We start from the raw sequence: 55,399 nt of genomic DNA on the forward strand, positions 1-55,399 counted from the left end.
CCCGTTGCAACGCCCCCCGCCCGCGCCTGCCCACGACCAGCTTGCCGGCGGTCTCCGACCGCACCAGCAGGTCGCCGATGATCAGCTCCAGGCCCAGTTCGGCGTCGATATCGAGATCCGGTCCGCCGATGTCGCGAGCCACCTCGGTGGCGTGGGTGAGGATCTGCTCACCGTCGGTGCGCAGCCAATCGGGCTGTGCCGTACCGGCGGCCAAGCCGGGACCGAAGCTCGCCGGAATCGCGATCGAATGGACGATCTGCAACGGTGATCCGCCCAGCGCCGCATCGCGGGCCGCCCATGCCACTGCCTGCAGCGAGGTCGGTGAACCGTCCACGGCGACGACGATCGGTCCCGTCGCGATCTCCGGCTGCCCGGCGGGCCCGGACTTCTCGGTCACGGATTCCTCGGTGGTCACGGACATCCTCCTCGGTCGACTGCGCGGCGTACGAAAGCCGGTCCGGCCCGACGGCCGCCGCCGGGTGAAACTCGGGGATCACCGCACGTATCGGAACAGCTCGATCGTAGCGGGAGTGCGACGATTTCCCACGAATTCAACTGGTCTGACCACTTGACCTCTGACCAAGCCGGGATTACCGTCCGAGCATGGCCTTTCAGCGGATCGACCGGCAGACGGTCCCCGACGCGGTATTCGACCAACTCGTAACCGAGGTCCTCGACGGAGAACTTCCGGCCGGCGCCACGCTGCCGGCCGAACGGCAGCTCGCCGAGGCGCTCGGAGTGTCGCGGCCGACCGTGCGAGAGGCGCTGCGCAAACTCGCGCACACCGGCCTCATCGACGTGCGTCAGGGCGGAGCGACCACGGTGCGCGACTTCCGCCGCGCGGCCGGATTGGATCTACTGCCGCGACTCATCGTGCGGGGCGGCGAGTTCGACCACACCGTCGTCGCGAGCATCCTGCAGGCGCGGCTGGTCCTGGGCCGGGAGGTAGCCGCCCTGGCCGCCGAGCACGGCGGCGCGCAGCTGCACGCCGAACTCGGGGACTGCCTGGAATCGCTTGCCGCACAGCAGGAACCGGTCGCGCAGCAACTCGAGGCGCTGAAGTTCTGGGACCACATCGTCGATGGCACCGGATCGATCGTGTTCCGGCTGTTGTTCAACACACTGCGCGAGGTCTACGAGCCCGCGATCGTCGCGCTGGCGGGCGTGATGGCCGCCGAGGTCGGCAGCATCGACCACTATCGCCGGCTCACGGCCGCCGTCCTCGGCGGCGACCCGGCCGCGGCCCGCGCCGCCGCGGACACGCTGTTGCGGGTGGCCGCAACACAATTCGACACCGTAATACGCACGATGGAAGGTGCCGACGATGACCGCTGAGACCCGCTCCCACCGCCGGACCACGACGCTGCCCGACGCCTTCGGCGTCTTCGTGCGCCGTCCCTCGCCGTGGATCATCACCACACTGCCGGCGGGCGCACTCGCCGCCCGGATCGCGGTGGGCGACTGGCAGCTCAGCGATGTCCTGGTCGCCGGCGTGATGGTGGCATTCTTCCCGGTGACGGAGTGGGTGATCCACGTCTGCATCCTGCATTGGCGCCCCCGTCGGATCGGCCGTCTCACCCTGGATTCCCTGCTCGCGCGCAAACATCGCGAACACCATGCCGACCCACGCCGGGTGGATCTGATCTTCATCCCGTGGCAGACCTTCCTCTGGCTCTTCCCGGCGCTGGTTGTCATTGCGGCACTGGCCTTTCCGCGCATCGGGCTGGGATTGACCTTCCTCGCCGTGGTCGGCGCACTGGGTCTGGCCTACGAGTGGACCCACTACCTGATCCACACCGACTATCAGCCGCGCACCCGCCTGTATACCGCGGTCCGGCGCAACCACCGGCTGCATCACTTCAAGAACGAGCACTACTGGTTCACCGTCACCAGCTCCGGCACCGCCGACCGGCTGCTCGGCACCTACCCGGATCCGGCGTCGACGCCGAATTCCCGCACCGCCACGGCATTGCACGGCACCGGCCGCTGAAAGCGAAGCACCGGCCCGGTCCAGCCCTGCGCACCGAGGCGGGCCGCCCCCGGCATTGCCGCCCCGGACACTCGGGGCTGTCCGAATCCACCCGGATGTAGTGGATTTGACGATGTGGCAGCCGCATTCACAACGACATCCACGGAATAGGACCTCATCCGAATGAAGAAACTCGGAACTCTCACCCTGATCGGTGCCGCCGCGGCGGCCGTGCTGTGCGGCGGCGCGGGTGTCGCGGCGGCGGACGCCACCGTCTCCGCGACGCCGGTGGTGGCGCCGGGCGAGCCCGACCCCACCGGCACCGGCTCCTCGTCCGGCATCACCGATCTGGTGAAGGCGCTTTCCAGCGGAAGTGCGCAGGCCGCGACGCCAGCGGAGTAATCGGGACGGTTCCCCACCTCACCGGAGGTGGGGAACCGGCGCGGCGGGGCCACTATGTTCGTGGGTATGCACTGGGATCAGATGACCGCCACGACCGAGGAGTTGCGCAAGCGAGCGACCCGGCTGCGACGCGGCGTCGGTCAGCTCGGCATCCTCGAATCGATTCTCAGCGCGGCGCACGGCCCGTGGCTGGGCGCGATGGACGCCGACGGCCGCGGCACCGCCGAACTCAGAATGCATCTCGCCGGGCGATACCGGGTGACCGCGGTGGTGACCAGCGCGGGCAAGCTGAGCCTCATTCAGTTGCACACCCCCACCGCCGACGGCGGCGACAGGGAGCGCGTGCTCTCCCCCAAGCCCGCGCTGCGCCGCGGCTGGGACGACGACGAGCCGATGCCGAAGCAACCGCAGTGGCTGGACTATCTGGTCGAGTGGGTGGGTTCGGCCAGTACCGACGTCGACCGGCGTTCGGTGCTCGAATGGCATCTCGAGGGCGCGGACCGGCGCCTCGCGGCGATGAACGAGACCATCGAGAGTCTGCGGCTGAGCCTGACCGAACGCGAAGAACTGCGCGACGAGATCGCCGCCGAGGTCGAGCGGCTGCGCACCGAACTCGACTCGCTCGATCCCGCACGCTAGGTGCGGGATCTGTCGATACGCGACAGCGGCCGAGTGCTGCACCGGAACGCACCGCCGAACCGCCGCGACGCACTGCGCGTGGCGGCGACAGGGGCAGGGGCAGGGGCAGGGGCAGGGACAGTGCCCGGCTACGCCGATTCCGCGATGCTCGCGAGAATCGCCACCCGTGCCACCGACCACGCCGCCGATCCGGGATCGGTGAATTCGGCGTGCCCGACGCCGGGCAGGATGTGCAGGTCGGTGGGGTCGCCGGCGCGGCGGGCGGCCTCGGCGTAACGGCGGCTCTGTTCGACCGGCACCACCCGGTCGGCGTCGCCGTGCACGGCCGTGATGTGCACGCCCCTGGGGAGATTGACGATCGGCGAGGCGTACCGGTAGCGGTCGGGCACCTCGTCGGGCAGACCGCCCAGCAGTTTGCGCGCGAAACCGTCGTTGCCGTGGGCTACCGCGTAGTCGAGATCCAATACGGCCGCCATCAACGTCACACTGCGAATGTGCAGCCCGCGCGAGACGGCCGCTCCGTCGGTCCCGCGGCCCGCGACCCACGCCGCCAGCTGCCCGCCCGCCGAATGACCGGCAAGATGGACGTTGTCCAGATCGAGCCGTCCGCCGGCGCGCTGCTGGACAACCGTGGCCAGGGCTGCGACGGCGTCGTCGACGTCGGTCAGCGTCACCGGCCAGCCGCCGGCCCCGTTGACCCGCCGATACTCGATATTCCACACCGCGACACCGGACTCGGCGAGTTGCCGGGCCTGCGTGGAGAACTGGGTCAGGTCGCGGTACTGCGCCCAGCCGCCGCCGTGGATCGACACGACCACCGGACAACGGCCGGACGATCCGGACAACGGCCCACCGGCGGGCAGATACAGGTCACCGAAGGTATCGGCCTCGCGGCCGTACGCGATTCGGATCGGCACACCGGCTTCGGCCGGTGGAGTGATCAGACCGGGCACCGCCGGACCGGCATGCCCATCCGGTGCCGCCGGTTCCACGGAACCGAAACCGATCGCCGCGACGACGACCGCGAGTACCCCGGCCATGACCCACCGGCGCGCCCCACCCTGTCCAACGCCCACCACGTGCGGGCACCTCCTGCTCGAGCCACTCGTGGATACGGTACTGGCAATCGAGCCGCCGTGTCGCCCCACGTGACACGCAGCACTACCACCAGTGCAGCAACGGCCGCAATCGGCGGCCGAGCACGCCGGACAGCGAGCGCGAATAGCTCGAGGTCAGATGGTGTTCGTCGTGGTAGATCAGGATATTGCCGGCGACCACGGGGCAGACGGACGCATCGCAGAACGCATCGCTGAGATCGATCGGGAAGATGTTCGGATAACGCGAGGCCGGTTCGAGCTGCGGATCGACCGGGTCGAGCGCATCGCTGCGGCGCATGCCGCAGCTGACCGGGTCGCCGCCGCCGGCCAGACAGTCGGCCGCCGTGTAGCGAATCTCGTTGTGGCGCAACCACGGTGAATCGCGAATGGTGGTGGTGTCGAGGCCGCGCTCGGCCAGCGCCGACCATACGTCCACGTAGTCGGGCGGTGTTTCGTCCCCGGTTCCGGCGCGGGGCCGGCTGCCGGTGGTGAACACCCACTCCGGCCGGTCGGCGGCCAGGCGGTCCAGGACCGCCCGCGACCAGTCGCGGCAGTCGGGAATCGGTTCCCCCTTGTAGGTGGCGTCGTCGGCCAGGGTGAGGGGGCAGCCCATCTTCAGATACACCCGGATGCGGAACGAATGCTGCGCGGCGAGCTCCTGGAGCGCCGGAACCCAATGTTCGGCATGGGAACTACCCACCACCGCCAGTGTGCGGGTGGCGCTCGCGTCGCCGTAGGTGCACGTGACCACCTCGCGGGTGTCCCAGTCGGCGATGCAACCATCGAGGGTGGGTGGTGGTAGTTCCCCCGGAGCCTGCAGGACGGTGGGCCGCATGGGGGCCTGAGGTGTCGGCGCCCCCGCCGCCAGCGCCTCCGCACCCGGATACAGCACTGGATCCAGCAGCCGCATCGGTTGCGCCGGATGCATCCGCACCACGCCGAACTGCCACGCACCCGTGGCCGCGACCACGACGACGGCCACCGCACACACCACCGCGCCCGCGCCGCGCCGATACAGCCGCGAGGCGATCGCCGCCGGCACACCGCGCGCACTCACCCGCAACGGCTGTTCGATCAGCCGGTTCGTCGCCCAGGCCAGCAGCAGCGACACCGCGACCACCAGCGCGCCGTCGCGCAGCCCGGCGTGCGGACGACCCGATTCGGCCAGGTAGAAGATGAGGATCGGCCAGTGCCACAGATACAGCGGATAGGCGACCTCGCCGAGCCATCGCGCCACCCGTGCGGCGAGAATTCGATTGGGCCACGGCATCTGTGCCGCGGCGACGTTGGTGCCGGAGACGATCACCGCCACCGCGGCCAGGACCGGAACCAGCGCCGCGGGACCGGGATAGCGGTTGGCGCCGTCGACGATCAGCCAGCCGCACGCCAGCACGCCCAGCACGCCTGCGAGCGCCGTCACCGCCCGCAGCATCCACGGCAGCAGCAGGGCCGGTCCGGCCAGTGCCAGCGCCGCCCCGGCGAGCAGTTCCCACAGCCGCGCGCCGCTGTCGTAGTAGTTCCAGCCCTGATGAGTTGCCGCCCCGTGGGTCGCGTACAGCAGCGACGCGACGGCCGCGGGTGCGATCACAGCAGCCAGGACGGGGCGCAGCAGTGCGGTGCGGCCGGTGCGGCGCAGCACGGTGGCGACCGCCGCCACCACGACCAGGGCCAGCACATAGAACTGCCCCTGCACGGCCATCGACCACAGATGCTGCAGCGGGCTCACCGACGGATCGGCGGCCAGATAATCCGACCAGCTCGTCGCGAGTCGCCAGTTCTGGTAGTAGAACAGCGAGGCCAGGGTCTGTCCCGCCAGATCCGACCACTGTGTGTAGGGCCGCGTGTACACGGTCGCGGCGACGACGGCGGCCAGAACGACGACCATCGCCGGCAGTAGCCGCCGCCCGGTCCGGCGCAGGGTGAATCCGATGCCGACGGCTCCCCGTTCGGCGCGGCGCACCAGCAGTCCGGTGAAGAAGAATCCCGACAGCACCAGGAAGACGTCCACGCCGCCCGACACCCGGCCGAACCAGATGTGGAACACCACCACCAGCGCGATCGCCACTCCGCGCAACCCGTCCAGGTCGCCGCGGTAGGCGGTGGTCGTCCGCGGCGCGATATCGGCCGTGTCCGAGGCCGAGCGGGCCGGCCGTGCCGGCGCGGCGATCCGGGCGCGCGCGATATCTCCGGTCACCACGCGAAACGCCGGTTCCCGCGAGGGGGCGCCGGTACCGACACACGAGGGTGGAGATGAACATGCGCAGACCACAACACGTCCACTCTCTTAGCACGCCGCAAACACTCAGCGCCACTTCGCCTTCCACGCGCGCACCGATGAACTACACTGCGCGCGCGACGGTGGCGCCGCCGGTCAGCCGGCGTCGACGACCGATGCGGGCAGGCCGGCCAGGCTGCGACTGAGATAGCTGCCGTCGCCGGTGAGGCAGCGTTCGAATTCGACGGGGTCGTTGAGGTAGGTCGTCGCCAGGGATTTGGTGTGCACGTGCGCGTACTGTTCGCCGTCGGTGGAGCGGGTCTCCATGCGGACTCCGGACAGCAGATGGACGCCGGACTCCCCGTCGGCGGCGTCGAAACCGTATGCGACCGGGCCGGTTTCGTCGAGGCCGTAGCAGATGGTGATCGGCCCCGACACGGCCCGCACCCGGGCCGCCACCGAGGATGCGACCGAATGCGGGGACAGCCGCAACCGGATCCGGCGCAGTGCCGCCGCGACATCGACCGACAGATCCTCCCGGGTGCCCTGCACCATCGCCTGATAGACGGCGGGTTCGGCCACCAGTACGGTCGGCGATTCCGCGGCCAGGTGACGATGGATGTTGCCCGGCGCATGGGTTCCGGCGGGCAAAACCAGATCGGCGCCGGCGACGAGGTTGGCGACGGTGGCGGTGTGGAATCCGAATCGCCCGAACAGACTCGCGAAACACAGCGTCCGATCGGATTCGCGCAGTTTGCTCGCACCGACCCAGGCGGTGGCCGCGTTGAGGACCGCGGTCGCGGAGTATTCGAGACAGACCAGCCGTCGCGACGGCGCGGAGGCGACGCGGCACAGTTCGGTGTCGCGGTGCAGGGCCGGGCGGTCGCCGTCGAAATCGGTACGCTGCGCCCAGGATCGTTCGTCGAGCCGGATCCCGCCGGCCTGCCCGGAGGCGACGACGGCGTCGATTCCGCACTCCTCGATCAACTCCCGCATCGCGGTGAGCGGCAGTGCCGGATTGGCGAGAACCGGAATGTCGCCGCGGGCGAGCAGGGACAGCATCGTCGAGATGTAACCGGGCGAATTCCCGAGCGCCACAAGGACTCTCGCACGTGGACGGCGCAACACCGTATCGAACCGCGCGGCCTTGTCCGAGGCCTCGGCGAGCAGGTCGCCGAAGGTCCGGCTGTCGTGCGTGCTCGACACCGTCGCGTACGGGCGCATCCGCATGGCGGTCGTGACCGCGCTGAACAGCAGCGCGGGTCTACCGGCACCGGTCGCGATATCCCTGCCCCGATATCCTCGAATATTCACCGATGCAGAATGTATTGTCATCGAATACCAATCTTTGTTCCCCCTTGTCCGACATCTACCGCATTCCTCCCCGCAGTACACGCTCACACCCGATCACATGTGGACACAGGCAGCGACACATCGCCTGCGGATGAAAACGTCACATGTACGCCACCGGGATGCGGGACACATTAGCCAGAACAACAACAATACGCAACCGCGCGCATTATTAGGTGTTTTGCGAACACATTTACGGATGCAAGCACATTTGCACGGATGAATGTACGCGATTTCGTACGTGCGCCGGACCGCTCGCCGCTCTTCATCAGGTGCGGTCCGGCGAGCTCAGCGGTACTGCGCAACCCGGCGCGGCACCGGCTGTTCCCGCTGGGCTCCGGGGTGTGTCGCGGCCGGTGCCGGTGCGGGCCCGCCTGCACCTCCCCAGGCCGGGCGGCCGCGCGAATTCGCCTCGCGACCACCCGGACAATCCTTCCCCGCATCGGCGGGAACGGAATTCCTGCCGCTCGGGCGGGGGTTGCCCGCACCGCCGATGGGTATTCTCCACAAATGATTCCGCAGCCCGCAGGGAATTGCCAGAAGTTCGGCGGCACTTCCCCGCCCGGATAGCACCGGCAATTGCTCGTCAGGCCGGAGTCCGAGCGGCCTCGGCCGACTCGGCCGGCACGCCGGACGTCGCCGCCGACTCCGGTACCGCCAGGTCGTAGACCGTGTACGCCGCGCGGATCACCGGCTGGGCGACATTGCGCACCCGGACCCCGCCCGGTGTGGTGCCGCGCTCGTATCCGGCGTGCGCGTGCCCGTGGATCGCAAGATCGGCGCCGCCGCAGGTGTCGATCGCCTCACCGAGCAGGTACGAGCCCAGGAACGGATAGATTTCGGGCGGCTCGCCGTGCAGGGTGTCCCCGCAGGGCGAATAGTGGGTGAGCGCGACCTTCACATCGGTGTCCAGCCGGCACAGTGCGACGTGCAGCGCGTCGGCGAGATCGACGGTATAGGAGGCGAATTCGCGCATGATCCGCTCACCGAAAACGCTCGCGCACTTTCCGGCGAAGCCGCCACCGAACCCCTTCGTGCCCGCCACGCCCAGCGAGTGCGGCCCCACGGTCACCGTGGTGGAGGTCCCTTCCAGGACCCGGATCCCGTGATCGCACAGCAGGGCCGTGATGTCGTTCTGCCGATCGGAATGGTGATCGTGATTGCCGAGCACCGCGATCACGGGCACACCGGGGTCCTCCAGTTCGCTCGCGACCACCCGCGCCTCGTCGAGAGTGCCGTGCCGGGTGAGGTCGCCGCCGACCAGCAGGACGTCGGCCTCCTCGGGCAGTCGTTCCAATGCCGGGCGCAGGGTCCCCTGCGATTCCGCGCCGAGGTGGATATCGGCCACCGCCGCGATGCGCACCACCCCGTCCGTCGTCCGTTCGGCGCCCGTCATCAGCTCAGCCGTTCGTGATCGACGGTGGGCGCGTGCGTGGGGGTAACCCGAATATCGTTGTGAATGCGCAGTTTCGGCGCGTGCTCGCGCACGATGTCCTCCAGATCGCTGCGCTGCTGTTCGCTGCCGACCTCCCCGCACAGCACCACCACGGCGCCGCGGATGGTCACCTGCACGCCGAGTTCGGCGGTGCGCGGATCCTCCGCGAAAGCCCGCCGCAGATTCGCGACCAGATATTGCGGCAACACCTCGTCGCCCGAGTCCTGAGCCATGACCTCACCTCCGATTCCGAGATCCTCGATCAGCGCCAGAAACGCCCGCGCGTACGGCGACACCGCGGTTTCTTCCCGCGCGCGCCGCCAGTCGACCTGTTCCCGCAGATCCCGGGCGATCGCCAGCAACCGCGTGAAGTCGAGCCGGTGCGGGTCGAGGACCATCAATTTGTCCACCATCAGATCGGTGCCACTGAGCACCGGAGCCGCCGCCGGACCGATCCGCATCCAGGTCGCCCGGCCCAGCAGATCGTCGTCGACGTTGCGGTAGTTGGGCCGGAAGATCAAGTCCACCAGCGTATTTCCGTCGTACACCTTGGTCAGCCAGTCTTCGGGCGGGTCGACGGCGTGCAGCCCGGATGCGGTCAGGATGTCGCGGGCGCGGGCCGCGTCGACGGGTTTGACGTAGATGTCGACATCGTGGTCGCTCGCGGGGCCACCGCGCGCGTACACCGCACAGCCGCCGCCAACCGCGAAGTCGATCTCGTGGGCCAGCAGCGCGTTCACCACCTTGGTGAGCGTGTGGAGCAACTGCTCTGTCGAGGCGGTCATAGCGGGCGCATACCCGCCGTGGGCAGCGGTATTCACGGCGTCGCGACGGCCTGCGGCGCGGTCTCCTTGATCTTCGCATTGGCCCAGCGCATCTGGCGCAAGGTCTCCGGATGGCAGTCGGAGGCCAGATCCAGCAGTTCGCCGTCTCGCGCCGCCTGCGCCGCTCGAGCCAGGATTTCCCAGTTCACCGACACCACCGCGGCGTGGCTGTGAATCTCGCGCAGATCGTGCAGCAACAGCAGGGCGGGCGCATGGCGTCGCCCCACCAGGGTGCCGAGAGCCCGCCGGACCGATTCCACCGATCCGGAAGCCGTCACCGGCGAAGGGTCCAGATGCAGACCGCGGTCTTCCCCGACGGCGGCCAGTTTGCGGCGATGGTCGTCGGTCCAGACCAGCAGGTCCCGGCACACGTGATGAACCTCGTGATCAGTGCGGTGCCGGTCGGCGGTGCGGATCAGCAGCTTTCCCAGATGGGTCTCGCTGCGGTGTATCTCGGCGAGCATGGCGTCCAGGTCGTTCATCGCGCACTCCGCTCCAGTTCGACCGCCGGTGTGGTGACGCGTTCGGATCGCCGGGCGGGCCGGACGAGTTCCACTGCGGCGGCGCCGGATTTGAACAGCGGTTGTTTCGAGACCGGATCCCATTCGGTGGGGGTGAGTTCGTTGGCGGCGGTGCCGTCCTTACCGGCGGGGCGATCCCCGGCCGCGGTATCCCAATAGCCGTAGTGGAACGGGAGGAAGACCACGCCGGAGCGGATGGCGCCGGTGCGCAGCCGGGCCGTCACCTGCCCGCGCGCGGTGCGGACGCGCAGCAGGTCGCCGTCGTCCCACCCCTCCCGCCGGGCGTCCTCGGCCGCCATCTCCACCCACACCTGCGGCGCGGCGGCCTGCAGCTGCGGTACGCGGCCGGTTTTGGTGCGGGTGTGGAAGTGGTAGAGCGTGCGTCCGGTGATCAGCGCGTACGGATAGTCCTCGCTCGGCGTCTCGTGCCGCGGCAGGTACTGCGCCGCCTTGATCACGGCGCGGCCCTCCGGGTTCAGCGCGCGATACTCCGTCGGTTCCAGCGGAGCACCGGTGATCAGGTCGCGACCGTAGGTCTCGCAATCCTGCGGCGCCGCACGGAATTTCGCGTCGGCGTACAGCCGCTCGGTGCCCTCCGGATGCTCCTCGGTGCACGGCCACTGAATGCCACCCCGCGCGCGAAGTTTCGCGTAGGTCATGGCCGAGTAGTCGCACAGGCGCCCCGCGCTGCACCGCTTCCACTGCTCGAACACCTCCTCCGGGGTCCGCCACGGCAGCAGCGGTGCGCCGTCGGCGTCGCGCAGATCCAGGCGGCGGGCGTAATCGAGGAAGATGTCCAGATCGGGCCGGGCGCCCCCGGGCGGCTCGACCGCCTTCTCCGACAGGTGCACGGTGCGGTCGGCATTGGTGAAGGTTCCGGTCTTCTCACCCCAGGTCGCCGCGGGCAGCACCACGTCCGCCAAGTGCGCTGTCTCGGAAAGGAAGATGTCCTGCACGACGAGAAACAGCCGCCGCTGCGACAGCAGGGCGCGAACGCGCGCGAGTTCGGGCAGCGACACCGCAGGATTGGTGCCGTTGACGTAGAGGAAGCGGATCGACCCGTCCTCGACGAAGCGCAGGATCTGCATGAGATGCGTCGGCGCGCTGAAGTGCGGTATGCGTTGCGGGTCGACATTCCACAGCCGGGCCAGTTCTTCGACGTGAGAATCGTTGGCCCAGTTGCGAAAACCCGGCAGATCGCCGTCGGCCCCGCATTCCCGGGTGTTCTGCGCGGTGGGCTGGCCGTTCATTTGCAGGACGCCGCAGCCGGGCCGGCCGAGCATGCCGCGAATCAGGTGAATGTTGTTGACCTGCACCGCGGCCGCGGTGGCCTGATGGGATTGGTAGAAGCCCTGCAACACGGTCGACAGCACCCGCTCGCCCGTGCCGATGATCCGCGCCGCGGCCCGCAGATCGGCCTCCGGCACATCGCAGACCTGTGCCGCGCGTTCGGGCGTACAGTCGGCGACCTGTTTGCGCAGTTCGTCGAATCCGACCGTATGCGCGTCGATGTAGTCGCGGTCGATCCAGTCGTTGCGGATCAGCTCGTGCAACAGCGCGTTCATCACCATCACATTGGTGCCCGGGCGCGGCGCCAGATGGACGGTGGCCGCGCGCGCCACCTGCGTGGTGCGCGGATCGACGCAGACGAGGGCGGGCGGATTCGGGCCGCGCAGGCGATCGAGCATGCGCGCCCACAGCACGGTCTGGGTTTCGGCGACGTTGTGGCCGTAGAGCGCGATCACGTCGGCGTGGTCGACGTCGGCGTAACTGCCGGGCTGCCCGTCGGATCCGAAGGATTCCTTCAACGCCTCACCGGCGGTGGCGGTGCACAGCCGGGTGTTGCCGTCGAGATGATTGGTGCCGATGCCGCCCCGGGCGAGGACGGTCAGCGCGTAGTACTCCTCCAGGAACAATTGCCCGGTGGTGTAGAAGCCGATCGAACCCGGCCCGCGCTCGCCCAGCAGTTCGCGGGTCCGCTCGGCCACCATCGACATGGCTGTGTCCCAATCGGTTTCGACCAGTTTGCCGCGCCGGCGCACCAGCGGGGCCGTCAGCCGGTCGGGTGAATTGTTGGCCTGCCAGCCGAAGAGGTCCTTCGGTCCCAGCCGACCGCGGTTGACCCGATCCCCGGCGCGGCCGCGCACTCCCACGATGCGTCCCTCGTGCACGGCGATATCCATGGCGTCGCCGTTGGAGTGCAGCACCGAGGCGGTCGGCACCCAGCGTTCCACCATGTCCTCGCGCACACCTTCGGCCAGGAACATATCCACGCGCTCCGGCCACGCTTGGCCGGGGCCGTACGGAGTTCGCGTTCCCCACGGGTGTGCGATGCGGTCGTGTTCACTCGTCCCGGCCGTGTCTGTGCCGGATCGGATATGCATGGTCACCTCGGAGACGAAGAGTGGCGGACGAAGCGGACCGGTCCTGGCGGTAGCTCAGGTTTGTGTGCGCCATACCCGCGCTCACCGGGTTGTAACTGCTTCGCGCTGTTTGTGGCGGTCCGGTGCGGTTACCTTCGGAGATACGGGCGAATCGTCGGCACTCGAAGGGAGCAGCAATGGCCACCGCATCTGTACCTCGGCATCGGGCGCGGGTTTCCCCGGTGCAGGCCGCGGCCTATCTGGTCGGGGCGGCGTTCCTGGTGGTCGGGGTGCTCGGATTCATTCCGGGCGTGACCACGAACTACGACATGCTCACCTGGAGCGGGCACCATTCCGGCGCCGAACTGTTCGGGGTGTTCCAGGTCTCGGGCCTGCACAACACCGTGCACCTGGTGTTCGGCGTCGCGGGTCTGGCGATGGGCCGCACGACGATGACCGCGCGGACCTACCTCATCGCCGGCGGTGTCGTCTATCTCGCGCTCTGGGTGTACGGACTGGTCGTGGACAAGGAGTCGACCGCGAACGTCATTCCGGTCAACACCGCGGACAACTGGCTGCATCTGGGCCTCGGCGCGGCGATGCTGCTGTTCGGCCTGTTCCTGGGCCCGGCCGACCGTCCCATCCTGTTCGAGGGCTCTCCGCAGCCGGGACGGCCGGAGTCCGCTCCGCCGCCCGGGACCGGCCACGGCCGGACCGATTGACGGGCCGATCAGAGGATCGGCCGGCCGCCGGTGACGGCGAGCCGCGCGCCGGAGATGTAGCTGCCGTCGTCGGAGGCCAGCAGCACATAGGAGGCGGCGAGCTCGGCGGGCTGCCCCGCCCGCCCGAGCGGGACGTCGTCGCCGAAGTTGCGCACCTTCTCCACCGGCATGGTGGACGGGATCAGCGGCGTCCAGATGGGGCCGGGCGCCACGCTGTTGACGCGAATCCCCTTCTCCCCCAACATCTGCGCGAGGCTGGCGCAGAAGTTGGCGATCGCCGCCTTGGTGGCGGCGTAGGGCGCCAGCGTCGGCGAGGGCATATCGGAGTTCACCGAGGAGCTGCCGATGATCGAGCCGCCCGCCGGCATATGCGGGACGGCCGCCTTCACCAGATGGAACAGCGCGCCGACATTGAGCTTGAACGTGTAATCCCATTCCTCGCCGGAGATCTCGTCGAGGCTTTCGTGCGTCATCTGATACGCGGCATTGCTGACCAGCACGTCGATCTTGCCGAATTCGGTTGCGGCGCGGTCGATGACGGCCTTGCAGTGTTCGGGATCGGAGAGGTCGCCCGGTACCGCGACCGCCTTGCGGCCCGCCTGCTCCACCAGCGCGACGACCTGCTGCGCGTCCTCGTGCTCGTCGAGGTAGGAGATCAGCACATCGGCGCCCTCGCGCGCGAAGGCGATGGCCACGGCCCGGCCGATTCCGCTGTCGGCGCCGGTGATCACCGCTGACTTTCCGGTGAGCTTGCCCGATCCCTGATAGCTGCCCTCCCCGCAGTCCGGTCGCGGAGACATCTGCTGCTGCACCCCGGGGACCTGTTGCTGCTGCTCCGGAAAACCCATCGCGATCTCCTGTCGACGTGGCGGCGGTGGAAGCCCCGTGCTTGCGCGGAGCCTCAGCACTCGCGCTACCCGCGACCACGGCGGGCAAACCGGCGCCACACTCAGGGGGCGATCAGCCGCCGGGCCGCGAGAACGGTGGCCGCGCGCCGGTCCTCGGCATCGTCGTCGTGCAGGGCGTGGACCGCGGAGGTGCGGGCGAGATCGGTCAGCAGAGTCAGCAGCGTCAGCGGATGGAAGGTGCCGGTGATGACCCCGGCGCGCTGACCGCGGCGGATCTCGGCGATCTTGGGTGCGACCGCGCGGCGGATCGCCTCGTCGGCGCCCGGGATGTCGGTGCGTTCGATCTCCGCCCACGCCTGCAGGCGGGCATTGTCGGGGTTTCGCAGATAGTGATCGAAAAGCCTGCCGACATAGGACGGCAGATCGCCCGCGTCCAGGGCGGTCTCGGCGGTGGTCTCGGTCGCCCACTGCTCGGTCACCGCAGCGTAGAGATCGTCCTTGCCGGCGAAATAGGCGTACAGGCGATCCTTGCTGGCATTGGCCGCCTCCGCGATCCGGTTGATCCGGGCTCCGGCCACGCCGTAGCGGGCGAACTCCGCCTTGGCCGCGGCGAGGATTCGCTCCCTGGTGGCATGGCCTGCTGCGCGCATGCCGCGGATCCTATCTTGCCGAACCAGCTGGTTCGGGTGTAGGTTGCCGAACCAGCTGGAGGCGCGGCCTTCCGCACCGGACATCCGCTGTGCCGCGCACTCGACAAGAGCGGCTGGTACGGCAAGACCTTTCATTCGACGATGGATGCCGAACCGCTGATCTGCCGCGCCGAGGACGGCACACTGTTCTCCGATGTCGAATTGGGCGGCGGCAAGGCCACGCTGTGGAATATCGAATTCCGCGGCGAGGTCACCGCGACCATGGTCTACGACGGCCGCGCGGTGTTCGACCACTTCAAGCGCCTCGACGACAACACGCTGATGGGCATCATGAACGGACGCCCCGAATTGGTGCTCGCCGGCGGCGAATTCTTCTACTTCCTGCTCGAGCGGGTCTGAGCCGTGCCACTGACCACTGCCGCGCTGTCGCGTGATCCGCAGGCTCCGTTCAGCCTCGAATCCGTCGCGATCGACGAGCCGCGCGCGGACGAGATCCTGGTCCGGATCGAGGCGTCGGGCATCTGCCACACCGATCTGGTCTCCCGCGCCGCCGGCGCGTCCGACCGCCCGGTGCTGCTCGGCCACGAGGGCGCGGGTGTGGTGGAGGCCGTCGGCGCCGAGGTGACGGGTGTGCGGCCCGGCGACCGGGTGGTGCTGACCTTCCGGCACTGCGGGAACTGCCGCAACTGCCGTCTCGGCCGGCTGCCGTACTGTGCGCGATCCACCGCGTTGAACCAGTTCGGCGGCCGTGCCGACCGCTCGCCCCGCATCACCGTCGACGGCACGCGCGTGCGCGACGGCTTCTTCGGGCAGTCGAGTTTCGCCGGGTACGCGCTGAGCACCGCAGACAACACGATCGTCGTCCCCGCCGACACCGATCCGGTCGTCGCCGCCGCGCTGGGCTGCGGTTTCCAGACCGGCGCGGGCGCGGTCCTGAATGTGCTCGCCCCCGAACCGGATTCGCAGATCCTGATCTACGGCGCGGGTGCGGTCGGCATGGCCGGGCTCCTGGCCGCGCGGACACTGCCCGGCACCACGGTGCTGGTCGTCGAACCCTCGGCCGATCGCCGTGCGCTCGCCCTCGAACTCGGCGCGGCCGCCGCGCTGGACCCGGCCGACGCCGAGACCGCCGCCACGATCGCCGAACTCACCGGCGGCGGCGCCACCCATGCCCTCGACACCGCCGGCCGCCCGGAGGTGCTCGCCGCGGCGGTGGCGGCCCTGGCCACCGGTGGCGCGGTGGCGGTGGTCGGCCTCGGCGTCCCGCAACTCGACATGCGCGAGATCGTGTTGGGCGGCAAGACCATTCACGGCTGCCTGGAAGGCGACGCCGTGCCGCAGCGGTTCATCCCGCAGCTGCTCGAGCTCTACACGGCCGGGCGGCTACCGCTCGACCGGCTGGTCCGGTCCTACCCGTCCACCGAGATCGGCACCGCCCTGGCCGACCACCACGCGGGACGCGTCGTCAAACCCGTTCTGACCTGGTAACCCGCGACGCGGCGCCGCACGCACTCGGCGCCACCACCGAGTGATCCGTGTACGAGCGCGTGGCGCGGGTATGGCGTCAGCGTTGCCCACCGAGACCACGAGGAGGTCGCAGCATGACAACAGTCACCGAATCGGTCGATGTGCACGTACCGGTAAACACCGCGTACAACCAGTGGACCCAGTTCGAATCGTTCCCGCAGTTCATGCAGGGCGTCGAGCGGGTCGAGCAGCGCGACGACACGCACACCCACTGGACGGTGCACGTCGCCGGCGCGACGCGCGAATTCGACGCGAAGATCACCGAGCAGCACCCCGACGAGCGGGTGTCGTGGACCTCGGAGGCCGGTCCCCGGCATGCGGGCGTGATCACCTTCCATCGGCTCGACGAGGACACCACGCGCGTCACCGCGCAGATGGATATCGATCCGGACGGGTTCGTGGAGAACGTCGCCGACAAGCTCGGCATACTCGATCGCCGCGTCAAGGGTGACCTCGAGCGTTTCCGCGACTTCATCGAAGCGCGCCAACAGGAATCCGGTGCGTGGCGCGGGGACGTCGACCGGCCCCGGCCCTAGCGAGTGCCCATGTCCTCGCCCGCTCCCGGTGGTTCGGCGCCGCTCGACGCCGAGCCGGTCGATGCCGTGATCATCGGCGGCGGGCACAACGGCCTGGTGAGCGCCGCGCTGCTCGCCGATCACGGCTGGGATGTGGCGGTGCTGGAGGCCCAGGACACCGCCGGGGGCGCCGTGCGCAGTGCCGAGCTGGTGCCCGGCTACCGGATGGATCTGTTCAGCGCGTTCTATCCGATGGCCGGGGCCTCGCCGGCGCTGCGGGACCTCGGTCTGGAAGATCACGGATTGCGATGGAGCCGAGCGCCCATCGTGTACGGCCACCCGTCGGGCCCCGAGGATACGGATGCCGCCGTCGTGCATCCGGACGCCGAAGCCACGGCCGAGGCGCTGGCTCGGCGCGATCCCCGCGACGGCCGCACCTGGATGCGGCTGTTCGAGCAGTGGCGGCAGGTACGCGAACATCTACTCGGGTCGTTCCTCGGCCCGTTCCCGCCCGTGCGCGGCGCGGCCGGGCTGTGGCGTGATCTCGGCTCCGCCGAGCTGTTCCGCTATCTGCGGTTCCTGATCCTGCCGGTCGGGCGGATGGTCGACGAACTGTTTCACGACGAAGCTGCCAAATTGCTGATCATGGGCAACGCCATGCATGCCGACGTACCGGTGGACGCGCCCGGCAGCGGTGTCTACGGCTATCTGCTGACCATGCTGGCCCAGAACGGCGGATTTCCGGTTCCGGTGGGCGGAGCCGGGGCGCTGAGCGCGGCCCTGATCCACCGCGCCGAGTCGGCGGGGGCCCGGGTGCACTGCGGCCAGCCGGTAGATCGCGTCCTCATCCGTCACGGGCGCGCCGACGGGGTGATTACGGCCGCCGGGCAGGTGGTGCGGGCACGAAAGGCAGTCATCGCCGACATCGACGCGCCGACGCTCTACACCCGGCTGCTCGCCGACGCGCAGCTGCCGCGGCGGCTGCGCGCGGATCTCGAACGATTCACCTGGGACGCGCCGACCCTCAAGGTGAATTACGCACTCTCCGAACCGATTCCATGGCGGTCGAAGCAACTGCGGGCGGCGGGCACGGTGCATCTGGGCGCCGACCGCGCGGGGCTGGCGCGATGGACCACCGATATCGGCACCGGCGTGGTGCCGCATACGCCGTTCATGCTGTTCGGTCAGATGACCACGGCCGATCCCAGCCGGTCGGCGCCCGGCACCGAATCGGCGTGGGCATATACCCACCTGCCGCGCGGGGTCACCGACGACGCTTCGGCCGACCTGCTGGCCGAACGGGTCGACGCCGTGCTCGAGGCCCACGCGCCCGGCTTCGGCAGCCGGATTCACGCGCGGATCGTGCAGCGACCCAGCGACCTGCACTGCGCCGACGGCAATCTCGTCGGCGGCGCGGTCAACGGCGGCACCTCCCAACTGCACCAGCAGTTGGTGTTTCGCCCGGTTCCCGGACTCGGCCGCCCCGAAACCGTGGTGCCGGGACTGTATCTGGGCTCGGCGTCGGCACATCCGGGCGGCGGCGTACACGGCACCTGCGGCGCCAACGCCGCGCGCGCCGCACTGGCCGACTCCCGGCCCACCGGGTGGCCGCGGCGAAAGGTGTTGTCCCGCTTGCACACCGCGCTCTACGACACCGACCGCTGATGCTCTGTGACACCGACCGCTGACCGGACGGAGAAAGCTGGCGACAGCTTGCTGGTGCCGGAACTCGAGCAGATCCCGCAGCGATTCGACGATATCGACGCCGGTGTCCCGCATCGGGGCGGGCCCCGGCTGCAAGCCGGGCCGCGACTGCCCTGCTGGACTCAGCGTCACGATGGACGGCGCACAGGGAGCCGGCGTGGCGGATCTGCCGCGACTGCCGCCGCGCGGTGCCGGTGCACGACGACGACTACACCGCTTCGCTTCCCCGCCCTCGGCACGTGTATGACGCGCCGCGTTGGGCATCCGAGCTGCAAATACCCGGCGAACACAATACCCGGCGAACAGGAGCACATCATGAGATCACCGCATCGTCTGCTGGTCACCACCGCCGCCGCGATCGGCCTCGGGCTGGGCGCGAGCGCGGTCGGCGGGGCCCAACCGGCCGCGTTGCCGGCGCAGGACAGTGATTTTCTCGTCGCGGTCCACCAAGGGAATTTGACCGAGATGCTGTCCGGAGCCGGCGCGGCGGTCATGGGTACGTGTCAGCAGGTCCGCGATCTCGGTCCCGTTCTGGTCGCCGACCATACTCGGCTGGAGGCGATGGGCGCCGCGGTCGCGATACCGAACGGCGTAGCCCTGCCGTTGATGCCGTCCGCCGAGCAGTCGCAGCAGATGCGCGACACCGCGATGAAGACCGGCCGCGACTACGACCTGGCCTGGCTGCATATGCAGGAGGGTTTCCACCTTCAGACGCTGCAGGCGGGTGCCACCGAGACCGCGCAGGGCGGCAGCCCGCAGGTCACCGGGCTGGCACAGAACGCCGCGCCCGTGGTCCAGCACCATCTGGACATGATTCGCGACGCGTTGGCGGTGTGCTGATGGGCGAGGTCACGATGGGAGTTCCCGGCTCGGCCGAGCAGGTGTTCGCCGTGCTGGCCGACGGCTGGTCCTACGGCCACTGGGTGGTGGGGTCCACCCACATGCGTGACGTGGACCAGGACTGGCCGCGGATCGGCTCCCGGATTCATCACAGTGTCGGCGCCTGGCCGCTGATGGCTCAACAGGCCACCCGGGTGGTGGCCGTGGATCCGCCGAACAGCATCGAACTCGAGGCGGAGCTGTGGCCGGTGGGGGTGGCGTGGATCCGGCTGGCGATGACGCCGATCGATGCCGACACCACCGAGGTGAGCATGAGCGAGGAGCTGATTCGCGGACCGGGCCGGCTCATCCCCGACGTGCTGCAAACCATGGCCCTCAAGCCCCGCAACAAACAGTCGCTGACGCGCCTCTGCGATCTGGTGGCCTCCCATTACGCCGACACCCGCAAGCCCGGCACCCGTGGATCCGGCACCCTCGCGCCCGACAGCCCGGAGCCCTAGTCATCGGCGTTGATCGGGCACCGGCGTTCATCCCAGCCGATGGTCCGGCCGCTGATCCTGGTGCGTCGGGCGGCCCGGGCGAAACCGCAGCGGACCGGGATTCAGCGGCGGGCTGCCGCCGGAGGTGTGCTCGCGCAAACCGGCGGCAAGCTCCGTCGCCACATCGACGGCGGAATGCGCCGGCCGCCAATCGAGTTCCCGCCGCGCCCGCTCCGCTCGCACCAGACATGCCCGGTCGGCCAGCCTCAGCCAGGCGGGGTGCAACGGCAGCAGACCGAGTCGCCAGCCCGCGAAGGCGGCGGCGGCCAGCACGTGGTCCCCTACACGGAACAACCGTCCGCGGTCGCCTCGGCCAGTTCGTCCACCACGTCGGCGATCGCTCCGCGCCGGCGCAAGGCGGCCGACTGCCGCCGGGCTCCGTTGCCGCGGGCCGTCACCGCGGCGATCGTCTCGGTCACGAACTGCTCCTCCTCGAGTTCCCGCAAGACCGGGGTGACATAGTCGACGAGCCGCGCCAGCCGGATGCGTGCCGGTTCCACGCGGCCGTCCAGCGGATCGACGCCGTCGCCGTCGAGTCCTTCGCGCGCGGACTTCCAATAGGCGGCGCGCAGGGTGGCGGCCGGTACCGCAGGCGCCCGCCGGCCGCGGCGCACCTCCGCACGGCCGACCACGGCCGCGGCACGCACCAGGCTCGCCAGCAACGCCGTTTCCTCGGCCGTCATGGGAACGTCGCTGATGCGGATCTCCAACGTCGGGACATGCGTGGAGCGGCGAATATCCCAATAGACCATCCCGGTGTCGAGGATGCTGCCGCAGGTCAGCATCATGTCGACCGCGGCGTCGTAGTCGGCACAGGACTGAAAATACGGTGGCGGCCCGGCACTGGGCCAGCGCCGCCACAGCACGTTGCGCCAACTCGCGTATCCGGTGTCGGTTCCGCGGTACACCGCGGAATTGGCTGTGAGCGAAAGGAATACCGGCAGCCAGGGCCGCAGATGATTGCTGATCTGCACCGCAGTCTCCGGATCGTCCACCGAGACGTGCACATGGCAGCCACACAACCCCTGTTCGTGCGCGAGCATGCCGAAATGCTTCTCGATGCGGCGATAGCGCGGCGTATCGGTGACCGGATAGGCGTGGGGCACGGTCGGCGGCACTCCGGTCGCGAGCAGTCGGGCGGTGTTGTCGGCCGCGGCGCGCACCACGGCGGCGCGCAACTGCCGCAATTCCCGCAGCAAGTCGGCCGTGCGCGTGTGTACCGAGCTACGCGTTTCCACCTGACAGCTGGTCAGCTCCAACTGCAGATCGATACCGGCGTCGCACGCCGACCGCGCGACCTCGCAGTTCTTCGGGACCGGCGCTCCGGAGACCGGATCGACCAGCAGGAACTCCTCCTCGACCCCGAACGTCACATCGGCGGCATCCATCGGCTCACCCGCCCGGCACACTCCATGGCTCGGAGATGCCCGGCGACCGGACCCGCAAACGCATTCCGGCGCGGATCGAGGTTTCACTCGGCGGGTGCGGGTAGCCGCCGCATGTGACCATTTCAGGATTACGAGAGTTGACCGAGCACCCCCGGATCCGACCGCGGCGCAGGCGTCGGATCTGTCCTCGGGCCACAGCGCCGTCCGTCGCGCCGGCGCGGCGCTGCCGCTGGCGGGGGCCGACATCGTGACCATCGATCGAGATCCCGTCCCACCGACGGCGTCGCTGCCCTGCTCCGACACCGGTGATCCGCGAAAGGAGAGGACGATGGACCGAGGAAACACCAAACACGGTGCGCGCGAAGATGATCAACTACGGCACGACCTACAGGGAACCTTGCGCGGCAACCGCTCCAGCCGCGCCGAGGAGTGGCGCGATCCCGAACCACCCGCCGACGACGACCCGGAACTCACACCCCCGCGCACCACGACGCCGGAGGGCGCCGAGCACGACCGGACCGGCGAGGTCGACTGATCGCGTTCACGTCGAATCGACGATCACTGCGCCGGTTACGGTCGAGCAGTCAGGGTACTTCTCCTGTACCGAGAACGATCCGGACGTAGCGCCCTATCCGTCAACGGCGACGGATGCCGCCATTCGGTTCCGCACAACGGAGTGCACCGGCGCGAGGCATACGACGGATCGTCCCTCCGGACGGGGCGCTAGTCACAGCAGGCCCCGAAGAATGCGGCGACGGTCGGCGCCGGCGTTACGGCCGGTGCCGACCGATTTCTCCGATTCTGTTGTGCCAGAAAATTTTTCGTGAGGTGATCCCACCCGAACCGGGCGGCGACGCATGCGTCGGGCGATGCGTGGCGTACGGGCGGTATCCGCGGTCGCGACAAAAGACCGCCCCGCATCGCGCGCCCCGGACCACACCCACGATCCGCTCGCCGGCGGGCTGGTCATCGAGTTCCGGAGTCACCGGCTCCTCGTCGAATTCCCTCTGGTCCACCGACACCTCGCCCCCTCCCTCCGGCCCGCGCCATCGCGATATGCGCGCGAGTACCCGATCCCGAGGGAAGGAAAACCGTGAATTCGGTTGAGCTCGACAACGTTTCGGTCAAGGGCCGAACTCGTCAGGCCAGGGATACGATCAGCGCGATCACGACGGCGACGAAGACCAGCACGATCGCCGCGACGATGATGATCAGCATCGCCCCGCTGGCGGGGAAATGGTGACGGGTGCTCGGCTCCGGCGCCGAGAGGCCCGAGGTCTGTGCCGTATCCGGCGGGGTGGACCCGGGGGCTACGCCACCACCGGGTTCCAGGTCCGGAGTCTTGGCCGGGTCCGGATCCATTGCAGACATGTTCGGCGTCCTATCCTGGGCGAATCGCCCCTTGATCGTCGTCGGTTCTCACTGCGGCCGATACCCGCCATCGGCGCGGGCAACCTCTCCGGTGCGGCGAAATCGGGCGAAACCTCTACCGGTGGCGGCACGGCAACTGGTGGGCCCGTCGCGCGAATTCCGGCGCACAGGTATGTGTTCGCCCTGTCCGGGTAGGCGGGAGATATGACCGACACACCTCCCCTCGCCCCCCTCGCCCTGGTAACCGGCGCGTCCAGCGGTATCGGGTTCGAGCTCGCCAGACAATTCACCGAACGCGGTCACGAGGTGGTCCGCGCCGCCGAGGACGGCCGCGTGCTCGACGCGGCGGCCTTCTCCGCGGGCATCGGGCGCTGCGGCGATGTCCAGTCGACCGACCTGATGGGGATGGTCGGCCGTGTCGTCCTCGACGCGCTGAAAGCGAAAGCGGGACAGATCATCCCGGGGCGCTGATCGTGTACCGCTACGCCGCCGTCGACCTGCCGCGCACCACCACCGCGGCCGGGGCGGCCCTGTTGCTCGGTCTGGGCGGGGTGCATCTGTATGTGCTGGTGCGCGAGGCGGGGCTGCCGAACTACCTGCGGGTGGGTTTCGGATTCCTGATCGGCTGCTGTGTCGTCGCGGCGGCGCTGGTGTGCGGGTCCCGCACCGCACGCGCGGGCTGGGTCCTGGGCGGGCTCGTCTGCCTCGCCTTCCTGGTGGTGTATGTGGTCAGCAGGCTCGCCGGGCTCCCCGGCCTGCCCGAGGTCCGAGGCTGGTGGGACAGCGCTCCGGGCAGCGTGGCCGGAATCTGCGCGCTGACCTTCCTGGCGGTGATCACCGCGATAGTGCTGGGTATCACCGTGGCGCACCCGCGGGCACAGCACTGGCACGACTGAGCGGAACGGGGTGATATGCGATGACCACCTTGGATTTTCCGGCCTGGCTGCGCATCGAACATTGGCTCAATGTGCTGTTTCTGACCTTCGCGATGCGCAGCGGTGTGGAGATCCTGTCGAGCTACCCGAAACTCTTCTGGCGCGACGACAGCAAACCCGGCACCGAATGGGCGCGATTCACCCGCAAGCAGATGCCGACCGACAAGCTCTACGACACTCTCGACGAGCAGGAGAGCTACTCCTCCCTGATCGCACTGCCCGGCCACAAGAAATTGGGCCTGGGCAGACATTGGCATTTCGCGACGGTCGCGGGCTGGATACTCGTCGGCCTCGCCTATTACATCCTGCTGTTCGCGACCGGCCAGTGGCGACGCTACATCCCGACCTCATGGTCGCTGTTTCCCGCGGCCTGGGACGACATCGTGACATATATGAGTTTCAACCTGCCGCCGCTGCTGCCGGGGCAACCGTTCGACGCGGTCCAGAAACTCGCCTACGCCGGCGTGATCTTTGTACTCGCCCCGTTCCAGATACTCACCGGCGCAGCGCAATCACCAGCGGTGGAGGCGCGCTTTCCGTGGTTCGTGCGCATGTTCGGCGGCCGGCAGTCGGCGCGCAGCCTGCATTTCCTGGGTCTGCTGGCATTCGCGGTGTTCATCGTCATCCACGTGTCGATGGTGTTCTTCTGGAGTTGGGGCCAGCTCAGCGCGCTGATGATCTTCGGACAGGTGCGCAATATCGATTGGGCGATCACGCTGTCGTTCGTGATCATCGGCGCGATCGTGCTGCTGCATATCGCGGCCACGGTGTGGAGCCTGCGCGACCCGCGGTCGGTGCAGCGGGTCCTGGGCGCCTTCGTGCGCCGGCTGCGGCGCGTACTGCTCCGGCCGCTGACGTCTCGACAGGACTACTCGACGCACGCGCTCTCGCCGGAACATCGAGTGAACGGCAAACCGCCGACGGCACTGCCGTACAAGGTGATGGCCGTACACAATTTCGCGGATTGGCGCCTGGACGTCGGTGGTCTGGTCGAGCACCCGATGCACCTGAGCCTGGACGATCTGCGCGCGCTCGGCGAACCGCAGACCCAGCGGGTGCTGCACAACTGCGTACAGGGCTGGTCGAGTATCGGCGAGTGGACCGGACTGCCGCTGCGCGAACTCGTCGCCCGGGCCCGCCCGCTGCCGGACGCGAAGTATCTGTGTTTCCTCACCATGCAGGACACCGGTCGCGACGATCCGAGCGCCGACGGCGTCGGCCAGTTCTACGAGGTGCTGGATCTGGAGCTGGCCGGCAAACCACAGACGCTGCTCGCCTATCGCATGAACGGCGCACCGCTGCCCATCGAACACGGTGCGCCGCTTCGGCTTCGGGTGGAGAGCCAGGTCGGATTCAAAATGGCGAAGTGGATCGACCGGATCGAGTTCGTCTCCGACTACTCCCATATCGGCCACGGGATGGGCGGCTGGCGGGAGGACAACGTCTACTACGACAAGGACGTCGAGATATGACGACGCAGCACAGGACGGCCACGCCACGGCGACCGGAGAACATCGAACTGACCGAGCGGCAACGCGATCGCGTCCTGGCATACCTCGACCGTCGGCGCGCGCGCTGCCCGGCTTGTGGCGCAACGGATTTCCGTGTCGGCGATGCGCTGTATCTGGGGTTCCTGTTTCTCGACGAGGAACTCGACAGCTACATGGTCGCGTTGACCTGCATGAATCCGGCATGTCCGGTGCCGCACACCGGAATCCGGATGCGCCGCGCTCAGCTGTGGCTCGAACCGGTGGCCTAGCGGGCGGGCTCGGACCGGCCGCCTGTTCGCGCCGGGGCCAGCCGGAAGCGCTCGATTGTCGCGGCGGCGGCGGCGAATTCGCGGGCCAGCCGGTCGAAGCGCTCCCGGTCGGCCACCGACAGCGCGCCTCGTTCGCGGTAGTACACCACGCGCGGCAGCCGTCCGGACATCATCGCGCCCCATCGGATGCCGAAGTCGTAGACGACGCCGTCCGCCGCGGTCAGATCCGGGTCGGCGGCCAACTCTCGCAAACCCCGCAGTTGCTCACTCAAAATATCCAGATCCTCACCGACATCGACTGTGCCGGAATGCTTGTCGGCCACGGCGACACCCTCTCACAGTTGCGGCTTGGCGACGGAGACGACCTCGGCCCGGTCGCGCACGGTCAGATAGACCCGGTGCGGACCCACCGCGATTCCCGACCACGCCGGCCCCTGCGCCTGCCGCACCGGCAGATCGAATCGGCGCAGCACGGGTATGGTGCCGCTCGCGTACCCCTCGAAGCTGCGGGTCTCCAGCACCACCAGCTGCCGGTCCGTCGCGGCGTAGATGCGGGTGTCGTCGGTGGCCAGATAGCGGATCGGCGCGCCCAGGTCGACGGATCCGACCGTCTCGTTTCCGGATCCGTCGCGGCGGGAGTCGAGAGCGACCAGCCTGCCCCCGGGCCGCGCCACATACAACCGGGTGACCTTGGTGCCGTCCCCCGCCGCCGCGAGTACGGGTTCGTCGTCGGCGCCGGTTTCGTCCGCGGGCGAGGAACTGCCCTTGTAGTGCGCGCTTCCCCGGGGTCCGTAGATGTGGAACTCCACTTCACGGCTGCGGTTCGCCCCGTCGAGCCGGGCCTGCGGCCCCGCGTTCACGACCGTGGGCGCCAAGGTGGTGCGGCGGTGCAGATCCACCGGCGTGACCGTGGCCCCGTCCTGGGACAGCGCCAGCAGCATCCGCTCCCCCGCATCGAGGGCGAGATACGACGGCCGCGGTCCGGCGGACAGCGTGCCGGTATCGGCCAGATCGGACAGCCGAATCGAGGCGACTGCCTGCCGATCCGTGGCACTGACCAGCGCCGTGCCGTCGTCCACCGGGCTGATCTGCAGGTTCGGCCCCAAGCCCGGCAGGCGTGCCGAAGTGACCGTATCGCCGCGACCGTCGGCCAGGCCGTTCACCTTCACCACCCGGTCAGGCGCCAGCGCCACGAGCGCTCCCGATCGGTAGGACCACACCGGCGCGTGCACGATCGCCCCGATCGATGTCACCCGCATGGCGTCCGGTGCTTCCAATCGCGACCCCGGCGCCGAGCAACCGGCGACGGCCACGACGGCCGCCGCCGGAACCAGATATCGGCGCAGCGCGCGCGTTACGCGGCCTGGGCCTGCCACATCCAATGCAGTTGCTCCAACCGGGCGGCGATATCGATGAGCAAATCCTGGGTGACCGGATCGGCCTTCTCGGAGGCGTCGATCCGCTCGCGCAGCCTGCGCACGACCGCGGCCAGGGTGGCGACGATCGCGGCGACCACGTCGCCGTCTTGTTGCCACCCCGAGGGGAACGGCTCGGCGCTGGAGCTCTCCGCGACCGTGCGGGCGCGCCCGTCCGGGCTGACGCCGATCGCGGTGGCTCGTTCGGCCGCCGCGTCGGTGAACCCGCGCGCGGTCTCGACCAGTTCGTCCAACGCCAGATGGACGGTGCGGAACCGGGGGCCGATCACATTCCAGTGCGCCTGCTTGCCGATCAGGCTCAGGTCGATCAGATCGACGACGGTGGCGCACAGCGCGTCACCGGCGATCCGTTGCTGTTCCGGCTCCAGCACCGTCGCGATCGGATCGGTGGTCGTGGAGGTCTTGGCCACGATGGTCTCCTTCCTCGCTGACAGTCATCACCTAGGCGACTGCTTGCGTGCACGACCTACCCGCTGCCGGCGACTCCAAACGAGCGGCCGGGTTCAGCCGGCGGCCATCGCCATCGCCAGATACACCACCATGACCGCGAACAGAAACCAGCCCGCGCCCTGCCATACCGGCCACGGCTGCCCGCCGCGCCACTGTCGCACGGTGATCACGAACGCGCCGATGCCGCCCAGTAACAACACGATTCCGGGCACCAGGCCCACGGCCAGCCGGGACGCGGTATCGCAGGCCACGTGGTCGGCGTTCGCGCACTGATCCCGCGAGGCCGCCCAGCCCAGGGCCACCCCGGCGACGATCGCCGCCACCACCAGCACACCGACCGCGTAGCGCACCGCCCGCCGGAAACTCGGCGGGTCACTCCAGCGGGGGTTGACCTCGCGTGCCATCGTCACCTCCGGCCCGTTCATCCTGCGCTCGTCATGTCGCACTATCCGATCACCGTGGCACTACCCGGCCTCTCCGCGAATATTCGATCGCGGCCGGCTGCCGCGGCAGCCGGACGACGGGGTGCGGTGGGCGCGTGCCGACATACGCTGCGACGATCTGCTCACCGAATTCCGCGGCGCCGATGTGGTGGTCCATCTCGCGTGGTTGTTCCAGCCGACACACTGGCCACTCCAGACCTGGCGCGCGAACGTACAGGGCACCGAACGGGTACTGCGCGCGGTGGCACAGGCCGGTGTTCCGTCCCTGATCTACGCGTCGTCGGTCGGCGCGTATTCCCCTGCGCACCACGATGATCCGGTCGGCGAGGACTGGCCCATCTACCCGGGAGCGTGGACCTCGTCCGGCGTCTTGTCCGGCCGCAATCCGCGCCAGGACGGGTGGCGCAGGCGCCCGTCTCCGGTCCGCTCCGTGAACGACACCTCGCCCACCAGTGCGGGTTCCACCCAGATCGCGTCTTTCACCGGCGCCGCGACAGTGGGGGTCTGCCGCCGCAGCGGACCCAGCCTGGCCTGGAGATCGTCGAGCATGGCCTGGGTGAAGCCGGTCCCCACGTTACCGATGTAGACCAATTCTCCGGTCTCGTCGTGCACGCCCATGAGCAGCGAGCCGATGCGCCCCGCCCGACGGCCGGCGCCGGGCCGCCACCCGACGATGACGATCTCCTGATCGTTCACGTTCTTGACCTTCGTCCACAGCGGACTGCGCCGGCCCGGCAGGTAGGGGCTGTCGAGCCGCTTGCACACGATGCCCTCGAGCCCCAACCGCGCCGATTCGGCGAGCACGTCGGCGCCGGTGCCGGTCAGCCGCGGCGGGATGCGCCAGTTCGGGCCCCGCAGACCGAGTTGTTCCAGCAAGCCGCGGCGTTGCTCGTACGGCAGGTGGATCAGCGGCCGGTCGTCGATATGCAGCAGGTCGAAGATGAGGTAGGTGGCGGGCACCGAGCGCGTCAGTGCGCGGATCATGGCCGGATTGCGCTGGTGCATACGCGGCTGCAGGGCGGCGAAGGAGGTGCGGCCGTCGGCTGCGAAGGCGACGATTTCGCCGTCGACGACGATCGGCGGCGCCGCGGGCGCGAGACCGGCGAGTTCCGGCCAGGCGGCGGTCACATCGTTGCCGTTGCGCGAGATCAGCCGCAATTCCCGATCGACATAGCCGATGGCGCGGATACCGTCGAATTTCACCTCGTACGCCCACGCCGCACTGTCGGCCGGCAGAGCGCCGGCGGTCGCCAGCATCGCCGCATACCGCGGCAATCCGCTCACAGGTACCCCCTTTCAGCACGTGGCTATTTCTCGGTTACCACCATGAAATCCTCCTCTTACCGCGGCGACGATGCCGATATTTCGGTCACTACCAGATCTCGCAACCTGCCGATTGACCATCCGAACGGCAATTTCGTATGGTTGTGCGAGCGACGATTCGAGGAACCCGGTGAAAATCCGGGACGGTCGCGCCACTGTGAGCGTTTCGCCGGGCGGAATGTGAGTCAGATACTCGGATCGCGTGTAACCATCATCGAGCGGGGACGCGCAATCCCCGGAGGAGAGTCACATGGCAACGTCCTATGTCCCCCGGTCCGGCCTGGAGTCGATTCGGCTCTCCATTCCCACGACGGCCCTGTGGCTGGGCGGCACCACGATCCTGGCTCTGCTCGCCCTCTACTTCATCGGCATCGACCAGGGCGCGGTCTCGATCTTCGGAGACGATATGCACGTGCACGAATTCGTCCACGACGCACGGCATTTCCTCGGCTACCCCTGCCACTGACCGCAGGATCGAGCCCCACAATGGAAAAACGAATCATCGCCCGCGGTGTGCTGGTCGGTGCGATCGGCGGGCTGGCGGCCTTCGTGTTCGCGCGGATCCTGGCCGAGCCGATCATCGATCGCGCCATCGACTACGAGGGCGGGCGCGACGCGGCGCACACGACACTCGAAGCGGCCACCGGACATTCGATGGCCGGCATGGAAGACACCGAACTGTTCACCCGGTCCGTGCAGTCGACCATCGGCCTCGGCTTCGGCACGATCGTCTTCGGCGCCGCGATGGGCGCGCTTTTCGCGGTGGTCTACTGCCTGTTCGTGGGCCACGTGGGCGCGTTGAGCCCGCGCAATCTCGCGCTGTGCGTGGCGGGCGGCATGTTCGGCGTGCTGTACGCCGTGCCGTTCCTCAAATATCCGGCTAATCCGCCCTCGATCGGCAATCCCGACACGATCGGGCAACGCACCGGCCTGTACCTGTCGATGGTGGTGATCGCCGCGGTCTGCGCGATGGGCGCCGTGTGGCTGGGCCGGAAACTACGAGTGCGCCTGGGTAATTGGACGGCGACCATCGCCGCGGGCCTGGCCTTCGCGGTGGTGGTGACCGCGATCGCGGCGTTGCTGCCCTCGCTCGGGCAGCTGGCCGCCAACCGGGCACTGGGCGACGCGGCCACCGAAACACCGGGCCCGCTTACCGATTCGACCGGACGGATCGTCTACCCGGGCTTCCCCGCCGACGACCTGTACTACTTCCGCTTCTATTCCCTTGCCGCGCAGGTCATTCTGTGGTCCGTCATCGGCGTGGGTTTCGCGACGCTGGCACCGCGGCTGTTCCACCGCGCCGGCGACTCCGCCGGGGCCGTGCCGGCAGCGGCGGTATGAGCGCGACCGTCACCCGGCTCACGCTGATCAGCCACGGCATGACCGAGGCGATGCGGACGGCCCGCTTCCCGGTCGACGAACCGCTCGACGAGCTGCCCCGCGGCGCTGCCGCCCCTGCGGCGCCGCGGGCCGAGCGGGTCCTGGCCGGGCCGGAACTGCGGGCGGCCGCGACCGCCACCCTGTTGGGTCTGCCGGCAACCACCGAGCCCGCCCTGCGCGACCTCGACTGCGGCGACTGGGCGGGCAGGCCGATGGACTCCCTGGACCCGGCCGACCTCATGGTGTGGATGTCCGACCCCGTCTACCGCGGCCACGGCGGTGAAGCGATCACCGACCTGCTCGACCGGGTGCGCGACTGGCTCGAATCGGTGGCCGGGGACCGAAGCCGCGTCGTCGCGATCACCCATCCCGCCGTCGTCCGCGCGAGTGTGCTCCTCGCCCTCGCCGCACCGCCGGAATCGTTCTGGCGCATCGACATTCCGCCGCTCAGCGCCACCACACTGCACGGCCGCGGCGCGGGCTGGACCGTGCGGCACACCGCGAATCCGCTGTGAGCCGGGAACGGTCTGTCTCCGGTTGTGCCCGGCCACCTCAGTGCGACGCCGGCGTCTTCCCGACCAGATCGGCGAGCACGGCTGCCTCGCTGAGGTCGATCCGCTTGGTGGCCGACAGGAGAGTGAGCATGCCGCGCCCGGCGAGTTCGCGGAGGTGGTCCAGGTCGGCAGCGCGTTCCGGATCACGGAGCTCCTCGCGGTAGCGGCGACCGAACTCGTCGAACTTGGCGGGATCGTGGCTGTACCAGGTGCGCAACTCGGTCGAGGGCGCGATCGTTTTGCACCATTCGTCGAGGTGAGCGTTCTCCTTGCTCATCCCGCGCGGCCAGAGCCGATCGACCAGCACCCGCATACCGTCGTCGGGATCGGGATCGTCGTAGATCCGCCGGACCTGGACCCGCGGTCGTGTGCTCACCATCGCCCTGCTCCCTTCGGTCGGCCGTATCGTCCGGCTCCCCGCGGCGCGGGATCGCCGGTCCCGTTCTACATTCGAGGGTAATCACGTGAGCGGCATCTTTCGCCCGCTGCCCGCGGCGAATACCCTCTACCTACGTAGCCGTAGGTTACGGTAGCGTAGGTTGAATGAACGTCCCGACCTCGACCGCCGATCCCGTCGCCGCGCCCCCGGCGGTCGAATTCGACAATCGCGATGCCGTCTACGAGTACTACCGCACCCACCGGGCGCCCCGCGCCCGCGCCCGCCTGTTCTACGCGATCACCGCGTATCGCAAGCGTCCCGCGGTCCGCTACGCGGACGGCGCCCGCGCGGCGATCCGGCAGCTGATCCGTGACAACCGCCGCATGATCATCGCGATCAACCATGTCAGCGTGGAAGATCCGCGCACCGTCGCCGCCTTCGCCTGGCGCAGCGTGTTCCGGCCGCGGATCGGCCACATCCGCGTGCTGGCCAAGGACGAGCTGTTCACCGAGCAGGGGCAGCGATCTCGCATCGACATCATGGGCGCCATCCCGGTGTTCCGCGGCAAGGACCACGGCCCACGGGCCGCCTACACCGCCGGCCAGCAACTGATGGACGTCTGCGTCGGGCGCATGGTCGACGGTGACGACCTCGCGTTGTTCCCGGAGGGCACCTGCAACGAGACCGATCCGACCCGCGTGCAGGCCATCGGCACCGGCATCGGCCACATCGCCGCACGGGCCCGAAAGGCCGGGGCGACACCTGTTTTCGTCTTCCTCGGCCTGACCTACGGCCCCGACGGCCGCGCCACGTTCTACCTCGACGAGCCGCTGCCGGACTTCCCGGAGCGACCGGCCCAGATCACCCGGGTCGTCGGCACCCGGATGCAGCGCGCGCTCGACGGAGCGATCGCGGCCGTCCGGTAGCCCGCAAGTCAACCGCCACTACCTTTCCCCTCGGACGGCCCCAATCGCCCGAGCGGAGACCAGTTGATTTTTCCCAGCGGGAGAAAATATCGGCGGAACTCGTATCCGTCCGCCGGGCGTGTTGTCCGGACCCGCCGCCGGCATCCGTAGCCTGAGAGGAGTGAGCGGCGGGAATACAACCGGGTCCGGGGCTGGAATCGTGCAGACATCGCGGCGCGGCCGCGGGCGTCCGCCCCAGCTGAGCCGGGACCGCATCGTCGCGGCCGCCCGCGCGCTGCCTCCGGAAACACTCACCATGAAAGCGGTCGCCGACGCGCTGGGCGTCGACCGCAAATCGCTGAACTACCACGTCAGCGACCGCAACGGATTGCTGGAGCTGGTCGCACTGGACGCCTTCGAAACCGAGATCCGCCGCCTTGCCCTGCCCGCCGAGGGTGATTGGCGGCAGCTGCTGCGGCTGTTCACCGCCGCGGTCGCCGAGGCCCTCACCCAGGTCGGCATCTTGATCTCCCATGTGCGATTCCGTGGCCGAGGCGGCCTGTCGACGTCGGCGGAGATCGAGCGGATTTCCCAGTCCCTGGTCAGCTCCGGATTCGAGCCGATGGAGGCCGGGCGCACGCTGCGACTACTCACCGATATCGCGCACTCCGCGGCGCGCGAGGCCGCGGAGGTGCCCCGGGGCCACGTCGACATCCAGGCCGAACATGTCGCGCGGACCCTGAATTCGGAAGCGGGACGGGATTTCCCACTCCTGCGGCAGGTCGCGACCACCCGCGAGAGCGCCGCGCGCGTCGGCGAGCAGTTCGAATTCGACCTCGAGCTCGTGATCGCCGGGCTGGAACGCAAGCTCGAGGCACGCGGCCGGGCCTGAGGTTCCCGTATTTCGATCCCCGTGACCGTAACGCTGGCCGGACGCGGCCACCGGATGGTTACCTACCGGACGTCCGACACGGTGGAAGAGAGGTCGTGCGATGTCCGTCGACGAGGTAACCGGTACCCCGGTGCGAGTGGTCCGGCTGGGAAACCACATCGGCGCCCGGATCGAGGGCGTACGCCTCGGCGGTTCCCTGGACGCCGACACCGTCGCCGCCATCCGCGCGGCTCTGCACCGGCACAAGGTGATCTTCTTCCGCGGCCAGGACCACCTGACCGAGAACGGGCAGTACGAGTTCGCGCGCCTGCTCGGCACACCCACCACCGCGCACCCGACGCTCACCTCGGCGGGGGTGAAGAGCCTGGCCATCGACTCACAGCACGGCCGCTCCAATGTCTGGCACACCGACGTCACCTTCGTCGACCGCGTGCCGAAGACCTCGATCTTGCGTGCGGTGTCCCTGCCGTCCTACGGCGGATCCACCACGTGGGCCTCCACCGTCGCCGCCTACGATTCACTACCGCACCCGCTGCGGGTGCTGGCCGAGAATCTGCGTGCCCGCCACACCAACCGCTACGACTACGCCGCCGATACCGACGACCGGCCCGACGACGGAACTCGTTCGTACCGAACCGAATTCGAGTCCCGCTATTTCGAGACCGAACATCCGGTGGTGCATGTCCATCCCGAGACCGGCGAACGCGCGCTGCTGCTGGGCTGCTTCGTCAAGGAGATCGTCGGCCTGTCCACCGCCGAATCGCGGGCGCTGTTGCGCCTGTTCCAGGATCGGGTGACCCGGCTCGAGCACACCACCCGCTGGGATTGGGCGCCCGGCGATGTGGCGATCTGGGACAACCACGCCACCCAGCACTACGCGATCGACGACTACGACGGCGCCGAACACCGCCGGCTCACCCGCATCACACTGGCCGGTGACGTACCCGTCGGCGTCGACGGCCGGCCGAGCACGGTGATCGCCGGTGACGCACAGGCGTACTCCCGCGTGGAGTCGCTACCGCGAGCGGCGTGAACCGCGCGGCGTGCGGAACCGGAGCCGCACCGTCATTTAGTCTTTGACACACCGCCGCCCGGCGGCGGCGCGCGGGCGGGTGCCGGCAGAGGGCTGACGATGGGAGTCCCGTGAACCTGTGGAATTACATCCGAGGGCGGGGTGACACTCTGGCCTTCCTCACCTATCAGCATGCGTCACTGGCGTTTCAGACGGTTCTGGTCGGCACGATCGTCGCCGTGCTCATCGCGATGGCGGTCTACCGGCTGCCGCTGCTGTCGCAACTCTCGCTCACCTCCAGCCGGGTAGCGCTGACCATTCCGTCGCTGGCGCTGCTGGCGTTGCTGCTGGTGCCGTTCGGGCTGGGCGTCGTCCCGTCGTTCATCATGCTGGCGTTCTTCGCGGCGCTGCCGGTGATCGGCAACGCGATCGTCGGGTTGCGCTCGGTACCGGCCTCGGTGGTGGAATCCGCACGCGGAATCGGATTCTCCCGCACCCGTATCCTGCTCACCGTCGAACTGCCGATCGCGTGGCCGGTGATCCTGACCGGTATCCGGGTCTCCACGCAGATGATCGTCGGAGTCGCCGCCATCGTCGCCTACGTCCTCGGGCCGGGTCTGGGGTCGCTGATCTTCAACGGCCTGTCGCGACTGGGCGGCGCGAACGCTCTGGAGACGGCGGCCACGGGCACCATCCTCATCGTCATCGTGGCGCTGGTGTTCGACGCGCTACTCGTTCTGCTGGGCCGCCTCACCATCGCACAAGGACTCTCATGACCGACGCTGTGACCGACCGGCCCGCGCCGGCAACGCCGGAACGCAATGTCACCGGGGCGTCCATCGTCCTCGACTCGGTCGCGAAGAGGTACAAAGGCCAGGACAAACCGGCCGTCGCCCGCCTCGACCTCGAGATCGAGGCCGGCCGGATCGTCGCCTTCGTCGGCCCCTCCGGCTGTGGGAAAACGACCACCCTGAAGATGATCAACCGGCTGATCGAACCGACCGAGGGCCGCATCTTCATCGGCGGCCGCGACGTGACCCGCGAGGACCCGGACAAGCTGCGGCAGTCGATCGGGTACGTCATCCAATCCGGCGGCCTGTTCCCGCACTGGTCGGTGCGCAAGAACGTGGGCGCGATCCCGCGGGTGCTCGGCTGGGACAAGAAGCGGATCGCCGAGCGCACCGAATATCTGCTCGAACTCGTCGGCCTGGATCCCGGTGTCTTCGCCGACCGGCTGCCCAAGGACATGTCCGGCGGACAGCAACAGCGAGTCGGTGTCGCGCGGGCGCTGGCCGCCGATCCCCCGGTGCTGCTGATGGACGAGCCGTTCGGCGCGGTCGACCCGATCACCCGAGTTCGCTTGCAGGACAGCCTGATCGCGATTCAGCACGAACTCGGCAAGACCATCGTCGTCGTCACCCACGATTTCGAGGAGGCCACCAAACTCGGCGACAAGGTGCTCATCCTGTCCGAGGGCGGGCACGTCGAGCAGTACGCGCGGCCCGAGGAGATCCTCACCGCACCGGCCACGCCCTTCGTGGAGGAATTCGTCGGATCCGGCGCCAAACTCGCCTATCTGACCGTGCAGCGGGTGCGCGACGTGGAGTGGGACGACGTGGTCACCGCCCGCATCGGCGAGCCGGCGCAGGCGGTGATTCAGCGCGCGCGGGCCGCCGGCCAGACCTGGGTGGTGGTCGTCGACGACGCCGGACGGCCACGGTCGTGGCCCTCGCTCACCGAACTGGCGAGCAAACCGGAGGTGTCGGACTACCTCGATCGGCGGTTGCCGGTCGTCGCCCGCTCCTCGACCCTCAACGACGCCCTCGACGCGATGCTGGCGGCCAGTCAGGGTGCGGCCCTGGTGACCGACGGGCGCGGTGCGGTCGTCGGCTCGATCGGCATCGGCACGGTGACCGAGACCATCCAGGCCGCACTCGCCGACGTGCGCTCCGAGGAACACGACACCTCGTACGAAACCTACGTCGACGGAACCGATCCCGCGCCCACGCCGGTGATCGCCGCCGACGACGACGAACACGAATCGGCCAGGCGGTCATGACCCGCCTGCGCCGGTTGCCGATGGACGTCTGGTTCGAGCCGCTGATCATCCTCGTCATCGGCATCGGCTACATCGTCTGGTATCGGTCGACGACATTCACCCCGACCGAACAGGCCTCGCTGGCCTGGTCCAACCTGCAGACCACGATCTGGTCGCATATCGAGCTGACCGTGGCGGCCACGGTGATCGTGGTCGTCGTCGCGATTCCGCTGGGTATCGCGCTGACCCGGCCCGCACTGAAACGCCTGGAGCCGATCGCGGTCAACATCGCCAATATCGGCCAGGCCGCGCCGGCGGTCGGGCTGCTGGTGTTGTTCACCTTCTGGCTGGGCACCGGATTCCGCACGGCGGTCGTCGGTTTGGTGGTGTACGCGATTCTGCCGATCCTGCAGAACACCATCATCGGCCTGCGGCAGGTGGATCAGCGCACCATCGAGGCCTCGCGCGGGATCGGGTTCTCCGCCACCCGCACCCTGGTCCGGGTGGAGTTGCCGCTCGCGGTGCCGGTGATCCTCAACGGGGTGCGCACCGCCCTGGTGATTCTGGTCGGCACCGCGACCCTGAGCACCTTCATCGGCGCCACCAGCCTCGGCACACTGATCACCACGGGCGTCACGCTGTTCCTGCCGAAACTGCTCGTATCCGGAGCGATCCTGGTCGGACTGCTGGCGTTGATCATCGACTGGCTGGGCAGACTCGTCGAACTGGCCGCGACCCCGCGAGGTGTGTCATGAGATCGGCCCGGGCCCTGGCATTGGTCGCGATCGTCGTCGCGGTGGCGATGCTCAGCGGATGCGGGCTGGTGAGCTCATCGGGAACCTTCCACGACGCGAGCCTGCCCGGCGGGCAGCGACCACTCGACGGCGCGAAACTCGTTGTGACGTCGAAGAGTTTCACCGAGGGCGTGCTGCTGGGCAAGATCACCGCGACCTATCTGGCCGCGGCCGGCGCGAAGGTCACCGACCTGACCGGCGCACCGGGTTCGGCCTCGTCGCGGCAAGCTCAGCTCAACGGTGACGCCGACATCCTGTGGGAGTACACCGGTACCGGCTGGGTCAATTACCACAACGAAACCGAGACGATCTCCGATCCGCAAGAACTCTGGCAGCGCGTGCACGACATCGAGACGCGGGAGCACAACCTGGAGTGGCTGCCACCGGCGAATTTCAACGACACCTACGCTTTCGGTGTGTCGACGCCGACCGCGCAACGGCTGGGGGTGAAGTCGCTGTCGGATGTGGCGGCGTTGCCGGTGCGCGACCGCACGTTCTGCGTCGACGACGAATTCTTCAGCCGCGCCGACGGTTTCATTCCCATGCTGCAGAAATACGGCATCCCCTACAACGATCCGAACGGCGTGCCCACCGGCAACGTCACCCGGATGGACGCCGGCGTCGTCTACACCGCCACGGCCAAGAGCTCGCCGTGCAATTTCGGCATGATCTACACCACCGACGGCCGGGTGAAGAATCTGAATCTCGTCGTGCTCGACGACGACAAGAAATTCTTCCTGCCCTACAGCGGTGCCGCCGTCGTGCGCGGTGAGGTCCTGGACCGCTATCCGCAGTTGCGACAGCTGCTGGGCACGATTTCCGACCGTCTGACCAATGACCTGATGCAGGAACTCAACGGCCGCGTCGATATCGACGGCGAGGATCCCGCCGACGTCGCCTACGACTGGTTGAAGAGCGAAAAGCTCGTCGAATAGACAAACATCAGCGGGTGGACATCTCCCGCGCCGCCTGCGCGGCCGCCAGCCGCGGAATGATGCCGCCGGCCAGTACCGTTTCCACCTGACGGTCCGAAAGCCGGTGCCGCAGCGAGATGTCCACGTTCGCGGTGACATCGCGGGCGGTGATCGCGGAACCGGTGGTGAGCGCCGCACGCAGCCCCTCGATGCGCAGCACGTCGCCGACCCCGATGCGGTCGTAATCGGCGGGATCGGCGAATTCGAGGGCGACGATGCCGAAATTGGCCAGATTCTGCCAGTGGATGCGCGCATACGATTTCGCGATCACCGCCCGCAGCCCCAGATACCTCGGCGCGATCGCGGCATGTTCCCGCGACGAGCCCTGCCCGTAGTTGTCTCCGCCCACGATGACGTGTCCGGTGGTGCCGGAGATATCGGCCGCATGCCGGGGATAGTCCGGATCGATACGGGTGAAAGCGAATTCGGCGAGTTTCGGAATATTCGAGCGGAACGGCAGCGCCCGCGCTCCGGCCGGGGAGATGTCGTCGGTGGAGATGTCATCGCCGACCACGAGCAGTACCGGCGCCTCGATCACGTCGGGCAGCGGATCGAAATCCGGCAGCGCGGAGATGTTGGGGCCCTTCACCAATTCCACCGCGCGCGCCTGCGCCACCGGCAGCGGCGGCACCAGCATCGCGGTGTTGACCGATGCCTGTGCGGGCAGATTCAGCACCGGATAGTCGAGGCCCAGCTCGTTCGCGAGATCGCGCGGATCGGTGATCGTCCCGGTCAGCGCCGATGCGGCGGCGGTCTCCGGCGAGCACAACCACACCGCATCCTCATCGGTGCCCGAGCGCCCCGGAAAGTTGCGCGGCATGGTGCGTAGCGAATTGCGGCCCACGGCCGGTGCCTGCCCCATGCCGATGCACCCCATACATCCGGACTGATGGATGCGCGCCCCGGCACGGATCAGTTCGAAGGTGGCGCCCATCTTGGTCAGATCCTCGAAGATCTCGCGCGAGGACGGGTTGACGTCGAAGCTGACGTCGCTGTGGGTTTGGCGGCCGGAGACGATGGCGGCGGCCATCGCGAAATCACGCAGCCCGGGGTTGGCCGAGGACCCGATGACCACCTGCGCCACCGGCTCGCCGGCGACCTCGCGCACCGGCACCACATCCCCGGGGGACGACGGCCTGGCGATCAGCGGCTCGATCGCGGACAGGTCGATATACTCGTCGACGTCGTAGGTGGCGCCCTCGTCGGCCCGCAGTTCGGTGAAATCGCCGGCGCGATCCTCGGCGCGCAGGAAGTCGCGCACCGCGTCGTCGGCGGGAAAGACCGTGGTGGTGGCGCCGAGTTCGGCGCCCATATTGGCGATCACATGCCGATCCATCGCCGTGAGGGTCGCCAGGCCGGGACCGTGATATTCGAGGATCCGGTTCACGCCGCCCTTGACGCCGTGGCGGCGCAACATCTCCAGGATCACATCCTTGGCCGAACACCAGGGCGGCAGCTCACCGGTCAGTTCGATGCCCCAGATCTGCGGCATGGTGATGTAGAGCGGCTCACCGGCCATGGCGAGCGCGACCTCGAGACCGCCGACGCCGATCGCGAGCATGCCCAGCGAACCACCGGCCGGCGTATGGGAATCCGAGCCGACCATCGTCACGCCGGGTCTGCCGAAACGCTGCATATGGGTCGGATGCGAGACCCCGTTGCCCGGTTTCGAGAACCACAGCCCGTAGCGGCGGCACGCCGACAGCAGAAATTCGTGATCCTGGGCGTTCTTGTCGTCGGTCTGCAGCAGATTGTGGTCGACGTACTGGGCGCTGAGCTCGGTGCGCACCCGGTCGAGGCCGAGTGCCTCGAGTTCCTGCATCACCAGGGTGCCGGTGGCGTCCTGGGTGAGGGTCTGGTCGATGCGCAGCGCGATCTCCTCCCCAGGACGCATCCGACCCGACACCAGGTGGGAGCCGATCAACTTCTGCGCGACGTTCCGGGGGCCGTCCCCGCGGATCTCCGGATCGGTCATCTGCCCTCCTCTGCGCCGGCCCTGGCAGGATCACCGGATCCGGGCGCGGTCGTTGGTGCGATGTCCCTTCCAGGATGCGCCCATCCCCGCCGGCTCGCCGCCACTTCGCCGCCCGCCTCGAACCGGCGCGCCCATGGGGCGCCGTGACCGCGGTCCCCCAACGTCGGCGAGCACGCCCCGCCGCGGGCCGTTCAGGGGTGCCCGCGCCGGAACACCTTGCCGGTCAACGGGTCTCGTTCGGTGAGGCAGTACACCCCGCCTACCGGATCGTTCATCACCAGCCACTGCGCGCCGCGCCGCACGCGCCGGGCGCCGAGGGATTCGTGCCAGGCCGCCACCGCCTCGGCATCGGCGCAGGCGATATCGATATGGGCGCCCGGCTCCCGGTCGGTGTCCAAGCGCTGCAGCAGGATTCGGGTCGGCAATCGCGCCGGCACGAGCAGCCGGGCGAACTCGGACCGGCCGGTTCGCTGCACGGGCCAGCCGGTGAGCGCGGACCAGAAGGCGACCTCGTCGTCGTAGCCCGACGGCGGAATGTCGAAACAGAGCTGATCGACCCGGCTGAGGCTGCCGTCGGGCCCGGCCACCGGCGCGGGGATATGCCGCCCGTCACCGGTGGTCAGGCAGAACGGCAGGCCGTGCGGTGAACGCACGAGCGACCAGGTGTCGTGGTCGGCGACCAGGATCGCGCTGAGATCGCGCGCCGTGCGGCGGGCGCGGTCTAGATCGACGACATCGATGTCGAGATGGGCGCCCCCGTCCCCGCCGACCGCCTGCGCCGCCTGGTAGGCGTCGCCGGTCGCCGGGTCGAGGGTCGCGAACTCGGCGCGCTCACCCTGGCGGGCCGACAACCGGGTGCCGGTGACCGCCGACCAGAAGGCGAATGCCTCGTCGAAACGCGCGGCGGGCCGGTCGATGTACATCCAGCTCCAGCGAATCATGCGCTCCTGCACGGTCGTCGGACGGTTCAGGCGGGTCGGAAGGGCGGGGTCGCGAGCTCACCGGCGAACACATCGGGCAGGTCACGCTCGACGCTCTCGGGGAACTGCGCGGGCCGCTTCTCGAGGAACGCCGAGACACCTTCGCGGGCATCGGCACTGGCACCGCGCTGGTTGATACCGCGCGATTCGATGCGATGCGAGATCATCGGATGTTCGGCGCCGAGGCCGCGCCACAGCATCTGCCGCGACAGCGCCACCGACACCGGCGCCGAATGTTCGGTGAGCCGTCGCGCCAGTGCACGGGCCTGGTCCAGCAGATCGGCGACCGGATGCAGGGCGTAGAACAGACCCGCGTCCAATGCCTCGTCGGCCTCGACCAGCCGGCCCGAGTACACCCAGTCCAGCGCGGTCTGCATCGGCACCAACCGGGGCAGGAACCAGCTGGAACAGGATTCCGGCACGATGCCGCGCCGATTGAAGACGAATCCGATGCGCGCGGTATCGGCGGCGAGCCGGAAGTCCGCGGCCAGGGTCATGGTGATGCCCACGCCGACGGCGGGTCCGTTGACCGCGGCAATGATCGGCTTCTGCGATTCGAACATCCGCAGCGCCACCTTGCCACCGTCGTCACGGAAGGTATCGGTCGCCTCGGCGGCGAAGGTTTCCGCTCCGGCCGACAGATCCGCACCCGCGCAGAACGCGCGCCCCGCCCCGGTCACGATGATCGCCCGCACCCGGTCGTCGCGGTCGAACTCGTCGTAGGCGGCGATCAGTTCCTCGACCATCGCGGTGGTGAAGGCGTTGAGCTGTTGCGGGCGATCGAGCGTGATGGTGGCGATGGAGTCGGAGATTTCCCAGCGGATGTCGGCCATATCGGACAGCATGCCAGCAGCCTTCGGAAGGTGACCATCCCGGTCACCGTTCCCCGCCCGGCATGGCACGCGAGTTCCGTTGCTTGCCCCTTCGCCCGCGCGTGCCGCGAGCAGTCTCGGCCCCCGGCATCCCCGCAGGCCGAGCCCTATACTTGACATGCCAGCGCGACGGGCTCCGCGACAAGCAGTACAGACGGAAACGGTTCCGATGGCCGACAAAGATCCCATGGCGACCCAGCGCGACCGCTCTCCGGTGATCGATGACGATCTGCGAGCGGCCGGGTTCGCCGATGCGCACATCATCGGGCGGGGCGGATTCGGTGTCGTGTATCGCTGCCGCGAACTCGCACTGGGCCGCATCGTCGCGGTGAAGGTGCTTACCGCCGCACCCGATTTCGGCGACGAGAATCTCGAACGATTCCTCCGCGAGCAGCGGGCCATGGGCGGGCTGCCGGAACATCCCAACATCGTCGCGATCCTGCAGGTCGGCACGACCGGCGACGGACGACCCTATCTCGTGATGCCGTATCATCCGAAGGGCTCGCTGGAACAGCGGATCCAGCACGGCGGGCCGCTGGATATCGCGACCGCGCTGCGCATGTCGGTGAAGCTGTCCGGTGCGCTGGAGACCGTGCACCGGGCTGGGATCCTGCATCGAGACATCAAGCCGGGCAACGTTCTCCTCACCGACTACGGCGAACCACAGCTGACCGATTTCGGCATCGCCCGGGTGGAGGGCGGCTTCCGAACAACCACCGGAGTAGTCACGGCGTCACCGGCGTTCACCGCGCCCGAGGTCCTGCGCGACGGCACCCCGTCGGTCGCCTCCGACATCTACAGCCTGGGCGCCACGCTGTTCTGCATGCTCACCGGCCACGCCGCCTACCAGCGCCGTTCCGGTGATCGGCTGGTCGCCCAGTTCCTGCGCATCACCGAGGAACCGATTCCCGATCTGCGTCCCGGCGGCATCCCCGACGACGTCTGCGAACTGATCGAGGAGAGTATGGCCGTCGACCCCCGCCGGCGCCCGGTCGCCGCGGTGGAGTTCGGCGCGCGAGCGCAGCAGCTGCAACGCCACTACGGACTGCGCGTGGACGAGATGGCGATCCCGACGCCGGAGACTCCGGCGGCCGAACCGGCGCCCGCCGCCGATCGCGTCGGAGAACCGACCCGGCTCGGCCTGCTGCCCCCGGCCGACCTGGTGACGACACCGCCGACCGCCGAAACCAAATTCCATCCCGGGCTCGCCCCCCGTCCGCTGGTGCGCCGTCCCCGTCTGCTGGATTCGATGGATCCCGAGCGCTGGCCGCGCCTGATCGTCGTGCACGCGCCGGCCGGTTTCGGCAAGAGCACGCTCGCCGCCCAGTGGGGGCAGCGGATGGTGAATCGGGGGGTCGCCGCGTGCTGGCTCAATATCGACGACGACGACAACAATCCGGTGTGGTTCCTGCTGCACCTGATCGAAGCCGTCGGCCGGGCGCGGCCGGCCCTGACCACCGAACTGCTGCGCGTCGTCGAGGAACACGGCAACGATGTGATGCGCTATGTACTGACCACGCTGATCAACCGCATCCACGCCGACGGCGAGCGGATCGTGATGATCATCGAGGACTGGCATCGCGTCACCGATGCCGATACCACCGCCGCACTGCGTTTCCTGCTCGACAACGCCTGCCACCATCTGCAACTGCTGATCACCAGCCGCGAGATGATCGGACTACCGCTCTCGGCCATCCGCGTGCGGGACGAGCTGATCGAAATCGATTCCGCAGCCCTGCGTTTCGACGAGTTCGAGACGGCGGACTTCCTCACCCGGGTGGGCGGGCTGGCCCTGGAGGAGGCCGATATCGACCGGCTGCGGACCAGCACCGACGGCTGGGTCGCCGGGCTGCAACTGGCGTCGATCTCACTGCGCGGCCGCGAGGACCCCGGTTCCGCGATCGCCACCATGTCCGGACGGCACCAGGCGATCCGCGAATATCTGACCGACAACGTGCTCGAAGCACTCGAGCCAGGATTGCTGACCGCGCTACTGGAAACCGCTGTCACCGAGAAGATCTGCGGATCGCTCGCCGCAGCGCTGACCGGACGGCGGCAGGGGCGGGCGCTGCTCGAGGACATCGAGCGACGGGACCTGTTCCTGCGCCGCCTCGACGACGACGGCGAATGGTTCCGCTATCACACGCTGTTCTCCGATTTCCTGCGGCAGCGGCTGGAGCGCGACCACCCCGAACGCGTGCCACAGCTGCACCGTCGCGCCGCCGAATGGTTCGCCGCCAACGACATGCTCAGCGAGGCGATCGACCATGCGATGGCCGCCGGGGAACCCGAGCGGGCGGTGGCGCTCGTCTCCGCGCACGCCCGCGAACTGGTGCAGCATTCGCATCTGGCCACCCTGGCGGCGCTGGCGGCGAAACTGCCCGTCACCGAAGCCGCGGCCGATCCGACCCTGCAGATCGCGCTGGCCTGGGCGGCGGTGTTGTTGCGGCGGCCGAGCCGCATGCACACCGCGCTGCAGTTGGCGCTGGCCGCCGATTCGGCGAAACAGCCTCCGGGACAGCGGAAATCCGATCTCGCGGTCGAGGCGTCGATTCTGTGCGGGGTGGAGGCGGCGCTCGCCGATCACCTCGACGGCCTGGCCGACGCCGTCGAGCAGGGTTGCGCCCGCGCCGGTTCGCTGGCGCCCTTCGTGCTGGCGGCGGCGGCCAACCTGGGCGCCTTCGTCGCCCTGCACCGGTTCGACTTCGACCGCGTCCACGAATGGCACCGGTGGGGCCGGACCTACTTCCGCCACATCACCGGGGCGCTGAGCATCATGTACAGCCACTGCTTCGCGGGGATGGCGGCGCATGAGCAACTCGCCGAGGAGGCGGCCGAGGAACATTTCCGCACGGCGCTGCACTTGGCGCGCACCACGACCGGGGAGGGTTCCCTCACCGCCCGCCTGGCCTCGGCCGCACTCGGCGATTTCCTCTACGACCGCGGCGAGATCGCCGAGGCGCGCCATCTGCTCGACGTCGCGGTGGAATTCGGGTTCGAGGGCGGCACAGTCGATTTCCTGACCGGGGTCTACGGCACCGGTGCGCGTATCGAGGCGCTGCGCGGGGATCGCGCGGCCGCGCAGCGACTGCTCGCCGACGGCGCCGCGGTCGCCACCGCACACGCCCTGCCGCGACTGTCGGCACGGATCGAACTCGAGCGGATTCGGCTGGGGATCGGTGAGATCGTGCCCGGCGAGCCGGCCGGCGCTCGCGGCGCGGAGGACGGCGTGGCCACGGCGATTCGTGAACTCACCGAGGAAGCCGCCGTCCGGTGGCTGTTGCGTGTGGATCCCGAACAGGCGCTCCTCCGCGCCGATGCCCTGCGACAGTCGATCGATGCCGCCGCGCGCCCGCGCGCCGCCCTGTGCGCCACGCTGTTGTCCGCGAATTGTCTCGAGACGGTGGGCCGGTCGGAGGAGGCGGAGGCGGTTCTCGCGCCGGCCCTGCGCCGCTGCGTCGAAGTGGGACTGGTGCGCCCGCTGCTCGACGAGGGCCCCGCACTGCTCGCTGTCGTCCGGCGGCTCGCGGCCGGCAAGGGACGAAATGCCTTGGGAAAGCCCGCGATCGCGCTCCCGCGGGCCCTGGCCGACCACCTCGGCTGAATCGCCGGTCGGTCAGAAAGGCACGTCGGTGCGAGTCACGGTCAGCCCTGCTGCCCGCGCCAGCCCGGCGAACACCACGGCGTCGCGGACAGCCGCGCCGCCGGGATCGTTGTTGAAGTACACGTAACCGTCGGCGGGACCGAAGGTGTCCGCCAGCCGATGCGCCCATGCGGTCAGGGCGCGCCGGCCGTACCGGGGTTGCGGCCGCGCCAGCCCGGAATGCAGCCGCAGATACGACCAATCGGTGGTGCGCCACAGCGGCGTCACCGGGCGCGAGCGCGCATCCGCCCAGCACAGTGCCACGCCGCGTTCCTCCAGCACAGCGCGGATGCGCGGTGTCCACCACGACTCGTGGCGCGGTTCGACGGCCACGCGCACGGTCGCGGGGAACTGTCGCAGACAGTCGTCGAGCAGGCCCGCGTCCGCCCGCAGGGTCGGCGGCAGCTGCACCAGCATCGGCCCCAACCGGTCGCCCAGTCCCGCGGCATGATCGAGGAGCCGCTGCACCGGCTCGGCCGGCTCACGAAGTCGTTTGACGTGGGTGAGGAAGCGGCTGGCCTTCACGGCCACGACGAAATCCTCGGGGGTGCGTTCCCGCCAGGCCGCGAAGACCTCGCGACTGGGCAACCGATAGAAGGCGTTGTTGCTCTCGACGGTCGCGAACGCGGCCGCATACCGTTCCAGCCACAGCCGCTGCGGCACGCCCGGCGGGTAGAGCACTCCGCGCCAGTCCCGGTACTGCCAGCCGGAGGTCCCGACGAACAGGGTCACATCGTCTATCGAACCAGACTCGCCCCGTCTACTTCCACGCCGATGCGGCCGCTCTCGCCGCCCAGGGCGACCGTCCGGTGCTCGCCACCGCGCGAGGACAGCATTTCGGCGGCTATTTCGATCAGGCCGCACAGCTGTGGGGCGCCGACGGCCGGCGCTGGCCACCACGCACCAGCTGGTCTACTTCACGGACTGAACTGGCATCGCGACCGGCCGCAGCGGGTATGCCCCGAGCATGCAGTGGTTCACGGCGCCCGAGTACTGGTTCGCGCGCGAGGTGTTCCAACGCGGCCTCGCGGTCGTCTATCTCATCGCGTTCGTGGGCGCCGCGCGGCAGTTCCGGGCGCTCATCGGCGCCGGGGGCATGCTGCCGGTGCCCGCCTTCCTGGCCCGGTCGTCGCTGCGGGGATCGCCGAGCATCTTCCATCTGCACTATTCGGACCGGTTCTTCGCCGGTGTCGCCTGGGCCGGTGCGGCGCTGGCTGTGGTACTGGCGGCCGGGGCGGGCAATCAGGTGCCGCTGTGGGCATCGATGCTGCTGTGGCTGGCCGCATGGGTCCTATATCTGTCGATCGTCAATGTGGGCCAGGCCTGGTATTCGTTCGGCTGGGAATCGCTGCTGCTGGAGACGGGATTTCTGGCGATCTTTCTGGGCAACGATCACACCGCGCCACCGATTCTCGTGCTGTGGCTGGCGCGCTGGTTGCTGTTCCGGGTGGAGTTCGGCGCGGGATTGATCAAACTGCGCGGCGACCCCTGCTGGCGCGATCTGACCTGCCTGTACTACCACCACGAAACTCAGCCCATGCCGGGCCCGCTGAGCTGGCTGTTCCACCACCTGCCCACACCGCTGCACCGCGTGGAGGTGGCCGCGAACCACATCGCCCAGCTGGTCGTTCCGTTCGCGCTGTTCACCCCGCAGCCGATCGCGAGTATCGCCGCGGCCGTCGTCGTGATCACCCAGCTGTGGCTGGTCGCATCCGGCAATTTCGCCTGGCTCAACTGGTTGACGATCCTGCTGGCCTGTACCGCGATCGACGCCCGCTCGGCGGCGACCGTCCTGCCGCTACCCGCTCAGCCCGCCGTCCCGAATCCGCCGACATGGTTCGTCGCGGTGGTGTGCGCCTTCACGGCTGCGGTGGCCGTCCTCAGCTATTGGCCGATACGCAACCTGTTGTCCGGGCACCAGCGAATGAACGCCAGCTTCAATCGATACCACCTGGTCAACACCTACGGCGCATTCGGGCGGATCGAGCGCCGCCGATGGGAACTGGTGGTCGAGGGCACCCGCGACCGGCACATCACCGAGCAAACCCGTTGGGAGGAATACGAGTTCAAGGGCAAGCCCGGTGATCCGCATCGGCTGCCCCGCCAATGGGCGCCCTACCATCTGCGCCTGGACTGGCTGATGTGGTTCGCCGCCATCTCCCCGATCTACGCCCGCTCCTGGCTGGGTCCGTTCCTGCGACGGCTGCTGACCAACGACCCGGCCACCCTGCACCTGTTGCGGCACAACCCTTTCCCGGACTCCCCGCCCGCCTATGTGCGAGTCCGTCAGTACCTCTACCGATTCAGCAGCCGGGACGAGCTGCGCCGTGACCACGTGTGGTGGCACCGCGACGTGGTCGGCGACTACGTGCCACCCACGGCTCTGTCCTCCCCGCGGATCCGGCACGGCTGAGCTCGCCCGGATGCCGATCAGGTCCGAACGGAGCGCTGCCCGACACCGACATATTCGCCGAGCGGGCGGATCAGCGCATTCGAGGCACCCTGTTCGATGATGTGCGCGGCCCAGCCGGTGATCCGGCTCATCACGAAGATCGGGGTGAAGGTCTCGATGTCGAATCCGAGCAGGTAATACGCCGGGCCGGTGGGAAAGTCGAGATTCGGCGCGATCCCGGTGGCCTCGGCCATCGTGCGTTCGAGTGTCTCGTATATGCGCACCCACCGGCCGCCGTCGGTGGCGGCGGCGATATCGAGCAACGCCTGCTTCATCGTCGGCACCCGGGAATCGCCGTTCTTGTAGACCCGGTGGCCGAATCCCATCACTGTGTCCTTGTCCGCCAGCTTCTTCCGCAACCATGCTTCGGCTCGCTCGGGTTCGCCGATCTCGAGCATGTCGCGCATGACCGCCTCGTTCGCCCCGCCGTGCAGGGGCCCCTTCAGCGCGCCGATGGCGGCGGTGACCGCGCTGTAGATATCCGACTGCGTCGAGGTCACCACCCGCGCGGCGAACGTCGAGGCGTTGAAACTGTGCTCCGCGTAGAGAATCAGCGAGACCTCGAACGCTTTCACCAGTTCCGGCGCCGGTACGGTCCCGAAACACATGTTCAGGAAATTCTGCGCGTATCCCAGATGCGAATGCGGCGCGATCGGATCCAGTCCGTGCCGGCGGCGATGGTCGGCGGCCACAATGGTCGGCAGCACCGCCAGCATGCGCAACGCCTTGGCGCGGTTGGCTTTCGGCGAATTGTCGTCCTCGAGCGGATCCTCGGCGCCGAGGTAGCTGATCGCGGTGCGCACCACATCCATCGGATGGCAGGTGTCGGGCAGTTTCGTCACCAGCGACAGCAGTGACCGATCGGCCCGTCGCGCCGCGCGTTCCTGCTGGCAGAACCGTTCCAGCTGGGCGTCGTTCGGCAGTTCGCCGTAACACAGCAGATAGGCGACCTGTTCGAACGTGCAGTGGGCCGCCAGGTCCTGGACGGCGTATCCGCGGTAGGTCAGCGAATTCGTTTCCGGCACCACCTTGGAAATCGCGGTGGTGTCGACGACGACGCCCGCCAGGCCCTTGTTGATCGCCGGAGTCGCGGCCTTCGTCATCACTGGTTCCTTCCGAGAGTGAAAGTGAAGATGTCGGAATCGAATTCGTTGTAGCGCTCGTATCGCAGCAGTTCGTAGAGACGGCTGCGATGTTGCATCCGATCCAGCAATCCCGCCTGGGTGCCGGTTTCATGGATTTCGCGCAAGCCGGTTTCGGCCGACCACATCGCCAGGCGCAGGGTGGACACCGGATAGATCACCGCGTTGTAGCCGATCGATTCCAGTGTCCGCGCCGGCAACAGTTCGGTTTTGCCGAACTCGGTCATATTGGCCAGCAGCGGAATCGAGACCGCAGCCCGGAATTTCTCGAAATCGGCTGCACCGCTCAATGCTTCGGTGAAGATCAGGTCGGCCCCGGCGTCGGCGTAGGCGCGGGCCCGTTCGATCGCCGCGTCGACGCCCTCGATCCCGGCGGCGTCGGTGCGCGCGCAGATGACGAAATTCGGATCACGCCGCGCCGAGACCGCCGCGCGCAGGCGACGCACCATCTCGTCGGTGGGCACCACCGCCTTGCCGTCGAGGTGGCCGCAGCGCTTGGGATTCACCTGGTCTTCCAGGTGGCAGCCCGCGAGGCCGGCATCCTCGAGCAGCGTCACCGTGCGGGCGGCGTTCATCGGTTCCCCGAAGCCGGTATCGGCGTCGATGAGCACCGGCAGATCGGTCACCCGGGCCACCTGAGCGCCGCGGCCGGCGACCTCGGTCAGCGTCGTCAGCCCGATATCGGGCAGCCCCAGTTCCGCCGACACCACCGCCCCCGAGACATAGACCCCTTCGAACCCGATTTCCTGAATCAGCCTGGCTACCAAGGGATTGAAGGCGCCGGGGAATCGCTGGATCGACCCCGACGCGAGCCCGGCGCGGAAGGCGACGCGTTTGTCGGCGGCGGAGGTGGCGGCGGCGAGTAGTCCGGTCATCGGAACAATCCCTTCGATAGTTTCGGGGCGCGGGCGAGCACCTCGTCGGACACCGTGAACGTCAGTTGCGGCAGTTCGTCCGGCGACAGCGAGCCCGCCCGCTGCGCGACGTCGAGGAATCGATCCTGTTCGGCGGCGTCGACGATGCCCTCGGCGAGCGTGCGGAATTTGGCGATGTACTGCTCGCGGGCGAACGGCCGCGCGCCGAGCGGGTGGGCGTCGGCGACCGCGAGCTCGTCGACGATCACCTCACCGCTTGTCAATGTGACCTCGGCGCGGGCGCCGAATGCCTTCTCGGCGGGATCGGTGGAGTGGTAGCGGCGGGTCCATTCCGGGTCCTCGGCGGTGGAGATCTTGCGCCACAGCTCGATTGTGTCGGGGCGGCGGGCACGTTCGGGTGCGTAGGAACGCTCGTGATGCCAGGTCCCGTCCTGCAGGGCGACCGCGAAGATGTACATGACCGAGTGGTCGAGGGTTTCCCGCGACGCCTCGGGATCGAATTTCTGCGGATCGTTGGAGCCGGTGCCGATCACCACGTGGGTGTGGTGGCTGGTGTGCAGCACGATCGAGGCCACCCGGCCGAGGTCACCGATGCGGTCGCGCATCCGCCGGGCCAGATCGATCGGCGCCTGGCTCTGATATTCGGCCGAATGCTCCTTGGTGTAGGAGTCGAGGATCGCCCGTTTGGGCTCGCCCGGCCCCGGCAGCGGTACCGAATACTCGGCGTCGGGCCCGGCGAGCAGCCGGGCGATCACACCGTCCTCGCCCTCCCAGATGGGCGCGGGCGCACCCTCGCCGCGCATCGCCCGGTCGACGGCTTCGATCGCCATCTTGCCCGCGAAGGCCGGCGCGTAGGCCTTCCAGCTGGAGATCTCACCCTTGCGGGACTGCCGGGTCGCGGTGGTGGTGTGCAGCGCCTGGCCGATGGCCTGATAGATCGTCTCGGTGTCGAGACCGAGCGCCGTACCGATTCCGGCGGCGGCCGAAGGGCCCAGATGCGCGACGTGGTCGATCTTGTATTCGTGCAGGCAGATCGCCCGCACCAGATCGATCTGGATCTCGTAGCCGGTGGCCAGGCCGCGAATCAGATCACGGCCGCTGCGTCCGGCATGGTGGGCGGCGGCCAGAATCGGCGGGATGTTGTCGCCCGGATGAGAATAATCGGCGGCGAGAAAGGTGTCGTGGAAGTCGAGTTCACGCACCGCGACGCCATTGGCCCACGCCACCCACTCCGGGGAGTACCCGCCAGGAACGCCGAACACCGGAGCACCCGGTCGATACAGGTGCGCCAGAGCCTGCGCGCGGGCGTCGGCCACCGCACGCCGGGTGATCGATGCGGCGGCGACGGCGGCATTGTCGATGATCCGGTTGACGATCATCTCTTCGGTCTCCGGCGCCACCGCGACCGGATCCGTGGCGACCTCGGCGATACGCCACGCCAGGTGTTCGGCCCGGGGGAACACCTCGGCGGAGCGGTGCGTGCGAACGAGGTGATTCTTCACAGTCGGGACCTCCCGAGAACGTCGTTGAATCGCATGATTCGGACGCTACTCAGGAGGAGTACCCGTCGAAATACGTTGCAACTGCCTAGTTCTGTGTCATCGATCCGGCGAAGTTGCGAATATTGCGGACAGTGGCGTCGTCCGCGAACCGTTCATCGATCGGCGGTCACACGGTCCAGCAGACAGCTCAGCGCGAACCGCACCGTCTGCTCGAGAACCTCTTCCGGTTCGCCGTCGAATGCAGCCCGGCAGGCGGTGACGGCGGTCTCGGAGGCGGTGGCGAACCACACCGTGCCGGGCGGTTCGCCGTCACTCGGTTCGGGACCACCGACACCGGTGACCGCCACCGAATAGCTCGCGCCGAGCAGCTTGCGCACGTTGGTGGCCAACGCCTCGGCCGCGGGCCGCGACACCACGGGGACGTCGGGCATATCCAGGACGGTGCGTTTGACCTCCGGGCTGTAGGCGACGACCCCGCCGCGAAACCACCGTCCCGCATCCGGTGCCGCGCCGAGGGCGGAGGCGATCTTGCCCGAGGTGAGCGATTCCGCCACCGCGATCGTCGAACCGGCCGCCGCGGCCAGTTCGGCGATCCGCTCGGCGCCACCCTCGGTCATCGCCCCGCCTCCCGGGCGGCCACGGTGTCCTCCCTCATTCCGCTCCCCGTTCTCCGCCGTCGTCTTCGCTCTCGCGGTACGCCTGTAGCGCGGTGTCGAGTTCGCGTTGCAGCCGTTGCACTTCCGCCTCGTCTCCGGCATCGGACGCAGTGGTGATGTCCTGGCGAAGCTGGGCGATGACGTCGTGTGAAAGCACGGTAACCTCCTCCGGCACGGAACGGGTGAGCGGTCGAGAAGCTAGCTGCCCTGCTGGTGGGACCGTTGCCGGGCCTCGTCGACGTTGGCTTCGGCTCGGGCCTTCTCGGCCTGCGCTTCCTTCTCGGCCGCCTCGCGCTGCGATTCGGCCTTGTCCTGCTGCGCCCGGCCCTCCGACTCGAGGTCGTTGTTGCCGGTGACGATGCCCGCCGCCTCCTTGGCCTTACCCTTCACATCTTCGACGACGCCTTTGATGCCCTCACGCGGGCCACTGTTGTGGTCGGACACGAAGTCCCCTTCCGTCGCGATTTCCTGACATGCAACGCCTACCCAGCGCAGCGGTGGTCAATCGGACGATTACCCGGCCCGCGGCCGCCGGCGCCGCCTTCGCGATCGGCGGCTTCGGGGTGTGGGCGATCGCAGAGGCTCCCAGAGTGATCAGGAATCGAGAAGCGACGGTCGCGCGATCGCCGATAACGTCTTCGACATGACCATCACCACAGCTCAGAGCACCATCGCATCGGTAGTCCTCGAGACCCCTGACCCGGCTGCCGCCGCGGCCTTCTACGAGGCCGCGTTCGGACTCGGCGACCGGCTGCGGGTCCGCAAGTCGGAGGCGGAGACCACGGGCTTCCGCGGATACATCCTCTCCCTCGTGGTTTCCCAGCCGAGCACCGTCGACAGCCTCATCGGCTCCGCGGTCGCGGCGGGCGCGACGACGGTGAAGCCGGCCAAGAAGAGTTTCTGGGGGTACGGGGGCGTCGTGCAGGCTCCTGACGGCGCGGTCTGGAAGATCGCCACCTCGGCGAAGAAGGACACCGGTCCAGCCACCCGCGAGATCGACGATTTCGTCCTGCTGCTCGGGGTCGAGAGCGTGAAGGCGACCAAACAGTTCTACCGCGAGCGCGGCTTGACCGTGGCGAAGAGTTTCGGCGGGAAGTACGCCGAGTTCGAGTCGCCGGCCGGGTCGGTCAAGCTCGCGCTCTACGGCCGCAGGGCCGCCGCCAAGGACGCGGGCGTTCCGGTGGAGGGCTCCGGGTCGCATCGCATCGCCGTCACCGGTTCCCTCGGTTCCTTCACCGATCCCGACGGATTCGTGTGGGAGGTCGAGGCCTGAGCCGGGTAACCCGGCCGGATTCAGGCCGCCCGCAACGGAACTCGGAAGGACCTGCGCAGCGACGACGGGCCGAGCATCGCCGCTACCGGTGCCGGTGCGAATCCGTCGGATGACGCTGCGGTGGCGTAATCTCCATGACCTCCATCAGCTGGTTCGCGAACTCTTCGGCCTCGGCGCGTACGCCGTTGTGTGCCCCGGGAAACTCGACCACCCGGAGTCCGAGCCGGGCCGCGATCTCGACCGCGGGCCGATAGGGCAGGCACGGCCACTGCGACAGGGTCCGGTGCAGCGCCTCGAGAATGCGGTGCCAGCCGGCCGTCGATCGCCCGGGAGCGCGCGAATCCGCCCGCCGCCTCCAGGTGGCGAAACCGTGAAATGAATTTCGGCCACGGATATCGAGTCGGGACGAGGCGGGGACGGCGACCGCACGAAGGACGGTCCCGCAGACGTCACCGGGCGGTGATACTCACCGGCAGCATTCGGGGTCCAGAACGACACACAATGCCGCCAGCGCATCACGTTTGGCGTGGTGCACGACATTCATTCCGACCCGGCCGGATTCGACCAGCCCGGCCTTGCGGAGCTGGCCGAGGTGGTGGCTGACCGTCGATTCCGCCAGCCCCACCGCGGCGGCCAGGTCACCACCGTTCTCCCCGGTGTCCGGACTCGCCAGCAGCAGCGACATCAACTTCACCCGCACCGGATCGGCGAGCGCTTTCAGCCGCAGGGCCACCTCCAGGGCCGCGGCGTCGTCGATCGGCCCGGCCGCCACCGGGGCACAACACACCGGGGCGGACATGTCGATCACGGGAAGCGCTTTGGGCATATTTCCACCATATCGACGGGATTGACATATGTCGAAAAGGTGGAGCAGACTCGGAACCGCCAACCTTTTCGACATATATCGCACCATGGAGGTTTCCATGTCTCGCATCCAACTCGCCCTCAATGTCGACGACCTCGATCGGGCGGTGGCGTTCTACTCCACGCTGTTCGCCACCGAACCGGCCAAACTCGAGCCCGGCTACGCCAACTTCGCCGTCGAGCAGCCGCCGTTGAAGCTGGTACTGCTGGAGAACACCGGCACCGGCGGCACGATCAACCACCTCGGAGTCGAGGTGGAAACCTCCGACCAGGTCCACGACGAGATCGCGCGATTGTCACAGGCCGGATTGTTCACCACGGAGCAGATCGGCACGACCTGCTGTTTCGCTCAGCAGGACAAGGTATGGGTCACTGGACCGCACGGCGAGAAATGGGAAGTCTACACGGTGCTGGCCGACACCGAAACCTTCGGCGCCGCACCGGAATTCGACGCACCGGAATTCGCCGACGACACCTCGGCCGCGCAGACCTGTTGCGGCACCGACGCCTCGGCTCCGAAAACCTGCTGCGGGTGACCACGACACCTCGCGGCGGTGTTGGAAGCACTCGCCGACCCCGTCCGGTTGCGGGTCTGTCGGCCATCGCGGCGCGCGCTGGCGGGGAAGCGCGCGTCTGCGGGGTCTCCGACGGGCTCGAGGTCACCCAGCCCACCGTCTCCCATCACCTGAAGGTGCTGCGTGAGGCCGGTTTGGTACCCAGTGAGCGCCGCGCCTCCTCGGTGTACTACCGGGTGATTCCCGAAGCGGATCGCGGTACCGCTGCCGACGTACTTCGCGATCATGCGGGGTAGCGGCTACCTCTGCCGGCGGGTGGCAGGCCTGGGCTCCCACGCACCACCCTCGCCTTCACATCCGCGACGAAATCCGTTCTCGCGTAGAACAACTGATCGCCGAACTCGTGCCGACGTCGTGAGGCCGGCCGCCCGCGACCGTGGTACTCACAGCGCCGGCG

59 protein-coding genes, 4 pseudogenes and 1 riboswitch are annotated in these 55,399 nt (G+C 68.6%); of the genes and pseudogenes, 33 read left to right on the plus strand and 30 right to left on the minus strand.

Annotated features, from left to right (window positions below; all coding sequences use genetic code 11):
• The coding region (locus C5E41_RS28110) for a universal stress protein (protein WP_181063458.1) at positions 1-415 on the minus strand (415 nt) is incomplete at its 3' end.
• Positions 416-603: 188 nt separating this feature from the next.
• Between C5E41_RS28110 and C5E41_RS28115 the strand changes: the two genes are divergently transcribed.
• From C5E41_RS28115 to C5E41_RS28130, 4 genes are all read left to right on the plus strand, one after another.
• Entirely contained in the window at positions 604-1,335 is a 732-nt protein-coding gene (locus C5E41_RS28115; protein ID WP_104378751.1) for a FadR/GntR family transcriptional regulator, read from the plus strand.
• On the plus strand, positions 1,325-1,990 hold the full coding sequence (locus C5E41_RS28120) for a sterol desaturase family protein (protein ID WP_104378752.1): 666 nt from the start codon (positions 1,325-1,327) through the stop codon (positions 1,988-1,990). The genes C5E41_RS28115 and C5E41_RS28120 overlap by 11 nt, the downstream gene beginning before the upstream one ends.
• A gap of 162 nt (positions 1,991-2,152) precedes the next feature.
• Positions 2,153-2,371 carry a hypothetical protein gene (locus C5E41_RS28125; RefSeq protein WP_104378753.1) on the plus strand — a complete coding sequence of 73 codons (219 nt, stop codon included), beginning with the start codon at positions 2,153-2,155 and terminating at the stop codon, positions 2,369-2,371.
• A 66-nt stretch (positions 2,372-2,437) separates the two neighbouring features.
• Positions 2,438-3,010, plus strand: coding sequence for a hypothetical protein (locus C5E41_RS28130; protein WP_146097717.1), 573 nt, complete (start codon positions 2,438-2,440; stop codon positions 3,008-3,010).
• Positions 3,011-3,138: 128 nt separating this feature from the next.
• Here C5E41_RS28130 and C5E41_RS28135 read toward each other — a convergent pair whose 3' ends face one another.
• The 7 genes from C5E41_RS28135 to C5E41_RS28165 form a co-directional block, all read right to left on the minus strand.
• Complete coding sequence (locus tag C5E41_RS28135) at positions 3,139-4,089, minus strand: alpha/beta hydrolase family protein (RefSeq protein WP_258081313.1); 951 nt, start codon at positions 4,087-4,089, stop codon at positions 3,139-3,141.
• Between the two features lie 82 nt (positions 4,090-4,171).
• Entirely contained in the window at positions 4,172-6,301 is a 2,130-nt protein-coding gene (locus C5E41_RS28140; protein WP_439956552.1) for an acyltransferase family protein, read from the minus strand.
• A 177-nt stretch (positions 6,302-6,478) separates the two neighbouring features.
• A complete protein-coding gene (locus C5E41_RS28145) occupies positions 6,479-7,636 on the minus strand; it encodes an AMP-binding protein (RefSeq protein WP_181063459.1) in 1,158 nt (385 codons plus the stop codon).
• A 622-nt stretch (positions 7,637-8,258) separates the two neighbouring features.
• Positions 8,259-9,038: a metallophosphoesterase family protein gene (locus C5E41_RS28150; protein ID WP_219823274.1), complete on the minus strand. Its 780-nt coding sequence runs from the start codon at positions 9,036-9,038 to the stop codon at positions 8,259-8,261.
• Positions 9,039-9,067: 29 nt separating this feature from the next.
• Positions 9,068-9,892, minus strand: a complete 825-nt coding sequence (locus tag C5E41_RS28155) for a nucleotidyltransferase family protein (RefSeq protein ID WP_104378758.1) — start codon at positions 9,890-9,892, stop codon at positions 9,068-9,070.
• A 32-nt stretch (positions 9,893-9,924) separates the two neighbouring features.
• A complete protein-coding gene (locus C5E41_RS28160; RefSeq protein ID WP_104378759.1) occupies positions 9,925-10,413 on the minus strand; it encodes a hypothetical protein in 489 nt (162 codons plus the stop codon).
• Positions 10,410-12,836 (minus strand): molybdopterin oxidoreductase family protein, encoded by a 2,427-nt coding sequence (locus C5E41_RS28165; protein WP_104378817.1) that lies wholly within the window; start codon positions 12,834-12,836, stop codon positions 10,410-10,412. The genes C5E41_RS28160 and C5E41_RS28165 overlap by 4 nt, the downstream gene beginning before the upstream one ends.
• Before the next feature lie 176 nt (positions 12,837-13,012).
• On the opposite strand from C5E41_RS28165, the gene C5E41_RS28170 reads away from it, so the two are divergent.
• Complete coding sequence (locus C5E41_RS28170; RefSeq protein ID WP_063015568.1) at positions 13,013-13,537, plus strand: DUF4383 domain-containing protein; 525 nt, start codon at positions 13,013-13,015, stop codon at positions 13,535-13,537.
• A gap of 8 nt (positions 13,538-13,545) precedes the next feature.
• On the opposite strand, the gene C5E41_RS28175 is transcribed toward C5E41_RS28170, so the two are convergent.
• Entirely contained in the window at positions 13,546-14,385 is an 840-nt protein-coding gene (locus C5E41_RS28175; protein WP_104378760.1) for a glucose 1-dehydrogenase, read from the minus strand.
• Positions 14,386-14,486: 101 nt separating this feature from the next.
• On the minus strand, positions 14,487-15,035 hold the full coding sequence (locus C5E41_RS28180; RefSeq protein WP_030513844.1) for a TetR family transcriptional regulator: 549 nt from the start codon (positions 15,033-15,035) through the stop codon (positions 14,487-14,489).
• Positions 15,036-15,095: 60 nt separating this feature from the next.
• Between C5E41_RS28180 and C5E41_RS28185 the strand changes: the two are divergent.
• The 6 genes and pseudogenes from C5E41_RS28185 to C5E41_RS28210 form a co-directional block, all read left to right on the plus strand.
• A pseudogene (locus C5E41_RS28185) lies at positions 15,096-15,434 on the plus strand (DUF4334 domain-containing protein); the annotation flags it as partial.
• 3 nt (positions 15,435-15,437) lie between these two features.
• Positions 15,438-16,523, plus strand: coding sequence for an NAD(P)-dependent alcohol dehydrogenase (locus C5E41_RS28190; protein ID WP_104378762.1), 1,086 nt, complete (start codon positions 15,438-15,440; stop codon positions 16,521-16,523).
• 113 nt (positions 16,524-16,636) lie between these two features.
• The gene (locus tag C5E41_RS28195; protein WP_104378763.1) at positions 16,637-17,098 is read left to right on the plus strand and encodes an SRPBCC family protein; all 462 of its coding nucleotides are present in this window, start codon (positions 16,637-16,639) and stop codon (positions 17,096-17,098) included.
• 9 nt (positions 17,099-17,107) lie between these two features.
• Positions 17,108-18,742 carry a phytoene desaturase family protein gene (locus C5E41_RS28200; protein ID WP_104378764.1) on the plus strand — a complete coding sequence of 545 codons (1,635 nt, stop codon included), beginning with the start codon at positions 17,108-17,110 and terminating at the stop codon, positions 18,740-18,742.
• Positions 18,743-19,096: 354 nt separating this feature from the next.
• Positions 19,097-19,621 carry a DUF4142 domain-containing protein gene (locus C5E41_RS28205; protein WP_181063460.1) on the plus strand — a complete coding sequence of 175 codons (525 nt, stop codon included), beginning with the start codon at positions 19,097-19,099 and terminating at the stop codon, positions 19,619-19,621.
• Complete coding sequence (locus C5E41_RS28210; protein WP_146097718.1) at positions 19,621-20,121, plus strand: SRPBCC family protein; 501 nt, start codon at positions 19,621-19,623, stop codon at positions 20,119-20,121. Before C5E41_RS28205 ends, C5E41_RS28210 begins: the two co-directional genes overlap by 1 nt.
• A gap of 27 nt (positions 20,122-20,148) precedes the next feature.
• Here the strand turns inward: C5E41_RS28210 and C5E41_RS28215 are convergent, their stop codons facing one another.
• Entirely contained in the window at positions 20,149-20,454 is a 306-nt protein-coding gene (locus C5E41_RS28215; protein ID WP_146097719.1) for a hypothetical protein, read from the minus strand.
• A complete protein-coding gene (locus C5E41_RS28220) occupies positions 20,442-21,548 on the minus strand; it encodes a glutamate--cysteine ligase 2 (RefSeq protein WP_104378767.1) in 1,107 nt (368 codons plus the stop codon). Before C5E41_RS28220 ends, C5E41_RS28215 begins: the two co-directional genes overlap by 13 nt.
• A gap of 328 nt (positions 21,549-21,876) precedes the next feature.
• Between C5E41_RS28220 and C5E41_RS28225 the strand changes: the two genes are divergently transcribed.
• Positions 21,877-22,083, plus strand: coding sequence for a hypothetical protein (locus C5E41_RS28225; RefSeq protein WP_104378818.1), 207 nt, complete (start codon positions 21,877-21,879; stop codon positions 22,081-22,083).
• Positions 22,084-22,688: 605 nt separating this feature from the next.
• Here C5E41_RS28225 and C5E41_RS28235 read toward each other — a convergent pair.
• A complete protein-coding gene (locus tag C5E41_RS28235; RefSeq protein WP_104378769.1) occupies positions 22,689-22,919 on the minus strand; it encodes a DUF6480 family protein in 231 nt (76 codons plus the stop codon).
• Between the two features lie 204 nt (positions 22,920-23,123).
• On the opposite strand from C5E41_RS28235, the gene C5E41_RS33510 reads away from it, so the two are divergent.
• Genes C5E41_RS33510 through C5E41_RS28255 form a run of 4 tightly spaced genes read left to right on the plus strand, consistent with a single transcriptional unit; the run spans position 23,124 to position 25,613 of the window.
• A complete protein-coding gene (locus tag C5E41_RS33510; protein ID WP_146097720.1) occupies positions 23,124-23,390 on the plus strand; it encodes an SDR family NAD(P)-dependent oxidoreductase in 267 nt (88 codons plus the stop codon).
• A 2-nt stretch (positions 23,391-23,392) separates the two neighbouring features.
• Positions 23,393-23,815 carry an oxidoreductase gene (locus C5E41_RS28245; protein ID WP_104378770.1) on the plus strand — a complete coding sequence of 141 codons (423 nt, stop codon included), beginning with the start codon at positions 23,393-23,395 and terminating at the stop codon, positions 23,813-23,815.
• Between the two features lie 20 nt (positions 23,816-23,835).
• Entirely contained in the window at positions 23,836-25,326 is a 1,491-nt protein-coding gene (locus C5E41_RS28250) for a molybdopterin-dependent oxidoreductase (RefSeq protein ID WP_104378771.1), read from the plus strand.
• Entirely contained in the window at positions 25,323-25,613 is a 291-nt protein-coding gene (locus tag C5E41_RS28255; RefSeq protein WP_219823272.1) for a hypothetical protein, read from the plus strand. The genes C5E41_RS28250 and C5E41_RS28255 overlap by 4 nt, the downstream gene beginning before the upstream one ends.
• On the opposite strand, the gene C5E41_RS28260 is transcribed toward C5E41_RS28255, so the two are convergent.
• The 4 genes from C5E41_RS28260 to C5E41_RS28275 all read right to left on the minus strand — a co-directional run bounded on the left by C5E41_RS28260 (position 25,610) and on the right by C5E41_RS28275 (position 27,924).
• Positions 25,610-25,936 carry a hypothetical protein gene (locus C5E41_RS28260; protein WP_104378772.1) on the minus strand — a complete coding sequence of 109 codons (327 nt, stop codon included), beginning with the start codon at positions 25,934-25,936 and terminating at the stop codon, positions 25,610-25,612. The genes C5E41_RS28255 and C5E41_RS28260 overlap by 4 nt on opposite strands.
• Before the next feature lie 12 nt (positions 25,937-25,948).
• On the minus strand, positions 25,949-26,872 hold the full coding sequence (locus tag C5E41_RS28265; RefSeq protein ID WP_258081318.1) for a hypothetical protein: 924 nt from the start codon (positions 26,870-26,872) through the stop codon (positions 25,949-25,951).
• A gap of 95 nt (positions 26,873-26,967) precedes the next feature.
• A complete protein-coding gene (locus C5E41_RS28270; RefSeq protein WP_104378774.1) occupies positions 26,968-27,459 on the minus strand; it encodes a Dps family protein in 492 nt (163 codons plus the stop codon).
• Between the two features lie 93 nt (positions 27,460-27,552).
• A complete protein-coding gene (locus C5E41_RS28275; protein ID WP_258081321.1) occupies positions 27,553-27,924 on the minus strand; it encodes a hypothetical protein in 372 nt (123 codons plus the stop codon).
• A 100-nt stretch (positions 27,925-28,024) separates the two neighbouring features.
• Between C5E41_RS28275 and C5E41_RS35420 the strand changes: the two are divergent.
• Positions 28,025-28,255 (plus strand): annotated as a pseudogene (locus C5E41_RS35420) (NAD-dependent epimerase/dehydratase family protein); the annotation flags it as partial.
• A gap of 26 nt (positions 28,256-28,281) precedes the next feature.
• On the opposite strand, the gene ligD reads toward C5E41_RS35420, so the two are convergent.
• Complete coding sequence (ligD, locus tag C5E41_RS35425) at positions 28,282-29,226, minus strand: non-homologous end-joining DNA ligase (RefSeq protein WP_104378776.1); 945 nt, start codon at positions 29,224-29,226, stop codon at positions 28,282-28,284.
• A 113-nt stretch (positions 29,227-29,339) separates the two neighbouring features.
• A riboswitch (cobalamin riboswitch) is annotated at positions 29,340-29,480 on the plus strand.
• A gap of 35 nt (positions 29,481-29,515) precedes the next feature.
• On the opposite strand from ligD, the gene C5E41_RS28290 reads away from it, so the two are divergent.
• The 3 genes from C5E41_RS28290 to C5E41_RS28300 are packed head-to-tail and all read left to right on the plus strand — an operon-like array spanning position 29,516 to position 31,160.
• Positions 29,516-29,731: a CbtB domain-containing protein gene (locus C5E41_RS28290; protein WP_104378777.1), complete on the plus strand. Its 216-nt coding sequence runs from the start codon at positions 29,516-29,518 to the stop codon at positions 29,729-29,731.
• A gap of 20 nt (positions 29,732-29,751) precedes the next feature.
• Positions 29,752-30,606 (plus strand): CbtA family protein, encoded by an 855-nt coding sequence (locus tag C5E41_RS28295; protein WP_104378778.1) that lies wholly within the window; start codon positions 29,752-29,754, stop codon positions 30,604-30,606.
• Positions 30,603-31,160: a histidine phosphatase family protein gene (locus tag C5E41_RS28300; RefSeq protein ID WP_104378779.1), complete on the plus strand. Its 558-nt coding sequence runs from the start codon at positions 30,603-30,605 to the stop codon at positions 31,158-31,160. The genes C5E41_RS28295 and C5E41_RS28300 overlap by 4 nt, the downstream gene beginning before the upstream one ends.
• A 37-nt stretch (positions 31,161-31,197) precedes the next feature.
• On the opposite strand, the gene C5E41_RS28305 is transcribed toward C5E41_RS28300, so the two are convergent.
• Positions 31,198-31,578, minus strand: coding sequence for a DUF488 domain-containing protein (locus tag C5E41_RS28305; RefSeq protein ID WP_104378780.1), 381 nt, complete (start codon positions 31,576-31,578; stop codon positions 31,198-31,200).
• A gap of 164 nt (positions 31,579-31,742) precedes the next feature.
• Here C5E41_RS28305 and C5E41_RS28310 point away from each other — a divergent pair, with 164 nt between their 5' ends.
• The 7 genes from C5E41_RS28310 to C5E41_RS28340 all read left to right on the plus strand — a co-directional run bounded on the left by C5E41_RS28310 (position 31,743) and on the right by C5E41_RS28340 (position 38,154).
• Positions 31,743-32,504, plus strand: coding sequence for a 1-acyl-sn-glycerol-3-phosphate acyltransferase (locus C5E41_RS28310; RefSeq protein WP_104378781.1), 762 nt, complete (start codon positions 31,743-31,745; stop codon positions 32,502-32,504).
• A gap of 160 nt (positions 32,505-32,664) precedes the next feature.
• Positions 32,665-33,375: a TetR/AcrR family transcriptional regulator gene (locus C5E41_RS28315; RefSeq protein ID WP_146097721.1), complete on the plus strand. Its 711-nt coding sequence runs from the start codon at positions 32,665-32,667 to the stop codon at positions 33,373-33,375.
• 100 nt (positions 33,376-33,475) lie between these two features.
• Positions 33,476-34,408: a TauD/TfdA dioxygenase family protein gene (locus C5E41_RS28320; RefSeq protein WP_104378783.1), complete on the plus strand. Its 933-nt coding sequence runs from the start codon at positions 33,476-33,478 to the stop codon at positions 34,406-34,408.
• 110 nt (positions 34,409-34,518) lie between these two features.
• Positions 34,519-35,163 carry an ABC transporter permease gene (locus tag C5E41_RS28325; protein ID WP_104378784.1) on the plus strand — a complete coding sequence of 215 codons (645 nt, stop codon included), beginning with the start codon at positions 34,519-34,521 and terminating at the stop codon, positions 35,161-35,163.
• Complete coding sequence (locus C5E41_RS28330; RefSeq protein WP_104378785.1) at positions 35,160-36,446, plus strand: ATP-binding cassette domain-containing protein; 1,287 nt, start codon at positions 35,160-35,162, stop codon at positions 36,444-36,446. The genes C5E41_RS28325 and C5E41_RS28330 overlap by 4 nt, the downstream gene beginning before the upstream one ends.
• Positions 36,443-37,180 (plus strand): ABC transporter permease, encoded by a 738-nt coding sequence (locus tag C5E41_RS28335; protein ID WP_104378786.1) that lies wholly within the window; start codon positions 36,443-36,445, stop codon positions 37,178-37,180. The genes C5E41_RS28330 and C5E41_RS28335 overlap by 4 nt, the downstream gene beginning before the upstream one ends.
• Entirely contained in the window at positions 37,177-38,154 is a 978-nt protein-coding gene (locus tag C5E41_RS28340; RefSeq protein ID WP_104378787.1) for a glycine betaine ABC transporter substrate-binding protein, read from the plus strand. Before C5E41_RS28335 ends, C5E41_RS28340 begins: the two co-directional genes overlap by 4 nt.
• Positions 38,155-38,161: 7 nt before the next feature.
• Here the strand turns inward: C5E41_RS28340 and C5E41_RS28345 are convergent, their stop codons facing one another.
• From C5E41_RS28345 to C5E41_RS28355, 3 genes are all read right to left on the minus strand, one after another.
• A complete protein-coding gene (locus tag C5E41_RS28345; RefSeq protein ID WP_104378788.1) occupies positions 38,162-40,168 on the minus strand; it encodes an aconitate hydratase in 2,007 nt (668 codons plus the stop codon).
• 191 nt (positions 40,169-40,359) lie between these two features.
• On the minus strand, positions 40,360-41,109 hold the full coding sequence (locus C5E41_RS28350; RefSeq protein WP_104378821.1) for a VOC family protein: 750 nt from the start codon (positions 41,107-41,109) through the stop codon (positions 40,360-40,362).
• Positions 41,110-41,135: 26 nt separating this feature from the next.
• On the minus strand, positions 41,136-41,993 hold the full coding sequence (locus C5E41_RS28355) for a crotonase/enoyl-CoA hydratase family protein (RefSeq protein ID WP_104378789.1): 858 nt from the start codon (positions 41,991-41,993) through the stop codon (positions 41,136-41,138).
• Positions 41,994-42,189: 196 nt separating this feature from the next.
• On the opposite strand from C5E41_RS28355, the gene C5E41_RS28360 reads away from it, so the two are divergent.
• Positions 42,190-45,624, plus strand: a complete 3,435-nt coding sequence (locus tag C5E41_RS28360; protein WP_104378790.1) for a serine/threonine-protein kinase — start codon at positions 42,190-42,192, stop codon at positions 45,622-45,624.
• Between the two features lie 12 nt (positions 45,625-45,636).
• Here the strand turns inward: C5E41_RS28360 and C5E41_RS28365 are convergent, their stop codons facing one another.
• Positions 45,637-46,395: a DUF72 domain-containing protein gene (locus C5E41_RS28365; RefSeq protein ID WP_104378791.1), complete on the minus strand. Its 759-nt coding sequence runs from the start codon at positions 46,393-46,395 to the stop codon at positions 45,637-45,639.
• A gap of 26 nt (positions 46,396-46,421) precedes the next feature.
• Here C5E41_RS28365 and C5E41_RS35430 point away from each other — a divergent pair.
• Together C5E41_RS35430 and C5E41_RS28375 are read left to right on the plus strand one after the other, a co-directional pair.
• Positions 46,422-46,591, plus strand: a pseudogene (locus tag C5E41_RS35430) (thioesterase family protein); the annotation flags it as partial.
• A gap of 39 nt (positions 46,592-46,630) precedes the next feature.
• Positions 46,631-48,076 carry a lipase maturation factor family protein gene (locus C5E41_RS28375; protein ID WP_104378792.1) on the plus strand — a complete coding sequence of 482 codons (1,446 nt, stop codon included), beginning with the start codon at positions 46,631-46,633 and terminating at the stop codon, positions 48,074-48,076.
• A 17-nt stretch (positions 48,077-48,093) separates the two neighbouring features.
• Here C5E41_RS28375 and C5E41_RS28380 read toward each other — a convergent pair whose 3' ends face one another.
• From C5E41_RS28380 to mbp1, 6 genes are all read right to left on the minus strand, one after another.
• Positions 48,094-49,218: a bifunctional 2-methylcitrate synthase/citrate synthase gene (locus C5E41_RS28380; RefSeq protein WP_104378793.1), complete on the minus strand. Its 1,125-nt coding sequence runs from the start codon at positions 49,216-49,218 to the stop codon at positions 48,094-48,096.
• Positions 49,218-50,132 carry a methylisocitrate lyase gene (gene prpB, locus C5E41_RS28385; protein WP_104378794.1) on the minus strand — a complete coding sequence of 305 codons (915 nt, stop codon included), beginning with the start codon at positions 50,130-50,132 and terminating at the stop codon, positions 49,218-49,220. The genes C5E41_RS28380 and prpB overlap by 1 nt, the downstream gene beginning before the upstream one ends.
• Complete coding sequence (gene prpD, locus C5E41_RS28390; protein ID WP_104378795.1) at positions 50,129-51,634, minus strand: 2-methylcitrate dehydratase PrpD; 1,506 nt, start codon at positions 51,632-51,634, stop codon at positions 50,129-50,131. The genes prpB and prpD overlap by 4 nt, the downstream gene beginning before the upstream one ends.
• Before the next feature lie 152 nt (positions 51,635-51,786).
• On the minus strand, positions 51,787-52,251 hold the full coding sequence (locus C5E41_RS28395) for a CinA family protein (protein ID WP_104378796.1): 465 nt from the start codon (positions 52,249-52,251) through the stop codon (positions 51,787-51,789).
• Between the two features lie 34 nt (positions 52,252-52,285).
• Positions 52,286-52,447, minus strand: a complete 162-nt coding sequence (locus C5E41_RS34170) for a hypothetical protein (RefSeq protein WP_181063461.1) — start codon at positions 52,445-52,447, stop codon at positions 52,286-52,288.
• Positions 52,448-52,488: 41 nt separating this feature from the next.
• Complete coding sequence (gene mbp1, locus C5E41_RS28405; protein ID WP_030513798.1) at positions 52,489-52,734, minus strand: microaggregate-binding protein 1; 246 nt, start codon at positions 52,732-52,734, stop codon at positions 52,489-52,491.
• 199 nt (positions 52,735-52,933) lie between these two features.
• On the opposite strand from mbp1, the gene C5E41_RS28410 reads away from it, so the two are divergent.
• Complete coding sequence (locus C5E41_RS28410) at positions 52,934-53,563, plus strand: glyoxalase (protein WP_104378822.1); 630 nt, start codon at positions 52,934-52,936, stop codon at positions 53,561-53,563.
• A gap of 466 nt (positions 53,564-54,029) precedes the next feature.
• On the opposite strand, the gene C5E41_RS28420 is transcribed toward C5E41_RS28410, so the two are convergent.
• A complete protein-coding gene (locus C5E41_RS28420; RefSeq protein WP_104378798.1) occupies positions 54,030-54,389 on the minus strand; it encodes an Rv2640c family ArsR-like transcriptional regulator in 360 nt (119 codons plus the stop codon).
• 97 nt (positions 54,390-54,486) lie between these two features.
• Between C5E41_RS28420 and C5E41_RS28425 the strand changes: the two genes are divergently transcribed.
• On the plus strand, positions 54,487-54,963 hold the full coding sequence (locus C5E41_RS28425) for an ArsI/CadI family heavy metal resistance metalloenzyme (protein WP_104378823.1): 477 nt from the start codon (positions 54,487-54,489) through the stop codon (positions 54,961-54,963).
• Positions 54,964-54,981: 18 nt separating this feature from the next.
• Positions 54,982-55,238: pseudogene (locus C5E41_RS28430) on the plus strand (ArsR/SmtB family transcription factor).
• Positions 55,239-55,399: the final 161 nt, after the last annotated feature.

The sequence above is a fragment of the Nocardia nova genome, assembly GCF_002933465.1.
In the GTDB taxonomy this organism is placed as follows: domain Bacteria; phylum Actinomycetota; class Actinomycetes; order Mycobacteriales; family Mycobacteriaceae; genus Nocardia; species Nocardia nova_B.

Excerpts from the sequence above, each read along its gene's own strand:
- C5E41_RS28115 (WP_104378751.1), top strand. The coding sequence starts at position 604 with ATGGCCTTTCAGCGGATCGACCGGCAGACGGTCCCCGACGCGGTATTC.
- C5E41_RS28120 (WP_104378752.1), top strand. The coding sequence starts at position 1,325 with ATGACCGCTGAGACCCGCTCCCACCGCCGGACCACGACGCTGCCCGAC.
- C5E41_RS28125 (WP_104378753.1), top strand. The coding sequence starts at position 2,153 with ATGAAGAAACTCGGAACTCTCACCCTGATCGGTGCCGCCGCGGCGGCC.
- C5E41_RS28130 (WP_146097717.1), top strand. The coding sequence starts at position 2,438 with ATGCACTGGGATCAGATGACCGCCACGACCGAGGAGTTGCGCAAGCGA.
- C5E41_RS28155 (WP_104378758.1), bottom strand. The coding sequence starts at position 9,892 with ATGACCGCCTCGACAGAGCAGTTGCTCCACACGCTCACCAAGGTGGTG.
- C5E41_RS28160 (WP_104378759.1), bottom strand. The coding sequence starts at position 10,413 with ATGAACGACCTGGACGCCATGCTCGCCGAGATACACCGCAGCGAGACC.
- C5E41_RS28165 (WP_104378817.1), bottom strand. The coding sequence starts at position 12,836 with ATGCATATCCGATCCGGCACAGACACGGCCGGGACGAGTGAACACGAC.
- C5E41_RS28170 (WP_063015568.1), top strand. The coding sequence starts at position 13,013 with ATGGCCACCGCATCTGTACCTCGGCATCGGGCGCGGGTTTCCCCGGTG.
- C5E41_RS28175 (WP_104378760.1), bottom strand. The coding sequence starts at position 14,385 with ATGGGTTTTCCGGAGCAGCAGCAACAGGTCCCCGGGGTGCAGCAGCAG.
- C5E41_RS28180 (WP_030513844.1), bottom strand. The coding sequence starts at position 15,035 with ATGCGCGCAGCAGGCCATGCCACCAGGGAGCGAATCCTCGCCGCGGCC.
- C5E41_RS28195 (WP_104378763.1), top strand. The coding sequence starts at position 16,637 with ATGACAACAGTCACCGAATCGGTCGATGTGCACGTACCGGTAAACACC.
- C5E41_RS28200 (WP_104378764.1), top strand. The coding sequence starts at position 17,108 with ATGTCCTCGCCCGCTCCCGGTGGTTCGGCGCCGCTCGACGCCGAGCCG.
- C5E41_RS28205 (WP_181063460.1), top strand. The coding sequence starts at position 19,097 with ATGAGATCACCGCATCGTCTGCTGGTCACCACCGCCGCCGCGATCGGC.
- C5E41_RS28210 (WP_146097718.1), top strand. The coding sequence starts at position 19,621 with ATGGGCGAGGTCACGATGGGAGTTCCCGGCTCGGCCGAGCAGGTGTTC.
- C5E41_RS28220 (WP_104378767.1), bottom strand. The coding sequence starts at position 21,548 with ATGGATGCCGCCGATGTGACGTTCGGGGTCGAGGAGGAGTTCCTGCTG.
- C5E41_RS28225 (WP_104378818.1), top strand. The coding sequence starts at position 21,877 with ATGGACCGAGGAAACACCAAACACGGTGCGCGCGAAGATGATCAACTA.
- C5E41_RS28235 (WP_104378769.1), bottom strand. The coding sequence starts at position 22,919 with ATGTCTGCAATGGATCCGGACCCGGCCAAGACTCCGGACCTGGAACCC.
- C5E41_RS33510 (WP_146097720.1), top strand. The coding sequence starts at position 23,124 with ATGACCGACACACCTCCCCTCGCCCCCCTCGCCCTGGTAACCGGCGCG.
- C5E41_RS28250 (WP_104378771.1), top strand. The coding sequence starts at position 23,836 with ATGACCACCTTGGATTTTCCGGCCTGGCTGCGCATCGAACATTGGCTC.
- C5E41_RS28255 (WP_219823272.1), top strand. The coding sequence starts at position 25,323 with ATGACGACGCAGCACAGGACGGCCACGCCACGGCGACCGGAGAACATC.
- C5E41_RS28265 (WP_258081318.1), bottom strand. The coding sequence starts at position 26,872 with ATGCGGGTGACATCGATCGGGGCGATCGTGCACGCGCCGGTGTGGTCC.
- C5E41_RS28275 (WP_258081321.1), bottom strand. The coding sequence starts at position 27,924 with ATGAACGGGCCGGAGGTGACGATGGCACGCGAGGTCAACCCCCGCTGG.
- C5E41_RS28290 (WP_104378777.1), top strand. The coding sequence starts at position 29,516 with ATGGCAACGTCCTATGTCCCCCGGTCCGGCCTGGAGTCGATTCGGCTC.
- C5E41_RS28295 (WP_104378778.1), top strand. The coding sequence starts at position 29,752 with ATGGAAAAACGAATCATCGCCCGCGGTGTGCTGGTCGGTGCGATCGGC.
- C5E41_RS28300 (WP_104378779.1), top strand. The coding sequence starts at position 30,603 with ATGAGCGCGACCGTCACCCGGCTCACGCTGATCAGCCACGGCATGACC.
- C5E41_RS28305 (WP_104378780.1), bottom strand. The coding sequence starts at position 31,578 with ATGGTGAGCACACGACCGCGGGTCCAGGTCCGGCGGATCTACGACGAT.
- C5E41_RS28310 (WP_104378781.1), top strand. The coding sequence starts at position 31,743 with ATGAACGTCCCGACCTCGACCGCCGATCCCGTCGCCGCGCCCCCGGCG.
- C5E41_RS28320 (WP_104378783.1), top strand. The coding sequence starts at position 33,476 with ATGTCCGTCGACGAGGTAACCGGTACCCCGGTGCGAGTGGTCCGGCTG.
- C5E41_RS28330 (WP_104378785.1), top strand. The coding sequence starts at position 35,160 with ATGACCGACGCTGTGACCGACCGGCCCGCGCCGGCAACGCCGGAACGC.
- C5E41_RS28335 (WP_104378786.1), top strand. The coding sequence starts at position 36,443 with ATGACCCGCCTGCGCCGGTTGCCGATGGACGTCTGGTTCGAGCCGCTG.
- C5E41_RS28340 (WP_104378787.1), top strand. The coding sequence starts at position 37,177 with ATGAGATCGGCCCGGGCCCTGGCATTGGTCGCGATCGTCGTCGCGGTG.
- C5E41_RS28345 (WP_104378788.1), bottom strand. The coding sequence starts at position 40,168 with ATGACCGATCCGGAGATCCGCGGGGACGGCCCCCGGAACGTCGCGCAG.
- C5E41_RS28350 (WP_104378821.1), bottom strand. The coding sequence starts at position 41,109 with ATGATTCGCTGGAGCTGGATGTACATCGACCGGCCCGCCGCGCGTTTC.
- C5E41_RS28355 (WP_104378789.1), bottom strand. The coding sequence starts at position 41,993 with ATGCTGTCCGATATGGCCGACATCCGCTGGGAAATCTCCGACTCCATC.
- C5E41_RS28360 (WP_104378790.1), top strand. The coding sequence starts at position 42,190 with ATGGCCGACAAAGATCCCATGGCGACCCAGCGCGACCGCTCTCCGGTG.
- C5E41_RS28375 (WP_104378792.1), top strand. The coding sequence starts at position 46,631 with ATGCAGTGGTTCACGGCGCCCGAGTACTGGTTCGCGCGCGAGGTGTTC.
- C5E41_RS28380 (WP_104378793.1), bottom strand. The coding sequence starts at position 49,218 with ATGACGAAGGCCGCGACTCCGGCGATCAACAAGGGCCTGGCGGGCGTC.
- prpB (WP_104378794.1), bottom strand. The coding sequence starts at position 50,132 with ATGACCGGACTACTCGCCGCCGCCACCTCCGCCGCCGACAAACGCGTC.
- C5E41_RS28395 (WP_104378796.1), bottom strand. The coding sequence starts at position 52,251 with ATGACCGAGGGTGGCGCCGAGCGGATCGCCGAACTGGCCGCGGCGGCC.
- C5E41_RS28410 (WP_104378822.1), top strand. The coding sequence starts at position 52,934 with ATGACCATCACCACAGCTCAGAGCACCATCGCATCGGTAGTCCTCGAG.
- C5E41_RS28420 (WP_104378798.1), bottom strand. The coding sequence starts at position 54,389 with ATGCCCAAAGCGCTTCCCGTGATCGACATGTCCGCCCCGGTGTGTTGT.
- C5E41_RS28425 (WP_104378823.1), top strand. The coding sequence starts at position 54,487 with ATGTCTCGCATCCAACTCGCCCTCAATGTCGACGACCTCGATCGGGCG.